Origin of the sequence: Methylophaga sp. (assembly GCF_009711715.1) — a bacterium.
Lineage (GTDB): Bacteria > Pseudomonadota > Gammaproteobacteria > Nitrosococcales > Methylophagaceae > Methylophaga.
In genome coordinates this window covers 57,672-115,342 of the sequence record NZ_VENF01000009.1, presented here as the reverse complement: position 1 = coordinate 115,342, position 57,671 = coordinate 57,672, and the positions used below count along the sequence as shown (strand labels likewise).

56 protein-coding genes, 2 tRNA genes and 1 pseudogene (2 of these 59 cut by a window edge) are annotated in these 57,671 nt (G+C 52.1%); 24 read left to right on the top strand and 35 right to left on the bottom strand.

The genetic code is table 11. The features are described 5' to 3' along the window. Positions 1–1,400 carry the 5' portion of a transketolase gene (gene tkt, locus FH755_RS06825; RefSeq protein WP_292439901.1) on the bottom strand. It extends 589 nt beyond the left edge of the window, so only the first 1,400 of its 1,989 coding nucleotides appear in the window; the start codon lies at positions 1,398–1,400; its stop codon lies off the left edge, out of view. 26 nt (positions 1,401–1,426) lie between these two features. After that, positions 1,427–1,981: a thioredoxin family protein gene (locus FH755_RS06820; protein ID WP_292439899.1), complete on the bottom strand. Its 555-nt coding sequence runs from the start codon at positions 1,979–1,981 to the stop codon at positions 1,427–1,429. Positions 1,982–2,361: 380 nt separating this feature from the next. Between FH755_RS06820 and mrcB the strand changes: the two genes are divergently transcribed. Together mrcB and FH755_RS06810 are read left to right on the top strand one after the other, a co-directional pair. Further along, a complete protein-coding gene (gene mrcB / locus FH755_RS06815) occupies positions 2,362–4,725 on the top strand; it encodes a penicillin-binding protein 1B (protein ID WP_292439898.1) in 2,364 nt (787 codons plus the stop codon). Positions 4,726–4,734: 9 nt separating this feature from the next. Next, positions 4,735–5,310, top strand: coding sequence for a tetratricopeptide repeat protein (locus FH755_RS06810; RefSeq protein WP_292439897.1), 576 nt, complete (start codon positions 4,735–4,737; stop codon positions 5,308–5,310). Between the two features lie 70 nt (positions 5,311–5,380). Here the strand turns inward: FH755_RS06810 and dapB are convergent, their stop codons facing one another. The 7 genes from dapB to FH755_RS06775 form a co-directional block, all read right to left on the bottom strand. Next, positions 5,381–6,190, bottom strand: a complete 810-nt coding sequence (gene dapB / locus FH755_RS06805) for a 4-hydroxy-tetrahydrodipicolinate reductase (protein WP_292439895.1) — start codon at positions 6,188–6,190, stop codon at positions 5,381–5,383. A gap of 174 nt (positions 6,191–6,364) precedes the next feature. Then, entirely contained in the window at positions 6,365–7,480 is a 1,116-nt protein-coding gene (dnaJ, locus tag FH755_RS06800) for a molecular chaperone DnaJ (protein WP_292439893.1), read from the bottom strand. A gap of 140 nt (positions 7,481–7,620) precedes the next feature. After that, the gene (gene dnaK / locus FH755_RS06795; RefSeq protein WP_292439890.1) at positions 7,621–9,534 is read right to left on the bottom strand and encodes a molecular chaperone DnaK; all 1,914 of its coding nucleotides are present in this window, start codon (positions 9,532–9,534) and stop codon (positions 7,621–7,623) included. Positions 9,535–9,628: 94 nt separating this feature from the next. Then, complete coding sequence (gene grpE / locus FH755_RS06790; protein ID WP_292439888.1) at positions 9,629–10,180, bottom strand: nucleotide exchange factor GrpE; 552 nt, start codon at positions 10,178–10,180, stop codon at positions 9,629–9,631. Between the two features lie 283 nt (positions 10,181–10,463). Beyond that, positions 10,464–11,201 carry a DNA polymerase III subunit epsilon gene (dnaQ, locus tag FH755_RS06785; RefSeq protein ID WP_292439887.1) on the bottom strand — a complete coding sequence of 246 codons (738 nt, stop codon included), beginning with the start codon at positions 11,199–11,201 and terminating at the stop codon, positions 10,464–10,466. Between the two features lie 16 nt (positions 11,202–11,217). After that, positions 11,218–11,658: a ribonuclease HI gene (gene rnhA / locus FH755_RS06780; RefSeq protein ID WP_292439885.1), complete on the bottom strand. Its 441-nt coding sequence runs from the start codon at positions 11,656–11,658 to the stop codon at positions 11,218–11,220. After that, positions 11,645–12,379 carry a methyltransferase domain-containing protein gene (locus FH755_RS06775; RefSeq protein WP_292439883.1) on the bottom strand — a complete coding sequence of 245 codons (735 nt, stop codon included), beginning with the start codon at positions 12,377–12,379 and terminating at the stop codon, positions 11,645–11,647. Before FH755_RS06775 ends, rnhA begins: the two co-directional genes overlap by 14 nt. 25 nt (positions 12,380–12,404) lie before the next feature. Between FH755_RS06775 and gloB the strand changes: the two genes are divergently transcribed. Then, positions 12,405–13,175, top strand: a complete 771-nt coding sequence (gloB, locus tag FH755_RS06770; protein ID WP_292439882.1) for a hydroxyacylglutathione hydrolase — start codon at positions 12,405–12,407, stop codon at positions 13,173–13,175. On the opposite strand, the gene FH755_RS06765 is transcribed toward gloB, so the two are convergent. The 6 genes from FH755_RS06765 to FH755_RS06740 form a co-directional block, all read right to left on the bottom strand. Further along, positions 13,172–13,648: a hypothetical protein gene (locus tag FH755_RS06765; protein ID WP_292439880.1), complete on the bottom strand. Its 477-nt coding sequence runs from the start codon at positions 13,646–13,648 to the stop codon at positions 13,172–13,174. The two genes, gloB and FH755_RS06765, sit on opposite strands and share 4 nt — an antisense overlap. Positions 13,649–13,685: 37 nt before the next feature. Continuing rightward, positions 13,686–14,489, bottom strand: a complete 804-nt coding sequence (locus FH755_RS06760) for a mechanosensitive ion channel domain-containing protein (protein WP_292439878.1) — start codon at positions 14,487–14,489, stop codon at positions 13,686–13,688. Position 14,490: 1 nt separating this feature from the next. Further along, positions 14,491–15,513, bottom strand: coding sequence for a quinone-dependent dihydroorotate dehydrogenase (locus tag FH755_RS06755; protein WP_292439877.1), 1,023 nt, complete (start codon positions 15,511–15,513; stop codon positions 14,491–14,493). Beyond that, the gene (locus tag FH755_RS06750; protein WP_292440266.1) at positions 15,514–16,314 is read right to left on the bottom strand and encodes a DUF2797 domain-containing protein; all 801 of its coding nucleotides are present in this window, start codon (positions 16,312–16,314) and stop codon (positions 15,514–15,516) included. It abuts the gene before it with no gap. A 90-nt stretch (positions 16,315–16,404) separates the two neighbouring features. Then, positions 16,405–17,253: a mechanosensitive ion channel family protein gene (locus FH755_RS06745; protein ID WP_292439875.1), complete on the bottom strand. Its 849-nt coding sequence runs from the start codon at positions 17,251–17,253 to the stop codon at positions 16,405–16,407. Between the two features lie 17 nt (positions 17,254–17,270). Further along, the gene (locus tag FH755_RS06740) at positions 17,271–18,068 is read right to left on the bottom strand and encodes a hypothetical protein (RefSeq protein ID WP_292439873.1); all 798 of its coding nucleotides are present in this window, start codon (positions 18,066–18,068) and stop codon (positions 17,271–17,273) included. A 71-nt stretch (positions 18,069–18,139) separates the two neighbouring features. Here FH755_RS06740 and FH755_RS06735 point away from each other — a divergent pair, with 71 nt between their 5' ends. The 5 genes and pseudogenes from FH755_RS06735 (at position 18,140) to FH755_RS06715 (ending at position 26,249) form a co-directional block, all read left to right on the top strand. Next, a complete protein-coding gene (locus FH755_RS06735; RefSeq protein ID WP_292439871.1) occupies positions 18,140–19,735 on the top strand; it encodes a LysM peptidoglycan-binding domain-containing protein in 1,596 nt (531 codons plus the stop codon). 3 nt (positions 19,736–19,738) lie between these two features. Beyond that, entirely contained in the window at positions 19,739–20,209 is a 471-nt protein-coding gene (gene trmL / locus FH755_RS06730; RefSeq protein ID WP_292439869.1) for a tRNA (uridine(34)/cytosine(34)/5-carboxymethylaminomethyluridine(34)-2'-O)-methyltransferase TrmL, read from the top strand. A gap of 140 nt (positions 20,210–20,349) precedes the next feature. Beyond that, positions 20,350–21,918 carry a hypothetical protein gene (locus tag FH755_RS06725; RefSeq protein WP_292439867.1) on the top strand — a complete coding sequence of 523 codons (1,569 nt, stop codon included), beginning with the start codon at positions 20,350–20,352 and terminating at the stop codon, positions 21,916–21,918. 33 nt (positions 21,919–21,951) lie between these two features. Beyond that, positions 21,952–22,697 (top strand): annotated as a pseudogene (locus tag FH755_RS13960) (ABC transporter substrate-binding protein); the annotation flags it as partial. Between the two features lie 6 nt (positions 22,698–22,703). Continuing rightward, positions 22,704–26,249 carry an EAL domain-containing protein gene (locus FH755_RS06715; RefSeq protein ID WP_366658738.1) on the top strand — a complete coding sequence of 1,182 codons (3,546 nt, stop codon included), beginning with the start codon at positions 22,704–22,706 and terminating at the stop codon, positions 26,247–26,249. Here the strand turns inward: FH755_RS06715 and FH755_RS06710 are convergent. Genes FH755_RS06710 through FH755_RS06700 form a run of 3 tightly spaced genes read right to left on the bottom strand, consistent with a single transcriptional unit; the run spans position 26,246 to position 28,054 of the window. Next, on the bottom strand, positions 26,246–27,196 hold the full coding sequence (locus FH755_RS06710; protein ID WP_292439861.1) for a cytochrome D1 domain-containing protein: 951 nt from the start codon (positions 27,194–27,196) through the stop codon (positions 26,246–26,248). The genes FH755_RS06715 and FH755_RS06710 overlap by 4 nt on opposite strands. Next, a complete protein-coding gene (locus FH755_RS06705; RefSeq protein ID WP_292439859.1) occupies positions 27,197–27,718 on the bottom strand; it encodes an SRPBCC family protein in 522 nt (173 codons plus the stop codon). A 15-nt stretch (positions 27,719–27,733) separates the two neighbouring features. Beyond that, a complete protein-coding gene (locus FH755_RS06700; protein ID WP_292439857.1) occupies positions 27,734–28,054 on the bottom strand; it encodes a hypothetical protein in 321 nt (106 codons plus the stop codon). A 192-nt stretch (positions 28,055–28,246) separates the two neighbouring features. On the opposite strand from FH755_RS06700, the gene FH755_RS06695 reads away from it, so the two are divergent. The 12 genes from FH755_RS06695 (at position 28,247) to FH755_RS06640 (ending at position 39,318) form a co-directional block, all read left to right on the top strand. Next, on the top strand, positions 28,247–29,242 hold the full coding sequence (locus FH755_RS06695; protein ID WP_292439855.1) for a histidine kinase: 996 nt from the start codon (positions 28,247–28,249) through the stop codon (positions 29,240–29,242). A gap of 13 nt (positions 29,243–29,255) precedes the next feature. After that, complete coding sequence (locus tag FH755_RS06690) at positions 29,256–29,900, top strand: response regulator transcription factor (protein ID WP_292439853.1); 645 nt, start codon at positions 29,256–29,258, stop codon at positions 29,898–29,900. A 251-nt stretch (positions 29,901–30,151) separates the two neighbouring features. Continuing rightward, positions 30,152–32,035: a methanol/ethanol family PQQ-dependent dehydrogenase gene (locus FH755_RS06685; RefSeq protein ID WP_292439851.1), complete on the top strand. Its 1,884-nt coding sequence runs from the start codon at positions 30,152–30,154 to the stop codon at positions 32,033–32,035. A gap of 93 nt (positions 32,036–32,128) precedes the next feature. Further along, positions 32,129–32,971, top strand: coding sequence for a methanol oxidation system protein MoxJ (moxJ, locus tag FH755_RS06680; RefSeq protein WP_292439849.1), 843 nt, complete (start codon positions 32,129–32,131; stop codon positions 32,969–32,971). Positions 32,972–33,003: 32 nt separating this feature from the next. Further along, the gene (gene moxG / locus FH755_RS06675; RefSeq protein ID WP_292439847.1) at positions 33,004–33,582 is read left to right on the top strand and encodes a cytochrome c(L), periplasmic; all 579 of its coding nucleotides are present in this window, start codon (positions 33,004–33,006) and stop codon (positions 33,580–33,582) included. A gap of 82 nt (positions 33,583–33,664) precedes the next feature. Next, positions 33,665–33,937 (top strand): methanol dehydrogenase, encoded by a 273-nt coding sequence (locus tag FH755_RS06670; RefSeq protein ID WP_292439846.1) that lies wholly within the window; start codon positions 33,665–33,667, stop codon positions 33,935–33,937. A 71-nt stretch (positions 33,938–34,008) separates the two neighbouring features. Beyond that, the gene (locus FH755_RS06665) at positions 34,009–35,043 is read left to right on the top strand and encodes a MoxR family ATPase (RefSeq protein WP_292439844.1); all 1,035 of its coding nucleotides are present in this window, start codon (positions 34,009–34,011) and stop codon (positions 35,041–35,043) included. After that, positions 35,040–35,849 carry a hypothetical protein gene (locus tag FH755_RS06660; RefSeq protein WP_292439842.1) on the top strand — a complete coding sequence of 270 codons (810 nt, stop codon included), beginning with the start codon at positions 35,040–35,042 and terminating at the stop codon, positions 35,847–35,849. The genes FH755_RS06665 and FH755_RS06660 overlap by 4 nt, the downstream gene beginning before the upstream one ends. A gap of 9 nt (positions 35,850–35,858) precedes the next feature. Then, positions 35,859–36,797, top strand: a complete 939-nt coding sequence (locus FH755_RS06655) for a hypothetical protein (protein WP_292439841.1) — start codon at positions 35,859–35,861, stop codon at positions 36,795–36,797. Continuing rightward, a complete protein-coding gene (locus FH755_RS06650) occupies positions 36,794–37,774 on the top strand; it encodes a vWA domain-containing protein (protein WP_292439839.1) in 981 nt (326 codons plus the stop codon). The genes FH755_RS06655 and FH755_RS06650 overlap by 4 nt, the downstream gene beginning before the upstream one ends. After that, positions 37,771–38,340, top strand: coding sequence for an MxaK protein (locus FH755_RS06645; protein ID WP_292439838.1), 570 nt, complete (start codon positions 37,771–37,773; stop codon positions 38,338–38,340). The genes FH755_RS06650 and FH755_RS06645 overlap by 4 nt, the downstream gene beginning before the upstream one ends. Positions 38,341–38,349: 9 nt before the next feature. Continuing rightward, positions 38,350–39,318 (top strand): vWA domain-containing protein, encoded by a 969-nt coding sequence (locus tag FH755_RS06640; protein ID WP_292439836.1) that lies wholly within the window; start codon positions 38,350–38,352, stop codon positions 39,316–39,318. A 118-nt stretch (positions 39,319–39,436) separates the two neighbouring features. Here the strand turns inward: FH755_RS06640 and FH755_RS06635 are convergent, their stop codons facing one another. From FH755_RS06635 to FH755_RS06570, 14 genes are all read right to left on the bottom strand, one after another. After that, positions 39,437–40,690 carry an ammonium transporter gene (locus tag FH755_RS06635; RefSeq protein ID WP_292439834.1) on the bottom strand — a complete coding sequence of 418 codons (1,254 nt, stop codon included), beginning with the start codon at positions 40,688–40,690 and terminating at the stop codon, positions 39,437–39,439. Between the two features lie 11 nt (positions 40,691–40,701). Continuing rightward, a complete protein-coding gene (locus tag FH755_RS06630) occupies positions 40,702–41,040 on the bottom strand; it encodes a P-II family nitrogen regulator (RefSeq protein WP_292439832.1) in 339 nt (112 codons plus the stop codon). Between the two features lie 188 nt (positions 41,041–41,228). Continuing rightward, positions 41,229–41,816 carry a uracil-DNA glycosylase family protein gene (locus FH755_RS06625; protein WP_292439831.1) on the bottom strand — a complete coding sequence of 196 codons (588 nt, stop codon included), beginning with the start codon at positions 41,814–41,816 and terminating at the stop codon, positions 41,229–41,231. 50 nt (positions 41,817–41,866) lie between these two features. After that, positions 41,867–42,157 (bottom strand): YecR family lipoprotein, encoded by a 291-nt coding sequence (yecR, locus tag FH755_RS06620; RefSeq protein ID WP_292439829.1) that lies wholly within the window; start codon positions 42,155–42,157, stop codon positions 41,867–41,869. 126 nt (positions 42,158–42,283) lie between these two features. Further along, positions 42,284–42,360 (bottom strand) — tRNA-Met (locus FH755_RS06615). 60 nt (positions 42,361–42,420) lie between these two features. After that, positions 42,421–43,467: a phospholipase A gene (locus FH755_RS06610; RefSeq protein WP_292439827.1), complete on the bottom strand. Its 1,047-nt coding sequence runs from the start codon at positions 43,465–43,467 to the stop codon at positions 42,421–42,423. 47 nt (positions 43,468–43,514) lie between these two features. Further along, the gene (gene ychF / locus FH755_RS06605; RefSeq protein ID WP_292439824.1) at positions 43,515–44,606 is read right to left on the bottom strand and encodes a redox-regulated ATPase YchF; all 1,092 of its coding nucleotides are present in this window, start codon (positions 44,604–44,606) and stop codon (positions 43,515–43,517) included. A gap of 8 nt (positions 44,607–44,614) precedes the next feature. Next, the gene (pth, locus tag FH755_RS06600; protein ID WP_292439822.1) at positions 44,615–45,187 is read right to left on the bottom strand and encodes an aminoacyl-tRNA hydrolase; all 573 of its coding nucleotides are present in this window, start codon (positions 45,185–45,187) and stop codon (positions 44,615–44,617) included. 23 nt (positions 45,188–45,210) lie between these two features. Then, positions 45,211–45,909, bottom strand: coding sequence for a 50S ribosomal protein L25/general stress protein Ctc (locus FH755_RS06595; protein ID WP_292439820.1), 699 nt, complete (start codon positions 45,907–45,909; stop codon positions 45,211–45,213). Between the two features lie 110 nt (positions 45,910–46,019). After that, complete coding sequence (locus tag FH755_RS06590) at positions 46,020–46,955, bottom strand: ribose-phosphate diphosphokinase (protein WP_292440264.1); 936 nt, start codon at positions 46,953–46,955, stop codon at positions 46,020–46,022. 90 nt (positions 46,956–47,045) lie between these two features. Further along, positions 47,046–47,120, bottom strand: a tRNA-Gln gene (locus FH755_RS06585). A gap of 19 nt (positions 47,121–47,139) precedes the next feature. Next, positions 47,140–48,000, bottom strand: a complete 861-nt coding sequence (gene ispE, locus FH755_RS06580; protein ID WP_292439818.1) for a 4-(cytidine 5'-diphospho)-2-C-methyl-D-erythritol kinase — start codon at positions 47,998–48,000, stop codon at positions 47,140–47,142. Beyond that, positions 47,997–48,596 (bottom strand): lipoprotein insertase outer membrane protein LolB, encoded by a 600-nt coding sequence (gene lolB, locus FH755_RS06575; RefSeq protein WP_292439817.1) that lies wholly within the window; start codon positions 48,594–48,596, stop codon positions 47,997–47,999. Before lolB ends, ispE begins: the two co-directional genes overlap by 4 nt. Then, positions 48,593–50,374 (bottom strand): tetratricopeptide repeat protein, encoded by a 1,782-nt coding sequence (locus tag FH755_RS06570; protein ID WP_292439815.1) that lies wholly within the window; start codon positions 50,372–50,374, stop codon positions 48,593–48,595. The genes lolB and FH755_RS06570 overlap by 4 nt, the downstream gene beginning before the upstream one ends. Before the next feature lie 124 nt (positions 50,375–50,498). On the opposite strand from FH755_RS06570, the gene hemA reads away from it, so the two are divergent. Together hemA and prfA are read left to right on the top strand one after the other, a co-directional pair. Continuing rightward, on the top strand, positions 50,499–51,758 hold the full coding sequence (hemA, locus tag FH755_RS06565; protein ID WP_292439813.1) for a glutamyl-tRNA reductase: 1,260 nt from the start codon (positions 50,499–50,501) through the stop codon (positions 51,756–51,758). Continuing rightward, complete coding sequence (gene prfA / locus FH755_RS06560) at positions 51,755–52,843, top strand: peptide chain release factor 1 (protein ID WP_292439811.1); 1,089 nt, start codon at positions 51,755–51,757, stop codon at positions 52,841–52,843. Before hemA ends, prfA begins: the two co-directional genes overlap by 4 nt. A 144-nt stretch (positions 52,844–52,987) precedes the next feature. Here the strand turns inward: prfA and hemF are convergent, their stop codons facing one another. From hemF to purD, 3 genes are all read right to left on the bottom strand, one after another. Further along, positions 52,988–53,896, bottom strand: coding sequence for an oxygen-dependent coproporphyrinogen oxidase (hemF, locus tag FH755_RS06555; RefSeq protein ID WP_292439810.1), 909 nt, complete (start codon positions 53,894–53,896; stop codon positions 52,988–52,990). Next, entirely contained in the window at positions 53,893–54,447 is a 555-nt protein-coding gene (locus FH755_RS06550; protein WP_292439808.1) for a Sua5/YciO/YrdC/YwlC family protein, read from the bottom strand. Before FH755_RS06550 ends, hemF begins: the two co-directional genes overlap by 4 nt. A gap of 214 nt (positions 54,448–54,661) precedes the next feature. Next, positions 54,662–55,951 carry a phosphoribosylamine--glycine ligase gene (purD, locus tag FH755_RS06545; RefSeq protein ID WP_292440262.1) on the bottom strand — a complete coding sequence of 430 codons (1,290 nt, stop codon included), beginning with the start codon at positions 55,949–55,951 and terminating at the stop codon, positions 54,662–54,664. 164 nt (positions 55,952–56,115) lie between these two features. On the opposite strand from purD, the gene FH755_RS06540 reads away from it, so the two are divergent. Together FH755_RS06540 and hemN are read left to right on the top strand one after the other, a co-directional pair. After that, positions 56,116–56,787, top strand: coding sequence for a TIGR00730 family Rossman fold protein (locus FH755_RS06540; RefSeq protein WP_292439806.1), 672 nt, complete (start codon positions 56,116–56,118; stop codon positions 56,785–56,787). Between the two features lie 83 nt (positions 56,788–56,870). Beyond that, positions 56,871–57,671 carry the 5' portion of an oxygen-independent coproporphyrinogen III oxidase gene (hemN, locus tag FH755_RS06535; RefSeq protein ID WP_292439804.1) on the top strand. Its footprint extends 579 nt past the window's final position, so only the first 801 of its 1,380 coding nucleotides appear in the window; its start codon is at positions 56,871–56,873; its stop codon lies beyond the right edge, outside the window.

The following is a 57,671-nucleotide window of genomic DNA, read 5'->3' as shown; positions in this document are numbered from 1 at the left end:
TCACCCTGACCGATAGAGTCATGGGTCAGAACTGCGATTGTGCGCTGTTTCATCAGCGCCGCCATACGCAACGCATTTTTGGCATAGTCAGAGAACATGTGGAAAGTACCACCGAATGGCAGCAAACCACCATGCAGTGCCATACCGTTCATGATGGCAAACATACCGAACTCACGGACACCGTAAGAAATGTAGTTGCCAGGCTCTTTACCAGATACGTGTTTGAAGCTCGGGCAGCTGGTCAGGTTTGAACCAGTCAGGTCAGCAGAACCACCCAGGAATTCAGGCAGGGTTGGTGCCAGTGCAGTGATGACGTTTTGTGATGCTTTACGAGTCGCCACGCTTTCTGCTTTGTCGTTCATGTCAGCGATCATCTTGTCAGTGACATTTTTCCAGTCAGCTGGCAGTTCACCGGCCATGCGACGTTTGAATTCAGCAGCCAGCTCCGGATATTCCTTCTCATAGGCAGCGAATTTTTCGTTCCAGGCGGCTTCAGCTTCAGCACCTTTGGCTTTCGCATCCCAACCTTCATAAACGTCTTCAGGAATCACAAACGGCTCATATTCCCAACCCAGTTCTTTACGGGTCAGTGCGACTTCGTCTTCACCCAATGCGGCGCCGTGGCAGTCATGGCTTGCACATTTGTTTGGTGAACCGTAACCAATGATGGTTTTGCAGCAAATCAAAGAAGGCTTGTCTTTAACTTTCTTCGCTTCTTCAATCGCTTTGTTGATGGCGTCAGCGTCGTGACCGTCAACAGATTGCACGTGCCAGCCGTATGCTTCAAAACGCTTAACGGTGTCATCGGTATACCAGCCGTCGATATGACCGTCGATAGAGATGTTGTTGTCATCCCAGAATGCGATCAGGTTACCCAGACCCCAGGTACCAGCCAGTGCGCAGGCTTCATGGGAAATACCTTCCATCAGGCAGCCATCGCCCATGAAGACATAGGTGTGGTGATTAACGATGTCATGACCCGGTTTGTTGAACTGGTCAGCCATCAGTTTTTCTGCCATCGCGAAACCGACACCATTGGTGATGCCTTGACCCAGAGGACCAGTAGTGGTTTCTACGCCTGGTGCATAACCGTATTCAGGGTGGCCGGCACATTGCGAGTGCAGCTGACGGAAGGTTTTGATTGAATCCATTGGCAAATCGTAACCGGTCAGGTGCAGCAATGAATAAATCAACATAGAACCGTGGCCGTTAGACAGGATAAAGCGATCACGGTCAGCCCATTTCGGGTTGTTAGGGTTGTGCTTGAGGTGGTCGTTCCACAGGACTTCGGCGATATCCGCCATCCCCATTGGCGCACCCGGGTGACCAGAATTCGCCTTTTGTACTGCATCCATACTCAGGGCACGGATTGCATTAGCTAAATGTCTACGTGTAGCCATTTTCTACATTCTCCTATTAAAAAAAATTAAGCCGCCCGCCACTTGATCGAGCAACCCATACTAGGTATCTGATTTTCAGGGCCATGGCCTGTTTCAGCCACCTGCTTCATTGCTTCAAACAGGTCCCGTCTGACATCCGGTTCGGCCGCTTGTTTACGGCTGGCATCCAGACGACCGCGGTATTGCAACTGCAGGTCTTTGTTATAACCAAAAAAATCAGGCGTGCAGACAGCCCCGTATGCCTGGGCAACCTGCTGCGATTCATCATATAAATAAGGAAAGGAAAACCCTTGCTGCTTTGCAACCTTTTTCATGTTATCGAACGAGTCTTCCGGGTACTCTTCAACATCATTAGCCATGATGGCAACTGAATTGATGCCATACTGTTTCAGTTCGTTGGTATCGCGTACCAACCTGTCAATCACAGCCTGAACGTAGGGGCAATGATTGCAGATGAACATAATCAGCAGACCATTTTCACCGCGACAGTCATCCAAAGTCCAGATTTTGCCGTCGGTTCCCGGCAGCGAAAAATCAATGGCTGGCTGACCGAAGTCACAAACTGGTGTTTCTAAAGCCATAAACGCTCACTTCAGTTGCATTTTCTCGCAGTTTCAGGTGAAAAATTTTTACGCATGAAACCCGTTCGGAGTTCTGCATATTACCAGACAATTTCGATAATGCGAAATCAGGCTGCCACCTGAGTTCAACTGGCGCAGGTTCTTGTATAAGGTCAAAAAACCGGACTTGGAAGAGGAGCGCAAAGGAGGATAAATAACATCGATTGATCCTGCTGTTGCCAGCAAAAAAAAACCAGCTCAAGCATAATAGGCAACTTATGCGGATTGACACGCAATCCAGTCAATAACCGGATGCTGGAAACTGATTAACAGAAATCATTACCTGAGTGCTTTAGTCTCAATGGACTGTTGCTCCCTGACCCGGATACACCGAATCGTTTATGGCCCGTAAAAAAACGACTAAAACTACCAATCGCAAACCTGTGAAACGCCGCAGCCGTTCTGCATCACGTAAAAACAACCGCGGTTTTATCAGTAAAGCAACGCTGTTTAAAATCCTGTTCACACTGCTGGTACTGGTGGGCTTACTGCTGCTGTTTCTGGATGTGCAGATCCGCCAGCAGTTTGAAGGTAAACGCTGGGCAGTACCGGCCAAAGTCTATGCGCGTCCACTCGAACTGTATGCCGGCTCCCCTCTATCGATTGAAGATCTGAAAGTCGAACTGCGCGGCCTGGGTTACCAGTTTGTCAGCCGGGCATCAAAACCGGGACAGGCAGCCTTTTCATCATCACGTGCCATTATTTCGACCCGGGGTTTTAATTTTACCGATGGCAGAGAACCGGCTCGCCGGCTGGTGCTCGACTTTAATAATGAAGTCCTGACCGGCATCAGCGATGCTCAGGGCAATGAACTGGCTTTGCTGCGACTGGAACCGGTGCTTATCGGCGGCATTTATCCACTCAACAATGAAGACCGTGATCTGATTCAGCTACAGGATGCCCCCCCCGAGCTGATTGATGCCCTGATCGCGATTGAAGATCGGGACTTTTATCAACACCACGGCATATCCCCCAAGGGCATTGCCCGTGCCATGCTCGCCAATATCAAGGCCGGTGCTTTTGTTCAGGGCGGCAGTACGCTGACCCAGCAATTGATCAAAAACTTCTACCTGACTTCTGACCGCACGCTGATCCGCAAACTGCTGGAAATGCCAATGGCCATGCTGCTGGAATTGCATTACAGCAAAGACGAAATTCTGGAGGCTTATCTCAATGAAGTCTATCTGGGTCAGGACGGTGCCCGTGCCATTCATGGTTTCGGTCTTGGTGCCCATTACTTTTTCGGCCAGCCGATACAGGAGCTGAAACTGCACCAGGTCGCCTTACTGGCCGGCATGGTCAAGGGCCCTTCTTATTTCGACCCTCGCCGCCATCCGCAACGGGCCACTCAACGACGTAATCTGGTTTTGCGAGTGCTTCATGAGCAGGGTGAAATTACGCAGGAACAATACCAGCAGGCGACTACTGCCGGTTTAGATGTGGTCAGAAAGGGCACCTTGCTGAAAGAGGCTTACCCGGCCTTTCTGGATCTGGTAAAACGACAACTGAGACGGCATTACCGGGACGAGGATCTGAGTTCAGAAGGTTTGCGTGTCTTCACCAGCCTGGATCCGATTGTGCAAAAAGAAGCCGAGCAGGCACTGACAGAAACCATCCGCCAACTGGAGCAGGGTTACCAGAAGGTCGACAAACTGCAGGGCAGCATGGTGGTCACCGACCCGCAAACCGGTGAAGTATTATCGGTCATCGGCGATCGGAATACCCGATATAAAGGCTTTAACCGCGCACTCGATTCAAAGCGACCCATCGGTTCGCTGGTCAAACCGGCTGTTTACCTGACGGCACTGGAGCAGGGTTATACGCTGAGCACGCGGCTTGATGACTCCCCCTATTCCCTGTCTCTGCCCAATGGTCAAACCTGGAAACCGCAAAATTTTGATAAACAGTCTCACAGTGAAGTCACGCTGATTGAAGGCCTGACCCATTCCTATAATATTTCCACGGCCCGACTGGGTATGGCTGTGGGCCTGGATAATGTGATCGACACCATGGTCAGACTCGGTGTCAGACGTGATCTGGATCCTTATCCCTCTCTATTACTGGGTGCCCAGGGACTTTCGCCGCTTGAAGTCGCGACGATGTACCAGACCATTGCCGCCAATGGCTTCCAGATGCCGGCCAGAGCGATTCGTACTGTCACCGACAGCGAAGGCAAGGCCTTGTCGAGTTACCCGTTCCAACTCAAGCAAACCGTAGCCACAGAAGATATTTATCTGCTCCAGACCGCCATGCAGCAAGTCACACGCCGTGGTACCGCCGCCAGCATTTATCGCACTTTACCCGGTAATATCAATGTCGCAGGCAAGACTGGTACTTCCGATGATCAGCGCGACAGCTGGTTTGCCGGTTTCAGTAATAACCGCCTTGCCGTTGTCTGGCTGGGTCAGGATGATAATTCACCACTGCCGTTTACCGGCTCCGGTGGCGCCCTGCAGGCCTGGACTCAGTTTATGGCCAGTCAGCCACTGGAGAGTTTCCAGGCACCGGTACCGGAAAATATTGAATGGCTTTGGGTGAACGAGGACAATGGTTATCTCTCTGCCGCACAATGCGAAAATGCCAGGCAGTTGCCGTTTATTCGCGGGACTGCGCCGCAACAGACGGCAGACTGCTATCTCAAACCAGGCGAACAGGACGATCCTGTGAGCCGCTCGATTGACTGGATCAAGGACTGGTTTCGGTAAGGAATAATTATGCAATTATTAACCCCTCGACTGCTGCTGACAGGTCTATTAGCTGCCATGATGGCCGGCTGTAGTATCGCGCCATCGCAAGCCCCGAGAGCGCCGGTGGAAGATCGAAGCGCTGAGGCCGAAGCAAAGCCGGAACCCAGCCCTACCCCAGAGGAAGCGCCGTCTGAACCCGCTGTCGCCACGCCACTGCCTGATTCCGGGCCGGCAGCGACGCCAAGTCCATCCCAGGCTCCAGCGACACAGCCACGGACGCAACAAAGTCCGGCCGTGCTGGCGCTACTCAGTGATGCAGAGCAATCCCGCAGTGCTGGTGATTACCGCGCAGCACAGGGCAGTCTGCAACGGGCACAACGGATCGCTCCCAGAGACCCGGAAGTTTATTACTCCCTGGCTGTGACCCACATGGAACTGGAAGATTTTGATCTCGCTGAGCAGGTGGCTCTGAAAGGCGTTTCGGTCGCTCAGGGCAATGCATACCAGTTGCGGCGTCTGTGGCAACTGATTGCCAAAATCCGCTTGCGCTCCGGCGACCCGGAAGGTTCACGCCAGGCTGAACAGAAAGCCGACAGTTACTGAAGCCTTATCTCCAGGCATAAAAAAGACCGGTTGACCGGCCTTTTTTGATCCTGCTTTACTGCGCTTGCGCTCAGTTCTTCAGTCCCAGCACGTCCTGCATATCGAACAAGCCCTTGTCGTGCTGCATCAGCCATTTGGAAGCGCGCATGGCACCGAAGGCAAAGGTCATGCGGCTGGACGCTTTGTGGGTGATTTCAACCCGCTCGCCTTCAGCGGCAAACATTACGGTGTGGTCGCCGACAATATCACCGGCGCGCACAGTGGCAAAACCGATAGTATTGCGATCACGTTCACCGGTGCGGCCTTCGCGGCCATAGATCGCACATTGTTTCAGATCTCGACCCAAAGCGTCGGCAACAACCTCACCCATGCGAAGGGCGGTGCCGGAAGGGGCATCGACTTTATGCCGGTGGTGGGCTTCAACGATTTCAATATCGACATCATCACCCAAAACGCGTGCCGCCAGATCCAGCAGTTTCAGAGACAGATTGACGCCAACACTCATATTCGGCGCCAGAATCACAGACACCTTCTCCGCAGCCTCAGAAATAGCTTGCTTCTGGATATCGTCAAAACCGGTGGTACCAATGACCGGACGACATTGATTGGCAACACAATGTGGCAGCAGCGCCATGGTGACTTCCGGCAGGGTGAAGTCGATAATAATGTCAGAGACCTGTGTGGCTGCTTCCACATCACTCGTGACATCGACATTCAGTCTACCTACCCCAGCCAGTTCACCGGCATCAGCCCCAATCAGCGAAGAATCAGCCCGATCAATGGCCGCACTCAGTTCCAGGCCCTCAGTTTGCTCGACTGCCTGAATCAGGCAGCGACCCATACGGCCGGCAGCCCCATTGATCGCAATCTTGATTGTCATTTGCCTTCCTTATATTTCTTTTCGCACATTATTTGTGGGTTGAACTGAACTTATTAAACCCAACAAGCCGTGTTAAAGCCATTTGTTGGGTTTCGTTTCTCAACCCAACCTACGGTTTGTTCCAGAACGGCAAGTATCCTCATCCTGAGTCCTCACCGCAAGCCGGCAGCGGATTCACTCAAAAAAGCGTTTGACCGCATCCAGCCAAGAAGAATGTTTCGGGCTGTGCTTGTCGCCGCCGCCCTTGATATCTTCCTCAAACTGTTCCAGCAATTCTTTCTGCTTTTTCGACAGCTTCACCGGCGTTTCGATAATGACGCGGCATAACAGGTCACCGGTCGGGCCACCACGGACAGAGGTCACGCCTTTGCCACGCATCCGGAATTGCTGGCCGGTCTGTGTGCCTTCCGGAATCTTGAGGCTGGCTTTGCCTTCCAGCGTTGGCACTTCGACCTCACCGCCCAGCGCCGCTATGGCAAAACTCAACGGCACGTCACAGAACAGGTTGGTGCCGTCACGGGTAAAGACATCATGCCGTTTGACCGCGACCTCCACAAACAGGTCACCGGCTGGCGCGCCATGCAGACCCGCTTCGCCTTCACCTTCGAGTCGAATGCGATCACCGGTATCAACACCGGCAGGCACTTTCACCTGCAGGGTTTTATGTTCCTGAACCAGGCCTTCACCGTGACAGTCAGGACAAGGGTCTTTGATCATCTTGCCTGTGCCGCGGCAGTGAGGACAAGCTTGCTGCATGGTAAAGAAGCCCTGCTGGATACGGACCTGACCATGACCACCACAGGTGGTACAGGTAACTGGTTCGGTCCCTTTCCTGGCACCACTGCCGTCACAGGTTTCGCATTCGACATTCACCGGAATCCGGATCTTGGCCGTGGTACCGGCCACAGCCTCTTCCAGAGACAATTCCAGACGGTAACGCAGATCCGCACCACGGAAAGCCTGTTGACGGCCACCACCGGCACCAAAAATGTCATTAAAGACATCACCGAAAATATCGCTGAAACCACCGGCGCCGCCACGGCCGAAACCGCCGCCCATGGACTGATCGACGCCATCGTGACCAAACTGGTCATAAGCCGCGCGTTTCTGGCTGTCGGCTAAAATTTCGTAGGCTTCTTTAGCTTCCTTGAATTTGGTTTCTGATTCGGCATCATCCGGATTACGATCCGGGTGATACTTCATCGCCATGCGACGGTAGGCTTTTTTGATTTCGGCCTCGGTCGCCGTTCGCGAGATACCCAAAATCTCGTAATAGTCTCTTCTGGCCATGCTTCTTGTTTTCCCCAAAACAACAAAACAGGCGCCGGTCCGACCAGACGCCTGTTTGTCTTGTTAGTCCTGTCCGGCAATGATGAGGCTTACATGGGTAAACATCGCATTGTCCCCATCATCAGGCCGGACTCACAGGATTATTTCTTCTTGTCGTCGTCGACTTCTTCGAACTCGGCATCGACAACATCGTCGCCTGACTGCGCACTGTCAGCGGCACCTTCACCGGCTTCCGCGTTTTCAGCATAAGCGCGCTCGGCCAGTTTGGCAGAGGCTTCGCTCAGCGCGTTAGTTTTGGCTTCGATATCGTCTTTGTCTTCGCCCTTGATCGCTGCCTGCAGCGCTTCCACTGCAGACTCGATATTAGCTTTCTCGTCGGCTTCGACTTTATCGCCCAAATCTTTCAGCGACTTGGTGGTCGCGTGAATCAGGGCATCAGCCTGGTTACGTGCCGTGACCAACTCGTGGAATCGTTTGTCTTCCTCGGCATGGGCTTCGGCATCTTTCACCATTTGCTCGACTTCTTCATCACTCAGACCGCTGGAAGCCTTGATCACGATCGACTGTTCCTTGCCGGTTGCCTTGTCTTTGGCAGACACATGCAGAATACCGTTGGCGTCGATATTGAAAGTCACTTCAATCTGCGGCACGCCCCGTGGTGCCGGCGGAATATCAGCCAGGTCAAAACGGCCCAGAGATTTGTTGGCCGAGGCCATTTCACGCTCACCCTGCAGCACATGGATGGTTACCGCGGGCTGATTATCTTCAGCAGTGGAGAACACCTGATTCGCCTTGGTCGGGATGGTGGTGTTTTTCTCAACCAGTTTGGTCATCACACCGCCCATGGTTTCGATACCCAGGCTCAGCGGGGTCACGTCAAGCAACAATACGTCTTTGACATCACCGGCCAATACGGCTGCCTGGATAGAAGCTCCCAGGGCAACAGCTTCGTCCGGATTGACATCTTTACGCGGTTCTTTGCCGAACATGTTTTTAACCGCTTCCTGCACTTTCGGCATGCGGGTCTGACCACCAACCAGGATGACATCGTCAATTTCTGAGGTCGACAGGCCAGCATCTTTCAATGCCATTTTGCAGGGTTCCATACTGCGGGTAATCAGGTCTTCAACCAGCGATTCCAGCTTGGCACGGGTCAGACGGATTTCCATATGTTTGGGACCGCTTTGATCGGCCGTAATGTACGGCAGATTGATATCGGTTTGCTGACTTGAGGACAGCTCTATCTTGGCTTTTTCTGCCGCATCTTTCAGACGTTGCAGCGCCAGTGGATCTTTAGCTAGATCAACGCCCTGATCTTTCTTGAACTCATCAACGAGGTAATCAATGATACGTTGGTCAAAGTCTTCACCACCAAGGAAAGTATCACCATTGGTCGCCAGAACTTCGAACTGGTGCTCGCCTTCGATGTCGGCAATCTCGATAATTGAGACGTCGAAAGTACCACCACCCAGGTCATAAACCACCACGGTAGAATCACCGCGTTTTTTGTCCATGCCGTAGGCCAGGGCTGCAGCAGTCGGTTCGTTGATGATACGTTTGACTTCCAGACCAGCAATTTTACCGGCGTCTTTAGTCGCCTGACGCTGAGAATCGTTGAAGTAAGCCGGAACGGTCACCACCGCTTCGGTGACTTCTTCACCGAGGAATTCTTCCGCGGTTTTCTTCATTTTCATCAGAACCCGGGCAGAAATTTCAGGCGGTGCCATTTTCTTGTCATTGACAGACACCCAGGCATCGCCGTTGTCGGCTTCAATGATCTTGTAAGGAACCATGTCGATATCGCGCTGAACGACTTTTTCTTTGAACTTACGGCCGATCAGTCGTTTGATACCGTACAAGGTGTTTTTGGGATTGGTCACGGCCTGACGTTTGGCAGATTGACCAACCAGCACTTCGTTGTCCTTAGTAAAGGCAACGATAGACGGTGTGGTGCGATCGCCTTCACTATTCTCAATCACACGTGCTTTGCCGTCTTCCATTACTGCGACACAGGAATTGGTCGTTCCCAGGTCGATACCAATAATTTTACCCATAGTTAAACTCCATCATTCTTATCTGTTGCTGGCTTTATCAGCCTATGTTCGTTTATTTGGGGGACAATTCAGCAATTTCAAGTCCCCGACCGATTTATTGCGAGACCACGACCATTGCCGGGCGGATTACGCGGCCATTAAAGGCATAGCCCTTTTGCATCACACTGATGACCTGGTTGGATTCGACCCCATCAGCAGGCTGCATTGACACGGCCTGGTGCAGGTCCGGGTTAAAGGCTTCACCTTCGGGATTAATCTGCTCGAGCCCCAGTTTGCCAATGTTGCCAAGCAGCATTTTCAGGGTCATATCCATGCCTTCACGCACGGTTTCCAGCGTTGCCTCATCCTTGTGTGCTGCGCTCAGACCCAATTCCAGGCTGTCGCAGATAGGCAAGAGTTCGGCAATGAACTTGTCCAGTGCGTGTTTATGCGCATTTTCCAGGTCACGGGCATGACGACGACGCATGTTTTCCATATCAGCCCGGGCCATTAACAGCTCATTCCAGTGCTCATCGGCTTTATTACGTGCATCTTCAAGCAGCTTGGCCGTATCCTGTTCTGCTTCCGGCTGGGCTTGTTGTTCTGAATCGTTGGCCGTTTCCTGTTCCTGATTGTCTTCAGGCTTTTCGATTTCTTCGTTGCTCATGAGTCATCATTCCGGTTTGCTTGTAACAGAACCTCAAGTTGGGGACAAAAAATTCGATTTCAAGCTGATCTGATTGAAAATTTCAGTGGAAAAAGTTCGTCTCCGCTGATTACGCCGATGCGCGCAGGTTATTTGGTGGCTGAATTAAAGAAATCGGATCTGCCCAAAAGCCACATGATTATTCCTGTTGGGCGAATAGAGGAACTGCTTTAGTAGTATTCCCGACAAAACTAGAAGTCTGATGCTGTAAAGCATTCACCGGCGGTTTTTAATCTGCGGCTGATTATTTTTCCGCCAGCCAGACGCAGTTGCCGCCACTGGATTCATTGACCTTTTCCAGCATCGCCTGGTGCGCGGCCAGTTCTTCGTCTGTGGCCCTGAGCACGGTCAGCGGCTGACGCGTCTTGATCTGTCCCAATTCGGCGTCATTTTTATTCTCAGTCACCGTCTCTGCGACTTCTTCAGCAGTCAGTGTCAGGCTGACCTGACCACCGGTCATCGCCAGATAGACATCGGCCAGAATCTCGGCATCAAGCAAAGCGCCGTGCAGTTCCCGGTTGGAGTTGTCAACCTCATAGCGCTTACACAGAGCATCAAGGCTGTTTTTCTGACCCGGGTGTTTGTCACGGGCCATTTTGAGGGTGTCCAGCACGCTGGCAATCGTGTTAACGCGGCGTAACTCGCCATCCAGTTTAGCGAGTTCATGGTCTATAAAGCCGACATCGAACGGGGCGTTGTGAATAATCAGTTCGGCACCGTCTATAAAGCGCAGGAAATCTTCAGCAATATCGGCAAACAGCGGTTTGTCGGCCAGAAACTCATTGGTGATGCCATGTACTTCAATCGCACCCGCATCAATATCGCGCTGCGGATTAATATACTGATGAAAAGTCTGGCCGGTAAGACGACGCCCGATCATCTCAACGCAACCGATTTCGATAATGCGGTGATCGTCGGCGGTATTGATACCGGTGGTTTCGGTATCGAGTATGACTTGTCTTTTCTGTATGGTTTCTGCCACTGCGGATGATCCTCGTCTATGACACTGTCAGTTTTTCCCGGGCGGCCACCGCCAGTTGATCGGCGCGCTCATTTTCCGGGTGGCCGTTATGGCCTCGCACCCATACCCATTTTACTTCATGCTTTGCAATGGCTTTATCCAGCCGCTGCCAGAGTTCGACGTTTTTGACCGGCTTTTTTGCTGCTGTTTTCCAGTTTTTGGCTTTCCAGCCCGGCAGCCATTCGGTCATGCCCTTTACCACATACTGGGAGTCGGTGGTGATAGTAACACGGCAGGGACGCTTCAACGCTTCCAGCGCGGCAATCACCGCCATCATTTCCATACGGTTATTGGTGGTCTGTTTTTCACTGCCTGAGAGTTCTTTTTCCATGCCTCTGGCGCGTAATATCGCACCCCAGCCACCCGGGCCGGGATTACCACTGCAGGCGCCGTCAGTAAAAATTTCAACGTGGTCCATTACTGGGTTCTCGGGTAAGAGGTTTGTTGACCAGCCCCGGCGTCGGGAACAGTCTTCGTTTGCGCCAGTTCTCCCTGACCGGTGTCAGTGGAATGGTGCGTTTGGCCGCTACCATAACAGAAACACCACCCAACCAGGGCCATAAGCGCCGTCCCCAGCGCTCCATAAACAGGCTGCCCTGCAACCAGCGCGAATGTCTGAACGGGGGCCGGAACAGCATTTTATGTTGTTCGGTTACTTCGAAGTTGAGCAGGGCCAGCCAGTCGCGGATGCGGGTCTGACTGAAAAAGTGACCATCCCAGGGCGGACTATCCTGCCAGGAAAAAAGGCGGCGCAACCCCCACAGGCTGAAGGGATTAAAACAGCAGAGGATTATTTTGCCATCTGCCGACAGCACTCTTTCAGCCTCTCTCAGTAGTTGATGGGGATCCCGGGAACGCTCCAGAACATGCTGCAATAGCAGGTTGTCTATACTATTTGATCTGAATGGCAGCGATTCCGGTTCCGCCCGCAAATCAGCTTTTCTACCGATCCGCCACTGGCTACAGGCACGATTGCTGACAGTGGGCAGACAGGACTCATTGCCACCGATCTGCACAAAAAAATAGCCGGGCAGCGGCTCATCAAGCTGGCTGATAATCTCGCGCTCAACAGACAGCAACAGCTGGCCCAGGGGGCTTTGCCACCAGTATTCGATATCCTTGCTGTCTGAGTGATTCATGTTATTGTCCCATCCGGGAGGTTTTATGCTTTTAGTTCATGCCGTCAACGCATTCAAAGATAATTATATCTGGCTGATCCAGGCAGAAAACAGCCGCAGAGTGCTGATTGTTGATCCCGGTGATGCCGGACCGGTGTTTGAGGCCCTGAAACAAAAGGATCTGACACCGGCAGCGATTCTGCTTACCCACCACCATGCCGATCATACCGGTGGCGTCGAAGCCTTGCTGGAATCCTATCCGGTACCGGTGTTCGGTCCTGCTGGTGAACCCATCCCCTCGGTCACTCAGCCCTTGCAAGCTACTGATGAGTTAAGGGTCGATCCGGACTTTCCCCCGTTCCGGGTACTGGACACCCCCGGTCATACCCGGGGTCATATCTGCTATCTGGTGGAGAATAAACTGTTCTGTGGCGATACGCTGTTTGCCGGCGGTTGCGGCAGACTGCTTGGCGGCAGTGCTGAACAGTTGTTTCAGTCGCTGAAAAAACTGAAACAACTGCCGGGCAATACTGAAGTCTATTGCGCTCATGAGTACACTGAGGCCAATCTGCGCTTTGCCCTGGCGGTGGAAAAAGACAATCCGGCTCTGCAACAACGAAGCATTGAGACCCGGCAACTGCGTGAGCAGGGACATCGAACCATTCCCTCGCTGATGGCCGACGAACTGGCCACCAACCCATTCCTGCGCAGCCATTTATCTCACATCAGAACGGCAGCTGAAACCTTCAGCGGCCGGGCTCTGGATAGAGATGAATCCGTGTTTGCTGCCCTCAGAGAGTGGAAAGACAACTTTTAATCCCAATCGTCATCTGTATTACGACCGCGACCTTGGCCCGGGTGATCATCCCGATCCTTGTAACCACGCCCACGGTTTTTATCCTTGTTGTCGCGGCCACGATCTTCATAGTCGCGATCCCGGTAGCCGTGTTTGCTGTAGCGCAAACCTTCCGGAACGCGGTAATGATCGACATCTCGCCAATCGCGGTCTCTCAAATCTGCATTGATCTGCCATAAACCATCCCGGTAACGGAAGTACCAGCCGTCATTGTAATAATGATCATCGTAGCCCAGCACAATGTATGCTCCCAGCCGGGAGTCATACACCATGTTGTGTCGATGATGTTTGGCTCGGTAACCATGCGCCGGGGCGTGTGGCGGAGGACCACTCCGATAGTCTCGGCCATCACCGTAAACCACCGATGCTCTGTCGGCACAACCTGACACGCTCAGTGCCAGCAGTGCCGTTGTCATTAACAGGCTTATCTTCATACCAGCCTCCTTTCAGGCTAGAACCCGATTATTGATATCAGCTTTCCAGTTTATTCAAATGCAGATCCATTTGCGGGAAGGGGATTGAAATACCGTTCTCATCAAAAGCGAGTTTGATTTGCTCAATCAGCTCTGAACGCACCGGCCAGTAATCATCCGCATTGACCCAGGGACGCACATCGAAATTGACACTGCTGTCAGCCAGTTCGGCCACACGAATCACCGGCTCGGGATCAGCGTGTACCTTGGGATGGGCTTTCACAATCTGGTTGAGCAGATTCTTGGCTTTCAGCAGATCATCACCGTAACCAATACCAAAGCTCATATCGATACGGCGGGTATCACGTGCCGAGTAATTGGTGATGGTATCGGCATAAATCTGTCCATTGGGCACAATCACTTCACGGTTATCACCGGTTCTCATAATGGTGTTGAAAATCGTGATTTGTTCAATGATGCCACTGGTGCCGGCGGCTTCCACAAAGTCACCGACCTTAAACGGACGGAACATGATCAGCATGACGCCGGCAGCAAAATTCTGTAAAGAGTCTTTCAGCGCCAGGCCCACAGCCAGACCGGCGGCACCGAGCACAGCGATCATCGAGGTGGTATCGACACCCAGCTGATCAAGGGCGGCAATCAATACAAACAGCATCAGCACCGCATTGGCGATAACACTGAGGAAATTGATCAGCATCACATCCATATTGCTGCGCACCATCAGCTTGCGTGACAGTTTGACCAGCCATTTCACGACGACACGACCGACAAACACGATCAGTGCCGCGTAGAGAATATTCATTAACCAGAATCCAACAACACTACCTGCAGCAGTTTCCATTTCAGCTCCTCTTTGCGATTGTTTCGACCACTTCCCGTACCAGAGACGGACCGCGGTATATCAAGCCACTATATATCTGGACCAGGGCAGCACCCGCCTCCAGTTTCGCCAGCGCATCTTCTCCGCACATGATTCCACCTGCCGCAATGATCGGCAAGTCTTCAGGCAGGGCCGCCCGGAACTGCCGGACAATGTCAGTGGACTTTTCAAATAGTGGTGCACCACTGAGGCCGCCAGCCTCTTCCGCATTGGCCAAGCCTGCTACTTCATCCCGGGACATCGTGGTGTTAGTGGCAATCACCGCATCAACCCGGTGAGAAGAAAACGCCTCGGCCAGCTGCCGGACTTCCTCAGCGGTCAGATCGGGGGCGACTTTGACCGCCATCGGTACATAACGGCCGTGCTGTTCTGCCAGGGCTTGTTGCGCCTGTTTCAACGCCGACAACAGGGCATCCAGTGATTCACCAAACTGCAGGCTGCGCAGGCCCGGTGTGTTAGGTGAGGAGATATTGATCGTGACATAATCGGCGAAGGGGTAGACCTTGTTGAGGCCAATCAGATAGTCATCGACCGCGTTTTCGACCGGTGTATCAACGTTTTTACCGATATTGATGCCGACCAGACTTTTGGTCCTGGCTGCTTTGACCTGCTCCAACAGATGGTCAACACCGAGATTATTAAACCCCATACGGTTGATAATACCCTCGGCTTCGGGAATACGGAACAACCTCGGCTTGGGATTGCCCGGCTGTGGTCTTGGTGTGACGGTGCCGATCTCGACAAAGCCAAATCCCAGTGCCGACATCGCTTCAATATAATCCCCGTTTTTATCCAGACCGGCAGCAAGTCCAACCGCATTGGGGAACTCCAGCCCCATCACTTTGACCGAGCGTGCCGCCATTTTTCGGGTCAGCAGCCAGGATAAACCGGTCATTTCCATCAGGTTAAGCCCGGTCATGCCCAGATGATGGGCTTTCTCCGCATCCAGACGGAACATCAGATTTCGCATCAGGCGATACAGCATTTAAACCACCATCTCCACTTCATAACCGCTGAACTTGCGGATGTTAATCACACCGCTATCGAAAATCAGGTACTGGCCTTTAATGCCATGCAAGACACCGTTCACTTCCGGGGTTTTATCAAAATTAAATGACGACACCTTAGCGGGATATTGCTCCACCGGGTAGATAATGCGTTGCTCCTGCTCGCCTGGCAGTGTCGCAACACTGTTATCATCAAACTGCTGTTGCAGGGCTTGAATCTCAGAATCACATTCTGCGAGCAACCGGTCCCGCTCGGCGGCCAGATCGATTGGCTCGGCGTCACCTTTGAGCATTTTGCGCCAGTCAGTGCGATCAGAGACATGATTTTTAAACATCACTTCCACCAGCCCGGACTGATAACGGCTTCTGACCCGGAAAATCGGCAGTGCCTGGATCGCACCCTGATCGACCCAGCGGGTCGGGATCTGATTGATACGGGTTATACCGACCTTGAGCCCGGAACTGTTGGCCAGATAAACAATATGATCCTGCATGCAGACCGCCTGACCCCAGTCCGGTTCCCGGCAGGTGCCCTGCTCAAAATGGCAAAGTTCAGGCTTGAGGAAACACATATCACATTGCGCCAGACGCTGTGAGCAGGGGAAGCAGAAACCGCCGCTGAAGCTTTTTTTTGTCAGCCGCTGACAGTTGAGACAGTGAATTTCACCCTGGTATCTGAGCGTAACTGTCTGGCCGACCAGCTCATTCATCGGCATTTGTTCGTCACCCAGACGCATCGCATACCGGGCCTTGTTGTCGGCCGGCAAGGTGACGGCCATTTTTGTCAGCTGTCCGCTGAGTTTACTCACGGTTTACCTCGGTTTATTGATGAGGAGCTTATCTTAGCGCAGATGACCGGCGGCCGACAGTCAGGGTACGTCCCGCTGCTCATTATCAGTCATCACCCGAACCGGGAAAGGTTCAGTCACCGAACCGGTATAGAGCGAACGGTGCGGGAACGGAATCTCAATACCCTCGGCATCAAAGGCTTCCTTGATTTCTTCATGGATGCTGTTTTTGAGATCGATAAACTTCTCGCGTTTGACCCACACTGAAAACTGCATATCCAGCGAGGATTCGCCAAACCCCAGAAACACGAAGATCGGCTTGGGTTCATCAAGACAAAGTGGATTCGCCTGGGCTACCCGCTCCAGTACCTTACGCACCTTTTTGATGTCCTCTTTATAAGCCACGCCAATCGCCAAATCGATACGGCGTATTGGGAAGCGCGTCAACGTCGTAACCTCGGATTTAATCAGAGTTTCGTTGGGGATACGGACAAACAGGTTATCGAAGGTGCGCAGTTTCACTGACAGTAAATCGATCGACAACACTTCACCGGTCGTCGTGCCGACCCGGATCAGATCCCCGACTGAAAACGGCCGCTCCGCGACCAGGAACAGGCCGCTGATAATATTGGAGGCAGAAGTCTGTGAAGCAAAACCAATCGCTACTGACAGTATACCGGCCGCCCCTATCAGCACGCCCAGATTGAAGCCGATGGCATTCAGTCCCATCATCACAAACACCAGAAGCACCAGATAGGTCGCAATGCGTCCCATTAATAATTGCTGGTGCATATCGAAACGGTGTTTACTCCACTGCCTGACACCCCGGCTCGCCATCCGTGCCAGGATCAGGCCGACAATGAAATAAATCACCGCTTCTGCAATAGAGCCAATCAATCCCGCATCAATTTTGGATAACCATTCATTCACTGTGTCTCAGTCTCCGTTTAGCCGAACAGGGCGGATATCGCCTTGGTGATTTTGCTGCGACCGATATCTTCACGGGCGCTGCAGACCAGGGTCAACTCGGACTCCAGTAAACCGCCACTGATCACTTCATCCACACTCAGGATCGCATCTTCATTATCACGCCGCACCAGCGTGATTCTGGGGGTCCAGAACTGGCCACGGGCATCAGCGTACAGACTGAGGTTGGGAGCTGGCACACTGATTTTATCCAGCGTCAGCATCTGGTCGGACTGATTCTGAATTCTGACTTCGATGGCCGCCCTGGCTTTATTGTTCGAGATCGGCTTGACGTCAAGCTGCTCGCTGACCTGAGACGCATAGCTGATCACCCCCTCGCGGGTATTGGGGCCGAACCAGGAGTCACAGACCCTGACCGTAGGTATATCCAGCAGCGTCTCATCGCCATCACTGGTCTGCAACTTGACCCAGAGTGGCAGACAGACAAACAAGGTCACTTCCTGAAACGGCAGCAAACTCACTGACACCACTGGCCGGCAGACCACCGGACGATCGGCCAGTGCCGGCTGCAGGGTCAGGCTCGCAGGCAATTCAGCAAAAACAAAACGCTGTTCATTTTCGAGACTTTGCAGTGCTTCTTCAGCGACCGTCTCCAGCACCGGCTGAAACTGATTAACATCCAGCTGCCATTCATAACCCAGCCACCACTGATTGGACAGCGACTGCAACTGCAGACACAGATCGGCGCAGCGCAGGGTAAGCTGTTCCCCCAGGGCAACGGCAAAATTACCCCACCATTTTGTAGAAAGTTCAGACATATAAACGCATGACAATTTTATTAACTCAGAGAAAGACAGATAGGAAATCCTTCCTTATAATAGCCGGAATTATGCAAAAACAAGCCTTTTTCAAATTCGCCCTGGCAACAGCAGCACTGCTGCTGGTGGCATCCTGTAGCAGCACACCTGATAAGGCTGCTGAGGCTGGGGCGTCGCCGTCGATTCATTCCGCTAAAATTAAAAAGCACCGGCATACACCCTGGCAGCAGGGCTATGAGGAAGATGAAACGCTTGCCGCTGACAGCAGTGATGACTACAGCGAGTCGATTGATCCCACCAACACAGAACCTGTCACCGATGTCTGGCAACGTATCCGAACCGGCTTCCAGATTTCCGATTACACCACCCTCCATCCAGATACCGAGCGCCATTTGCGCTGGTTTATCGACCACCCGCAATACGTCGGGCGCGTGGTTGAGCGGGCCCGCCCCTACCTTTACCATATCGTGGAAGAAGTCAAAAAGCGTAACATGCCGATGGAAGTCGCCTTGCTTCCGGTGGTCGAGAGCGGCTTCAAACCTTATGCCTATTCCCGTAGCCATGCCTCCGGACTGTGGCAGTTTATTCCCGGCACCGGCAAGCTTTACGGTCTGGAACAGAACTGGTGGTACGACGGTCGCCGCGATGTGATTCAGTCAACCCGGGCAGCACTGGATTACCTGGAAAAACTGCATAATGATTTCGGCGACTGGCAACTGGCTCTTGCTGCCTATAACTGCGGTGAAGGTACCGTCGGTCGTGCTATCAAGCGGAACCAGGAATTAGGTAAACCTACTGATTTCTGGTCCCTGGATTTGCCCAGCGAAACCTCCGCCTATGTGCCTAAGCTGATGGCTGTCAGTCATATGGTGAAGTTTCCGGCCCGTTATGACATCAGCCTCAGTCCCATCGACAATAAACCTTTTATCGGCACCGTTGATGTCGGTTCACAAATCGATCTGGCCGTAGCGGCAGAAATGGCCGGTCTCAGTGAAGACGAACTCAATCATCTGAACCCGGCTTTCAACCGCTGGGCCACGGCACCGCAAGGTCCGCATCGACTGGTCCTGCCACTGGATAAAATCGACGGTTTCAAACTGGCCCTGACCAAGATGCCGGCGAACAAACGTGTGAAATGGGCCCGTCACCAGATTCAACGTGGTGAATCTTTGAGTGTGATTGCCCGTCGTTACAGCACTACCGTGCCGGTGATTAAACAAGCCAACCAACTGAGCAGCAACCAGATCCGCGCTGGTGGTCACTTGCTGATTCCGGTCTCATCCGGTCAGCTGAGCAGTACGGCAATGGCGCAAGCCGGCCAGGCTGATGCCGACAGTGCCAAGCAGCAAAAACAGCTTTATACCGTCAGAAGTGGCGATACCTGGTGGGATATTGCCCGCAAGCATGAGCTGGATGTCGCCACCCTGGCCAGCTGGAACAAAAAAACGGCTCATGACCTGCTCAAGCCCGGACAACAGCTGGTCATCTGGTCTCAGACAGCCAAACGCAAATCCGTTAATTACACGATAAAAAACGGTGATTCGCTCTGGGCCATCTCCCGCAAATTCAATGTCAGTGTGGCGGATGTGCGTGAGTGGAATGGTCTCAGTGACCGCTCAATGCTGCAGCCGGGCCAGAACCTGAGACTCTATCTCGACGAAACCTGATACGTGCTACACATCGCACTGTTTGAACCGGAAATTCCGCCCAACACCGGCAATATCATCCGTCTCTGTGCCAACACCGGTGCCAGACTGCATCTGATTGAGCCGCTGGGGTTTGCACTCGATGATAAACGTCTGCGGCGCGCCGGACTCGACTACCATGAGTTTGCTGATCTGCTGATCCATGCAGACTATATGGCATTTCAACAATGGCAGGGAGAACGAAGGGTCTTTGCCTGTACCACCAAAGCACGCCAGCACCATCACGATGTTCGCTATCAAGATGAAGATATACTGCTGTTCGGCCCGGAGTCCAGGGGCCTGCCCGATCCTGTTCTGAACAGCCTGGCGGATGAATTCAAGATCCGCATTCCCATGCTGCCTGATAGCCGCAGCCTGAACCTCTCCAATGCGACCGGTATTATTCTCTATCAGGCCTGGCAGCAGTTGGGATTTCCCGGTGCCAAATCACTCTAGGGCTTGTTCAGCTCCCACCTCCGCCTCTTTAAATAGCTGAAATCCGGTTCAAAATAACCTGACCTGGTTCATTGTCCGAACGGCGCTGCTAGCTTATGATAAAGCTGATTCAGCCTTTGATATGGACTCTCCCAGCCGCGATGAGCTTTCCGCTGCCAGCCAATATGCCTTCACTCAGTCTGAGTATTCCGACCGAGCGGCATGCTGTGGGCAATGTCGAACTCAATGAAGAGCTGCTGTATCACTGGTTACGGCGTTTACCCACAGCCAACCCGCTGGAGTTCAGCACCCGTTATCTGGACGCACTGAAGCGTTTCAATGCCAACGACGTCGGTCATGTTCAGCGGATAAAACTGCTGGATATGTATCGTGGCCCGCTGAATAAACTGGTACTGAGCCTGACGATTCCCAGTCTGCAACAGCAGCTGGTTAACGCCGACATGCGGCTGAAACTCATCGATGAACTCGGTGACGTCATCAATGAACTCGCCCGCGGCTATAAAATCATCGTGGTTGAAGCCAATGAGCAGAGTAACAATCTCAAGCTTAAACCACTGGTTCATATGGCAATTTACCGTGCAATGGACGCCATGGGCCTGTTGGCTCTGCACTGCTACAATTTCTACCGCACACTGCCGTCGCGGCTGTTTCAGGAAATGCATCAACTGCTGATGCTAACTTTGACTGCAGAGATAGCAGACAGGCCGGTGTTTGTTAATAGCCAATACAAATCCGATTTTTCGGTACAACAGCGTTATCTGCAGATCATGCTGACCAGTATCTGCAACCCTTATGGTCTCGCCTGCGGCGATGTGGTGCGCTGCTATCAACTGATGCTGCAACTGGCCCCGGCTGCCGCACTGACACTGCTGCCTGACAGCGCAAAGCCCGAAGCCGGCCATTTTTATATTAACTGTCTCAGTGATCGCACGCCGATGCCTTCGGTATTACCGCCCCTGGATGATAATTACCGGCCCACGACATTGATCCTGGATACCAAACCCATTCTGAACCGGGTGGATAAGCTGTTCGATCAGGCTGCGGCTCAGGGTGAGAGTCACCCGGCTGCAGAGAATATCCGACTGTTACGTCAGTTAATGCCTTATCTCAATACCTCCTATCAGCGTAAACAACCCAGACTGCCGGTTGAAGGTAGCAAGGCAGCCTATGTGGCCGTCGGTCTCGATGCCATTCATCAGCGCGTCAGTGCTCCGCTCACCTTGCCGGTTGCCGGTGACCCCTGGCTGGACAGTGCCTGGGAAGTACTGAATAAAAACAGCTATGGTTATCTGTTGCAGAAGCGAAAAATCCGGCTGGCGCACGATCTCAAAATCGGGGACTTTGTCGGCATCCTCGAAACTGCGGGCAAGGAGGCCAAACCCGATCTGAAACTGGCTTCGGTTCGCTGGTTGCGGACAGATGATTTTGAGCAAAGCAAAATGGGGCTCAAATTCATTCATGGCGATGCGATACCGGTCTTTTTCTCTGTGGGCAATAGCGAAAAGCGGCAGCCGGCATTTTTGATCCGGGAAAATACCTTACAGCATCAGCCCGCGATGCTGATTACCACTAGCGGTATTCACAATACAGCCTCAGAACTCACCATTAAAACCGGCAAGAAACGCTTTAATTTTACTGTCAGGCCTGACAAGCTGCTTAGTCAGAACGACGGTTTTGAATGCTTTACATTCAAAGACATCATCAATTGATGATGACAGCCATTGCGAAACCCTATCCTTTCTATGGTTTTTTATTGTGGCCTGTTATCATCTAAATATTTAGCCATCACTATGTCTATATCCTTGCTCCGCCTAGCTTTGCTGTGCTTTCTCAGCGCCCTGTCGTCCGGGGTCGGCGCTGTTGAAACTGCAGCGACCAGAGAACCGGCAGCAGTGACACTGCAGCTGAAATGGGCTTACCAGTTTCAGTTCGCTGGCTATATCGCAGCCAAGGAAAAGGGTTTTTATCAGGCCGAAGGCCTTGATGTCACGCTTAAACCGCGTCGTCCGGGAATCAATGTCATTGAACAGGTAACGCGGGGAGAGGCCGAGTATGGTATCGGCGGTATGGGCATACTCGCGCATTACGCCAATGGGGCACCCATCAAGGCGCTGGCTGCCATTTTCAGCATGATGCGCTGATTTTTATGAGCCTCGCCAGTTCCGGCATTGTGAGCCCCTACGAGTTCGCCGGCAAGAAAGTGATGTTTGATGACACCACCGGTAATGATGCGGTATTGCGAGCCTTGCTGGATGATGCCGGTATTCAATTCAATAACATCACCGGGGTTGGTCAGGATATGGGCACTCAGAGCCTGACATCAGGACGGGTGGACGTGTTATCCGGCTACATCACTGACCAGCCATTCCAGTTTCAGCAGCAAAACATCCCCATTAATATTATCAGCCCGCCTAACTACGGCTTTGATTTTTATGGAGACCTGCTGTTTACCAACCGAACTGAGCTCAATCAAAATCCGGGACGGGTTAAACGGATGCTGCGGGCCTCGCTTAAAGGCTGGGAGTACGCCCTGCAACATCCCGATGAAATCATCAGGATTATCCGTGACAAGTACAACCCCGAGCTCAGCACAGAACAACTGCGTTATGAAGCAAGGGAAACCCGCAAACTGGTCGCACCCGATGCGGTGCCTCTGGGCACCCTGGAAGTCGAACGTCTGCGCCGGATTGCCGATATCTATGAACAACTGGAACTGGCACCGGCACTGACTGATAGCAAATTGCAGCAGTTTATTTATCAACCCTCACTGACCGCCATTCTCAGCCCGTCAGAACAAGCCTGGCTGGAACAGCATCCGCATATACGGGTTGGCATTGACCGCGATTTTGCCCCCTATGAATGGATCGATGATCAAGGAAACTATGTCGGCCTCGCGGCTGAATATCTGAAGCTGCTGGGAGCCGAGCTTGGGGTCAGTTTTGAGATTATTGCTGACAAGCCCTGGCATGAAATTATTGCCATGGCCAAACGCGACGAGCTGGATATGCTGTCTTGTCTGAATATGAATGAAGAACGGGATAAATATCTCGATTTCACCATGCCCTATGTCAGTAATCCGATTGTCATCGTCAATGCCAACCGGCACGGTTATATTGGCTCACTGGAAAACCTCAAAGGCAAGACCATTGCCGTCGAGAAAGGGTATTTCACCCATGAGTTTCTGCAGAATGACTATCCTGATATCACGCTGCTGACCACGGATACCACCCGCCAGGCACTGGAACTGGTTTCAACCGGAGAAGCGGATGCCTATATCGGCGATGCCGCTTATGCCAACTACGCCATCAAAGAACATGACCTGCTAAATCTGCAGTTCGCCGGACAAACCCATCTGGATACCGCCTATCGTATTGGCGTTGTCGAAAACCGGCCGGAACTGTTCAGCATCATCAATAAAGCGCTCAATAACCTGAGCAAAGCTCAGCGTCAGGAAATCGAAAACAAATGGATGGGGCTGCACCTGACCAGTGGCATTAGTACTAAAACAATCCGTCAGTTCTTGCTGCTGTTTGTCCTGGTGCTGTTACCAGTCGCCTACTGGGTATTTCGGCTGCGCCAATCCAAAACCGCGCTTGAAAAAAGCGAAAGCCAGCTTCGCGCCATCATCGATGCCTCTCCCATTCCGCACGCACTCAATGATGGTGAAAACAAGATCATTTATCTGAACCGGGCCTTTATTCATACTTTTGGCTATACATTGGATGATATTCCCACCCTGGCCGCCTGGTGGCCACAAGCTTATCCCGATCCGGCTTACCGGGAGAAAGTGATACAACGCTGGCAATATTATCTGCAGCAAAAGCAGGAAAATGGGGAGCAATTAGACGCTATCGAGGTAGATATCTACTGTAAAGATCGTCGTTTGCGTCATGTACTGGCCAGTGCAACCGAAGTCGAGCATGGCAGCACCAGCACCCAGATTGTCATTCTTTATGACATCTCGGACCGTAAAAAAGCCGAAGAAAGGCTCAAAATGTCTGGTCGTGTGTTTAACCAGGCCCATGAAGGCATTCTGATCACTGATGCCGAGGGCGACATCGTCGATATCAACCCGGCCTTTTCTGAAATTACCGGCTACAGCCGGGAAGAAGTTATCGGCAAAAACCCGTCTATTCTGCGCTCAGACAAGCACAGCCGCCTGTTCTATCAGGAAATGTGGAACAGTCTGCATGAGCAGGGTTTGTGGCAGGGAGAAATCTGGAACCGCAGAAAAAATGGCGAGCTCTATGCCGAACTGCTCACTATCTCGGCGCTGGTCGATGAGCATGGTGAAACCGTCAATTATCTGGGCCTGTTCTCCGATATTACCCAGAGCAAGGAACAGCAACAGGCGCTGGAAATGATGGCGCATTACGATATGCTGACCCAGCTGCCCAACCGCAGTCTGTTTGCTGATCGCTTCAAGCAGGCAATTGCCCACAGTAACCGTCATCACAGCCTGCTGGCCGTGGTGTTTCTCGATCTCGATGGTTTTAAACCGGTCAATGACCGCTATGGCCACGATACCGGGGATCAACTGCTGATTGAGGTCGCGCAACGGATCAAGGCCAGTATCCGTCAGGACGATACCGCCTCCAGACTGGGGGGCGATGAGTTTGTGTTGCTGCTTAATGACATCAGCTCGATTGACCACTGCGAACGACTAATCAAACGCATCCGGCATTCGATTGAACTGCCTTACGTGCTTGATGGCGACAATATTTCTTTGAGTGCCAGTCTGGGTATTACCCTTTACCCGCTGGATCAGGCAGATGCCGATACCCTGCTGCGACATGCTGATCAGGCAATGTATCAGGCCAAGCTCGCCGGGCGGGGCAGGCACCACTTTTTTGATGCTATGCATGATCAGCAGATCAGCCAGCAGCAAAACCAGTTCCGGGCAATTCAGGAAGCCCTGCGTGCCGATCAATTGGTGTTGTATTATCAGCCCAAGGTCAATATGCGCACCGGCGAAGTCATCGGTCTGGAAGCCCTGCTTCGCTGGCAACATCCTGAACACGGCCTTATCTCTCCCGGCCGTTTTCTGCCGGTGATTCAGGGAGCCGAACTGGAAATTCACGTCGGTAATTGGGTGCTGGAGCATACCGTACGGCAAATTGAGTCCTGGCTCAATCTCGGCATCCGACAGGAAATCAGCGTCAACATTTCCTCTCATCACCTGCAATGGGAAGGCTTTTTTGACCAGTTGGACAGAATCCTGGGTCGTCACCCCAAGGTCCCGTCCAAGTTACTGCAGCTGGAGATACTGGAAAGTAGCGTACTCAGTGATATCAATCATATCTCCAGCATTATCAACACCTGCCGCAGTTCACTGGGTATTCGTATTGCGCTCGATGATTTCGGCACCGGCTATTCCTCACTGACGCATCTGCGCCATCTGCCGGTCGATGTGGTGAAAATTGATCAGAGTTTTGTTCAGGACCTGATTGATGATCCCAATGACTTCACTATTATCGATGGCGTCATCGGTCTGACGGATGCCTTCCACCATCAGGTGATTGCCGAGGGTGTTGAAACGCTTGAACACGGTCTGATGCTGATGAGCATGGGCTGCGACATGGCCCAGGGTTATATCATCGCCAAGCCGATGCCCTCAGAGGACTGCCGAGACTGGCTGGCTAGCTATCAACCCAATCCGACCTGGCTGGCTCATGCCGCACAAAGCCTGGATGCCGAACAGACTATTGCCCATATGATGCATTTGCAGGCCAAACACTGGCTCGATGGTGTGCTTCATAATCTGCATACCAGCCCCGATCAGATTAGACACTGGCCCCTGATGAATCACAAGAAAAGCCACTTTATGCACTGGGTGGAACAAGCAAAAAAACAGGATTTATTCACTGCTGAATGGCTGGAAAATATCCGTGCTGCCTTTACCGAGCTGTATCATGAGGCCAACAGCCTGCGCTATCAATATCAGGAAGGGCAGCGCGATGCCGCTGCTGCCGGCATCAATGGCCTACTGCAACGATATAGCGTTATCGAAACTTTGCTCAGTGAGTTCTACCCAGATTAGTCCGCAACAAAACGGCCCAGACTCCGGGGTGACTCAGCGACGGGCAAACGCTTTATTTCTCTGCGTGTCGCGAGCTCAATCACTGACAAATCATTACTGAACCAGTTAGTGACATAGGCATAAGCACCATCTGCCGAAACCGCAACGCTCTCGGGCATTTCTCCGACCGGGATTTCAACCAGTTTTTCCAGCGTCTGCTGGTCGTAAACCCACAGATCATTACTGCCCTGATTGACGACTAGCACATACCTGTTGTCAGGCGTGGTAGCGACCCCGTAAGGCTTATCACCTGCTTCCAGTCTGGCAGTTACTGAATAATCCTGAGTATCAATCACGGTCAGACTATCGTCCTGAATGCCCGTCACAAAAACCAGTTTGCCATCAGCACTAATGGAAACAGCATAAGGCGCTTTGCCTGTTTCCACCTCGGCATACAGATCGGGCGTATCGGCATCCAGAACGCTCAGACTGTTGCTTTCACGATTAGCAACGTAAATCCGTCGGCGCTCACTATCAAGTGTCAGCCCGGCCGGATTTTCGCCGACGGCAAGCAAATCAACCACCAGCATCGATTCAGGGTTTACTACCAGCACTGCATTGCGTTCCCAGTCAGCCACAAAGACCTGATGCTTGTCCCCGGAATCGACCGCGATGCCAAAAAGTTGACCTCCGGTTCGAACTTCACCGACTTTTTTATAGCTTTCACTGTCTATGACGCTGATTAGTCCTTTTTCCGGATGAGTCACATAAAAGCGTTTACCTAAATTATCGATCGCAACACCGACAGGGGCGGCTGCTACCTTAAGTTCGGCAAGTCTTTCCATTGTCTCTAAATCAACCACTGATACGCTATCAGCAGCCTGATGAGTGAGAAAAGCGCGCTCTGCTGTCACGGCGCCAGGCACCAATAATGACAGCAGGAGCAAATAGCTGCGCTTTGGTCTCATCTATTTTCGGCCTTCCAGTTGTTGTTTCAATGCTGCCATTCCGCTATTGGCAAACTCAGTCATCGCCGACACCGCAGCAGCATCGTTGTAGTGTTCAGGAGGAAAATTACCTGTATCAGCCCGGTAAAAACGACCCTTCCAGCTCATTTCCGTGCCGGCATCGACCGGCTCCAGTTCAATGGAAACACTGTAGAAGCTGACCGGTAATACCGTAATATCCTCTTCATAAAGTCGGTAGCTCATCGAGTGTTCATCGGCATTCATATCGTCCAGACTTTCAGTGATATTACCTTTGCCTTTCAGGGTCAGCACCCGCGTGCCTGCTTCAGGTACTTCGACTTTTTCCACCATCGGATGCCAGTCAGCGATCGCGCCGAAATCACTGACTTGTTGCCAGACTTCATCAATCGGTGCTGCGATCACCACTTTTTCATCGATTTTCTGTGGTGTCGGACCGTGTGCCACAGCCATATTCGGCAGCAGAAATTGCCCTGCCAGCAGCAGGCTTGCCCATTGTTTCATGTTGTTCCTCATTAATTACTGACTCTTGATATCACGATTGGTGTGACCCAGCGTTTCCACAAAGCCATTGGCTATGCCAATTTGGGTGTAGCGGTAAACCTTGTCTGATGTGCCCTGCCGGACTCTGTCCTGATAAATCCAGAACTCGACTGTGCCACCTTGATTCTCACGCTGTACTACTGAGGTGGGCTCTCCCAGTTCGGTTTTGACAAATTCGGCGCTCTGGCCGGCAAAGGTTTTAAGAAACTGCAGTTCTTCATATAAGTCATTAGCTTGCTGCGCAAATGCGGCTGTTGTGACCGACAGGCAAAACAGCAACACTGAGAATATTTTCATAATTTTTCCTGCCTTTCTGATGTGTTGGAACATCCTACTCAGCCTTGTCTGAGGGCGTTAGAGACAACAGCGCGGATATTCCCGTGACAGTCTCATTTTTAGCGCTATGAATTGCTCCCATTGTGCATTTCCCCCCTGTATAGACCTTGTCAGGTGGTGAATACTCTCGGTTTTATTACAGATGGAAATGCCATGACTGTGAGCCTCCCTCCCAGGGACTTTCCCCACTCCGAGAGCAAACTGCATGGTGGTCGTCAGACTATCGGGGATTTGCTCTGGGTGGCATTTTTAACGCTCTCAACCTACCTTCTGGCAGCCCATTTGGATCTGGCGGAGCGTTATATTGACTGGACCGCTCTCGGTGAAGTCTATCAGTTGGATGAAATCGTTTTTGTATTGCTGGCAGCTTGTCTCGGCCTGATATGGTTCAGCATCCGTCGACTCCGCGCCCTGAGCTACAGCCTCAGTAATAACCTGGCAATGCAGGCCAAACTGCAAGCGAATAATGACAATATCCGTCAGCTCCTCAGTGAGAATCAGGCACTGATTAAGCATTTGATTGAAGTGCGGGAATCGGAACGAAAGCACCTGGCCACCGAACTGCACGATGTTTTCGGCCAGCACCTGGCGGCAATGGATGCCAATCTGACTGTGGCCCGGAACCTGTCTCAGAACAAGCAACTGAAAGCCTGTCTCAGTTCCGTTATCGACAGTACTGATCATTTGCGTTCGATCACCCGCCAGAAACTTCGGCAGTTGAAACCACCCAGTCTGGACAGTATTGGTCTGTCCGGCGCTGTTCAGGAGTTACTGCATGACTGGCGGGGCGCAAACACACATATCAGTGTCGAAACACAAATTGAATTGAAAGACGATGAGATCGGAAACGACGTTGCATTTGCACTTTACCGGGGACTACAGGAAGGCCTGAGCAATATCCGGCGTCATGCAGATGCCGATATGGTCACGGTCGATATCTGTCAGTTTCAGGAATTTGGCCATCATCAACTGCAGCTGGTACTGGAAGACAATGGCAAAGGACTGCCTGCTGATTTTGCTGACCGTGGACTGGGCCTGCTTGCAGTTCGCGAACGTGCGCAATCACTCGGCGGCATCTATGAGCTCTCTACAAAAAAGCCCTCCGGGACCAGATTGCAGTTGAAGCTCCCTTATCAACCACTTATATAAATGAATACCACTTATGCAAGCTATCACTGTTCTTCTTATTGATGATCACACCATCCTCAGAGAAGGCTATCAGCAACTGCTGAATTCAGCCGGTTTTGAAGTCGTGGCTCAGGCCAGCAATTCTGAGGAAGGATATCGGCAATATCTCAATCTCAATCCTGATATCTGTATTATTGATATCAGCATGCCGGGAGCCGGCGGGCTTGAATGTATCCGCCGCATCACGGCCCGCAATCCCAAAGCAAGGATTCTGGTGTGCACCATGCACGACGATTCAACCCTGGCGATGCGGGCCATGGAGATGGGGGCTCGGGGTTATATCACCAAATCCTGCTCTTCATCCGTACTGATTGAGGCTGTCAGAACCATTGTCAATAAAGGTCACTACCTCAGTACCGAAATAGCGCGGGCCATCGCGATGGATAAGCTGGTTCATGCCAACCACAAACTGGATGCCCTTTCCCACCAGGAGTTCGCTGTATTCAGAATGGTGGCGGAAGGCCGGAGCATTAATGAAATGGCTGGCAGCCTGGCCCTGGCGCCCAAGACCGTCTCCAATTACAAAACAAATATGATGCGTAAGCTCGGCACCAGCAATCTGGCTGAGATTATCTTTCTGGCCCAAAAAACCGGTGTTTTACAGACACCTCCCGTTTGATCACCTCCCGGCATCGTGCGCTACCTTTCAGAGACTCGGCCGGACGATGCCGGCCTGCTCGCTATCAAGCCGGTACCGCCCATTCATCCGCCATTTTGGGATAACTTCCCTTAGGCTTTCGGGCCCCGCTCTCTATCCCGTCCTGTTCAAAAAAAAGCACTATGGATGCTGTGCTTTAGCACCGTTTTCTGTAATTGGTGCTGCACCACAAAGTCAGTCTCAGCTGACACTCAAAACAAATAGGAGGATATATGAGAGAAACGCATCTGAACCGATGGTCCAGACTCGGTACTGCACTTGCTGTTTCATCAGCCCTGGGCCTAGTGTCCGGTGCTGCTATGGCAAACCAGAAACTGGTCGAACTTCAGCAGAACAACGAAAACTGGGTGATGCAGGGTAAGGACTTCTCAGGCACCCACTACAGTACGCAAACCCAGATCAACAAAAAGAACGTTAATCGCCTGCGCCCGTCCTGGTCGTTCTCAACCGGCGTTCTGAATGGTCATGAGGGCGCGCCGCTGGTGGTCGACGGAACCATGTACATCCACACCCCGTTCCCGAACAACACCTTTGCTATCGACCTCGATGAACCGGGCGTGATCAAGTGGGAACATAAACCAAAACAGGATCCGGCAGCACGTGCCGTCGCCTGCTGTGACGTGGTCAACCGTGGTCTCGCTTACTGGCCGGGTGACGAGAAAACACCGGCCATGATCGTGAAAAGCCAGCTGGATGGTCACGTTGTCGCCCTGAATGCGGAAACCGGTGAAGTCCACTGGAAAGTGGAAAATGCCGATATTAGTGTCGGTCAGACTGAAACAGCTGCCCCATTCGTCGCCAAAGACCTGGTTATCCAGGGTTCTTCCGGTGCTGAGCTGGGTGTCCGTGGTTATGTTACCGCTTATGATATTCACACCGGTGAAATGGCCTGGCGCTGGTATGCCACCGGTCCTGACAGTGATATTGGTCTGCACAAAGACTTCAACAGTGAAAACCCCCACTACGGTCAGAAAGGGCTGGGCACTAAAACCTGGGAAGACAATGCCTGGAAAATCGGTGGCGGTACCAACTGGGGCTGGTATGCCTACGACCCGGATCTGAACATGTTCTACTATGGTTCAGGTAACCCGGCCCCGTGGAATGAGACCATGCGCCCCGGTGATAACAAATGGACCATGACTATCTGGGGTCGTGATCTGGACACCGGTCTGGCCAAGTTCGGTTATCAGAAAACCCCTCATGATGAGTGGGACTATGCTGGCGTCAACGTCATGATGCTGTCTGAGCAGAAAGACAAAAATGGCAAAATGCGCAAGCTGCTGACCCACCCTGACCGTAACGGGATCATTTACACCCTGGATCGTGAAACCGGTGATCTGGTCTCTGCCAACAAGATGGACGACACCGCCAACTGGGTGAAAAAAGTCGATCTTGAAACCGGTCTGCCAATTCGTGACCCGGAATACAGCACCCGTATGGGCCACCGTTCACGTGACATCTGCCCGTCCGCCATGGGTTTCCACAACCAGGGCTTCGACTCGTATGACCCGGAACGTGAACTGTTCTACCTCGGCCTGAACCACCTGTGTATGGATTGGGAGCCATTCATGCTGCCATACCGTGCCGGTCAGTTCTTCGTGGGTGCCAATGTTTGGTCTTACCCTGGCCCCAAAGGTGACCGCCAGAATGGCATCGGTTCCGGCCAGGTCAAAGCCTACAATGCCATTACCGGTGAATTTGCCTGGGAAAAAATGGAGAAATTCTCCGTTTGGGGCGGCACCATGGCAACCAAAGGCGGCCTGGTTTTCTATGGCACCCTCGATGGCTTCATCAAAGCACGTGATGCTGACAACGGTGATCTGTTGTGGAAATTCAAACTGCCTTCCGGCGCTATAGGTCACCCGATGACCTACACCCATAACGGTACCCAGTATGTGGCTATCAACTATGGTGTTGGTGGCTGGCCAGCTGTCGGTCTGGTGTTTGATCTGAATGACCCCTCTGCCGGTCTGGGTGCTGTCGGCGCCTTTAAAGAACTGGCGAAAAACACCCAGATGGGTGGTGGCGTCATGGTCTTTGCAATTGATGGTAAGAGCCCCTATGACGATCTGAGCGTCGGTGAATACGAAATGTAAGCATGGCTTACCGCATTTACTAAAAGCTTAATCGTTATAAAACCCGGCCGGCAGTCATCTGGCTGCCGGCCTTCCATCAAGGGGTCAAGCACCATGAAAATAAACATTCAAAGCAACAAAACATTCAAAACGCTTTTCAGCTTACTGATTGGCAGCGGCATGATGCTCAGCCATATCGCCAGTGCAAACAACGAAACGCTTCGCGTCTGCGCGGCCGCTGATGAAATGCCTTATTCCAGCAAAAGCGGCGAAGGTTTCGAAAACAGGCTGGCGGCCATTCTCGCCGAAGAGATGGACCGTGAACTGGAAATGGTCTGGTCTGATAAAGCGGCCATTTTCCTGGTCACCGAGAAGCTGCTCAAAAATGAATGTGATGTTGTGATGGGTGTGGATAAGGATGATCCGCGCGTTGCAACCAGCAAGCCCTATTATAAATCCGGCTACGCATTCATTTATCCGGCTGACAAAGATCTGGATATTAAAACCTGGCAAAGCGAAGACCTCCAGTCCATGAGCAAATTCGCCATCGTTCCTGGCAGTCCCTCCGAAGTGATGCTTCATGAGATCGACAAATACGAAGGCAATTTCAACTACATGATGTCGCTCATCGGCTTCAAGTCAAGACGCAACCAGTATGTCCGCTACGCCCCAGACGTATTAATTGCTGAAGTTAGCTCCGGTAAAGCAGATCTTGCTCATATCTGGGCACCGGAAGCAGCACGTTATGTTCAATCAGCTTCAGTGCCGCTGAAAATGGTGGTCTCTGAAGAAGTTGCCCAGACCAATGACGGTGAAGGGGTGCTCCAGCACTACGAACAGTCTGTGGCTGTGCGTACAGAAGATAAAGACTTGCTGGCAGAGATAAATACGGCCCTGCAAGAGGCTGATTCAAAAATAAAAGCCGTGCTTAAACAGGAAGGCATCCCCCTTCTTTAAAGCTGAGCCCACAACAGGAAAGATTTAAAACCATGACAGATACAACTCGCTTAGCGAAAAAAAACCGCCACACCATCGCCATTTTGCTGGCTTCAATCGTCACTGTGTCACTGATACCGATTGCACAGTCGCAACTGATGTTCCGCAACACTATCACTGGTGAGGTTCTGGACTTTTCGTTCGGTAAAAAAGGTGAAAAGACAGAGGCGGTTAAACACTTTAAAAATACCGGCGAAAACATCTACAACAATGATGAAGAAGCCATTCACACAGGCGAAAGCCTGTTTATGACCGCCTGTTCAGGCTGTCACGGTCATCATGCTGAAGGCAAACTGGGTCCGGCTTTGGGTGATGACTATTACACCTATCCCAAAAATGCCACCGACAAGGGTCTGTTTGAGACTATCTATGGAGGGGCCCGCAGCATGATGGGGCCGCAATACAACAACCTCACCATTGATGAAATGCTGCAGGTGATGGCATGGATTCGCAGTGTTTACTGGGGCGACCCTGAAAAAGCTGAATGGTTGAGTGAAGAAGAGAGAGCTGACTTCACCCCGGCGCCTGTCCCTGAAGATTACAAAGAAGCACTGAAAAACTTTAAAAAATGATTTCAAACAATTAATGGGTGATGTGTTGCCACCCCGATAACACATCAATTCATTATGTCGTCGCAATAAAAGGAGAGAAAAAATGAAATTTAAAACAATCGCAGTCACATGTTCTGCCCTGATGATGCTGTCAGGCGGCACCGCTGTGATGGCTTATGATGGAACCAACTGTGAAGCCCCCGGCAACTGCTGGGAAGCCAAACCTGGCTTCCCTGAAAAAATCAAAGGCAGTAAATACGATCCCAAGCACAGCGAAAAAGAGCTCAATAAACAGCAGGAAGCGCTGAATGCCATGGAAAAACGCAATGCTCAACGAGTTGCGAACTTCAAAAAAACAGGTAACTGGGAATACTAAGCTATTCTCCAACCCGGATGACCGGCCTCTTTCTGGCCGGTCTTTCTTTTTCTAACAGCCGGTAAAGCGCTATGAACCAGCCCACCCATGCAAGTGTACCTGCGATGTCAGACTGGCATAAACTCATCCAGAAAACGGAACAAAGCATCAACCAGACGATTCTGGGTCAGGAAGCCATTGTCAGACAGATGATGATCGCCACGTTGTCCCGTGGTCATATCCTTCTGGAAGGTGATGTTGGTGTCGGTAAGACCACCCTGCTGAAAACAGTGGCTGAAACACTGGGCGGCTGCTTTGAGCGTATTGAGGGCACCATCGACCTGATGCCCCATGACCTGGTTTATTACACCTATATCGCTGAGAGTGGCAAACCCGGTGTCAGTCCCGGGCCGGTGCTGAAACACGGTGATGCCTTATCTATTTTCTTTTTCAATGAGATTAACCGTGCAAGGCCTCAGGTTCACTCCCTGTTGTTACGCATCATGGCCGAAAGAAGTGTACATGCCTTTAATCAGACGTATCACTTTCCACATCTGCAGGTGTTTGCCGACCGTAATCGTATTGAAAAAGACGAAACTTTCGAACTCCCTGCCGCGGCGCGTGACCGATTCATGATGGAGTTGCATGTGGAACAGCCAAAAGCAGAAGCGCAATTAAAGGACCTGATGTTCAATCCCCGCTTTCATGATGCCGACAAACTGGTCAACAGCGCGGAAAAAGCCATACTGCCCTATCAGCACCTGAATGATATCGCAGTTCAGATACAACAACAGGTCAAAGCCAGTTCGGCACTGCAGGATTATGGTTTTCACCTTTGCCGGGCGCTGCGGGAGCCTGGCGAGTATGGCATACAGATATCGGATGTCGAGGTCAGCAAGCTAATCAAAGGGGGTATGGGACCGCGGGGGATTAGTTATCTGGCCCGCGGCGCGCGAGTGAATGCCTGGCTGAATCAACGGGAGGCGATTATCCCTGAAGACTTTCATGTCATCATCAAGCAAATAGCCAAACACCGAATCTTTCTGAACCCGGTATATGACTACAACCGGGAACAGATTATTGATGCTCTGATTGCGGCCGCTCTGGACACTATCGCATCCCCATGAGCCAATTGTTCGATTACAAAACGACAGCCATGATCAGCAGCCTGATGCCGGGCGGACATAAAAGCCGTCAGCGAGGCCCGGGCTCCGACTTTTACCGTAAAACCCATTTCCTGGATGAACCTGAACCTGCCCGTATCGACCTGAACGCCAGTCTCACCGATCCGTTTGAGAACCTGCAGGTCAGAAGCTATCGTCAGCGCAGCAAACTTGATGTGCTGGTCCTGATTGACGGGTCTTCCTCAATGATTTATGTCAATAAAGTCAGCATGGTCACAGCCCTGTTCGACAGTATCTGCCAGTCGGTGGCAGCAGCCGGCGATGAAATGTCTGCTTATCTGTTGACCGATCAGCTATTGCCGCTGGAAGATTGCAGCGCTTTACAGAGCGCCTTCAATGCGATTGGCCCGGAACACAACCAGGCCAGTGCATTTACGGAAATTCAGCAAGTTCTGCCAACAAGGCAATCTCTTGTCTTTCTTGTTTCAGATTTTCACTGGCCTGATTGGCAGTTGCATGCTGTGTTGACCGCATTATCAGCGCATACCGTCGTGCCTGTTATCTGCTGGCAAAGCCGTGAATACAATGATTACCCTTTGTGGCGATTTGTCGAGATGGCAGATCTGGAAATAGGTAAAAGCACTCTGGTCTTTGTCACACCAAACCAGCGTCAACTCCTCAAGCAGCGTTACCAGCAACGGCAGGAGTACCTCAACACCCAATGCCGTGCCTTTAACCAGCGTCCGTTCTGGTTGCTGGATCACTATGAAGCGGTACAAATGAACCGTTATTTTGCCACACAGCCCTGAGGCAGAATTATGCAAAACAGTTTATTAATCAGTGTGTTGATTGTATGGCTGACCGCCTCCAGCGCTGTCCTGGCTGATGAAACAAGTGTCGTCGCCAGAATCCTGCAACAGGATCAGGGCCGAAGCTATGGCGTGATGGTCGGCGATATGATTCATCAACGCTTTGTGGTTGAAGTGAAGCCGCCGTACAGTATTATTCAGTCTTCCCTGCCTCAGTCCGGAGAGCTGAATTACTGGCTGGAACTGCGGGATGTGGCTGTATCGACAAAAGAATCTGATGACAGAACGCTTTATCTCATCGATCTCAAATATCAGACTTTCTACGCCCCATTGGATGTCAGAACGCTCACTATCCCTGGCATCAAACTTGATTTCTCTGCTGGCGAACAACGCTTTCAACTTCATCTGCCTGACTGGCAGTTTACGATGTCCCCCATCAAGGAGATCACGCCGGGCGGGGTCGGTAATAACAATAATGCCGCCGCCTTTATGAAAGCGGCTATCGCCCCTAAAACCTTCTCTCTGGATGAACTGAACCAGCGGTTAGGACTGTTGGCGGCGGCCACCAGTATGGTTGTCATTGCCCTTTTATGGCTCAATGGCCTGCTACCGAAGCTGGGTCAGTCACCCTTCATCGGTGCAGCCAGACAGATTCGACGAATAAAACGCAGAAGACATACGGCCAGGGAAGATTACCTCGCTTGCCTGCAGTCGGTACATCAGGCCATAAATCAACGCGCGCAGACAACGGTCTTTGCCGGGCAGTTAGATGATTTTCTGGCTCAGTTTCCCCAGTTCAGCAGCCTGCGCGATGAATTGACAATGTTTTTCCGACAGTCCCGGGATGCCTTTTTTATGGACAAGCAGCCCGATCCCATACTGATCAACGATTGTCTCGATTTATGCCGGGAAATGGCCGCAGCAGATAAGGTCACAGCAGTCAAATGAACCTGGCGTTCTCCCACCCGTGGCTATTGCTGCTGCTACCCTTATGCCTGCTGCCTTTTGCTTCCAGCCTGTTTGAGCGTCGTCCCTGTGCCAGTGCCGAACTTCTCGCACTCAACCCGGTCACCGTCTGGCTTAATCGTTTGATTGTAGCGACAGCGGTCATCAGCATAGCCAGCCTGATCACCGGTATCGCCGGACTGCATATTCTGGAACAGACCGTCACCCGTACCGGCAATGGCGCTCACATTGTTTTTGTACTGGATCGCAGTGCCAGCATGAATGAGACTTTTGGCGGCAAAACACCAAGTAAGGATGAACAGTCCAAAGCCCAGGCTGCACGTCGCCTGTTGTCGGAATTTGTCAGCAATCGTCCACATGATCTGTTTGGCGTTGCCGGTTTCAGCACTCAGCCGTTTTATGTCAGTCCACTGACCGAACATAAAACCGCGATTCAGGCTGCCATCAACAGCATGGAAACGCCAGGCCTGGCCTTCACCAATGTCGCCAAGGGACTGGGCATGGGGCTGAGTTATTTCAGGGATCAACCACATACCGGCTCCAGAGTCATTGTGCTGGTCTCCGATGGTGCTGCCTCACTGGATCACCGGGCGCAAAAAATCTTACGTGAGTGGTTTGAGCGTTATCGCGTCAGTCTTTACTGGTTCTTTTTACGTACCGAGAACGGACTCGGCATCTACAGCGAACCGGATACCCCGCAGGATGATAATCCACGGGTGATGCCGGAACGCCATCTGCACAAGTTTTTTAACACCTTATCCGTGCCCTACCATGCCTATGAAGTCGATACCGTTGAGTCCCTGCAAGCCTCTATCGCTGAATTGGATGAGTTGGAGAGCTTGCCTCTTATCTACGAAGAAAAAATTCCGCGACAGAGCCTCTCCGTCTGGCTATACAGCCTGGCGCTAATGGGCATACTGTTGCTGATCGCAGTCAAACTGCTGGAGAAAAAATCATGATTCTGCGGCGTACCTACCTACGCTCCCTGCTAATTATTGTGCTTTTGATATTGCTGATACTGCTCACCATCACACTGGTTGAACGGCAACGTCTGAGCGGGATTAACCAGACGCTGCAACAGCTCATGACCGGTCGCTTTATCGACGCCGAAGAGGTGGATCTGAGCCAGCCCGAAAATCAGTTCGCCTACGCCTGGCACCTGCATCAGCAGGGCCTGTTCGAACAAGCCGTCGACGCCTATGGCAAAGCAGAGCGTTCGGTCACGTCCGATTTTGTCAAAGTGATTCATTACAATATGGGCAACCTCTACCTGGAGCAGGCCATCGAAGTGGCAGAGCAAATGGGTATAGACAGAGCCACTGCGCTGGCCGATGTGGCCAAGGATTTATTCCGGACCGCACTGAAACAGGACCCGGATTTCTGGGCAGCTAAATATAACCTGGAAGCTGCACAACGGCTGTCACGGGATTTACCGCTGGGAGATTTACAGGAATCCGGGGCGGCTGAAGAGACATCAGAAGAACTATGGTCAGCCATGCCCGGTTTTCCACTGGGCCTGCCTTAGGAAATCATCATGGCCCGTCTCATCAGTCTTATCGCCGCAGCCCTGTTTACCCTGTTCGCACTGTTGCTGCCGCCCTTGCCGTTTCCGGTGAAGACCTTTGACTACGTGTTTATGCTCGATATTACCCGCAGTATGAATGTGCAGGATTACACTGATGCTGATGGTGGCGCTATCAGTCGGCTGGAACGCAGTAAAGGAGCGATGCTGGCCATTGCCCGAAGCCTGCCATGCGGCTCAAAGGTGGGACTGGGTGTATTCACTGAACGCAGTCCAGCCCTGTTATATTCCCCGATAGATGTCTGTGTGGATTATCCGGTGCTGGAAGCCAGTATCAATGAACTCGACTGGCGCATGGCCTGGGTCGCCGACAGCAATATCAGCCAGGCACTCTACAACACGCTGGAACTGATGCAGGGCAATGTATTGAAAGGCAATAAACTGGTGTTTTTTAGCGATGGTCACGAAGCGCCACCGGTTAATCCGCGTTATGCGCCTGAGTATAGTTATCTGGAACTGTTGCAGAACAAACCTGAAGATTGGCGCAGTGGTCTTATTGTCGGTGTCGGTCAGCACAATAAGAGTAAAATTCCCAAGTTTGACGAAGAGGGTAAACAGATCGGTTTTTATACTGCGGAAGATGTACCGCATGCCAGCCGCTTTGGCTTACCGGCCGATCCCAGCAAAGTTGAAGGCTATATTCCACGTAATGGCCCCTGGGGAACTGCCAGGGTGGTCGGTACCGAGCATTTATCCAATGTCCGTGAAGACTACCTGAAAAAAATCGGCAAACAGGCAAAAATGGACTATCACCATCTGCAGGATGATGCCGGCCTGTCACAGGCATTGAAGCAGGAAGCCTTTGCAAACCGTCAGGTACAGCCAACACGTCTCAATGCTGTTAGCGCTGTGTTTGCCCTGTTAATGATGGTTTATTGCTATCACCCCTTCCGGCCCAGGTGGCAGTTTATACTGCCATAAACGATTCCAGGTCCGGGAGCTCACTTGTCCGGATGGGCTGACACGCTAATAACAGCTTAACTCGCTCCCAAAAAAACGCCGGCTTATGCCGGCGTTTTCTATAGTGAACCCATGAGTTTTACTTTTCAGGGGTAAACTCGGGATAAGCTGTCATACCACATTCGTGGATATCCATGCCTTCCATTTCTTCTTCCTCGCTGGCGCGCAGTTTGATGATTTTGTTAATCACCGACAGCACGATAAAGGAAGCCCCGAACATCCAGGCAAACGTTACCAGGGTACCAATCAACTGACCGGTAAAAGTCGCCGCTGGATTGGTAAACAGCACCGCAAATATGCCCCATATACCGGCTGTGCCATGCACCGAAATCGCACCGACCGGATCGTCGATCTTGAGCTTATCGAGACCGACCACGGACAATACAACAACGAGGCCACCACCCAGGCCGATCAAGGAAGCCACACCGGCTCCCGGCATCAGCGGTTCAGCGGTAATCGCCACCAGACCGGCCAGCGCACCATTAATGGTCATAGTCAGATCGGTCTTGCCAAACATAAAGCGTGACAGCAGCGCAGCCGCAACCATACCCGCTGCGGCAGCCGCATTGGTATTGACGAAGATTTTTGCTACGGCGTTGGCTTCATCGACATTGGCGATTTTGAGCTCAGACCCTCCGTTGAACCCGAACCAGCCCATCCACAGGATGAACATACCCAGCGTGGCTAATGGCAGATTGGCGCCCGGAATGGCGTGCACTTCGCCGTTTTTACCGTATTTCCCTCTGCGCGGACCGATAATCAGTACAGCAGCCAGGGCAGCAGCGGCACCCGCCATATGCACCACAACGGAGCCGGCAAAGTCCTGGAAGCCCAGCTGATCCAAGAAGCCACCACCCCACTTCCAGTAACCCTCTACCGGATAGATAAAGCCGACCATAAATACAGCGAAAATCAGGAACGGCCACAAACGCATTCTTTCTGCTACCGCACCGGACACAATCGACATCGTGGCGGCGGCGAACACCGCCTGGAAGATAAAGTCGGCCATACTTGAGTAATATGGGGCCCCTTCACCTCCGGCAGTCACAGCATCGACCGTGTTATCGCTACCCAGCAGAAAATCGATGCCCGGAATGACCGAACTGATTGGTTCGCCAGGATACATGACGTTATAGCCCACCAATAGATAGACAATACAGGCCACGCCATACAGCAACGCATTTTTGTTGAGAATCTCAACTGTATTTTTACTACGGACCAGACCGGATTCCAGCATCGCAAAACCAGCGGCCATCCACATGACTAACGCCGTACACATCAGGAAATAAAATGTATCCAGTGCGTAACTTACTTCAATTACCATGGTATCCATTACCTTACCCCTTAAATCGCTTCAACACCGGTTTCGCCGGTCCGGATACGGATCACCGAATCCAGACTGGCCACAAATATCTTGCCATCGCCGACCTGCCCGGTACGGGCCTGAGTCGCAATGATCTCGGTGACCTCGTCTACCTGACTGTCATCGATGGCAAGCTCGAGTTGAATCTTGGGCTGGAACGCAATGTTGTATTCTGCACCCCGATAAAGCGCGGGATGGCCTTTCTGCCGGCCAAATCCCCTGACTTCCCCCACGGTCATCCCATTGACGCCGGCCTCCTGCAAGGCCGATCGCACTACTTCCAGGGCGTGGGGGCGAATAATGGCTGTCACTATTTTCATTATTGGCTCCTGTTGCTAAATAGGAAAAATAATTTACCCCGGAGAATCAATGAAATAGTTATGCCACTTCGATATTGTCGTTAGGAAACAATAACTTAATATTTTTTGCCTCCCTTGACACTGCTTATCCGTGAACCGAAGCAGTGCAAAAGTCCTGACTGTCGCGCCAATATGGCGCAGACCGATAATCAGGTGTTATTTCTGAGGATGTCAGCAACACGCTGTTTAAGTAATGGCAGCACCTCATGCTCAAACCACGGATTTTGCTTCAACCAGCGCTGATTACGCGGACTGGGGTGTGGCAATGGCAGGCAATGTGGCCAGTAAGCCTGCCAATTCATGACTGTATCGGTCACTGAGCCATTAAAATCGGGCAGATGATACTCCATCGCATAACGCCCGATAACAAGGGTCAGCTGCAGCTTTTCTAACTGTGTCAGTAAGGCTCTATGCCAGGTCTCAGCACATTCAGGCCGAGGCGGCAGATCCCCGCTTTTGCCTGAGCCCGGAAAGCAAAACCCCATGGGTAAAATGGCGATCAACTTTGCATCATAAAACTGCGCCCGATTGATACCCATCCACTTTCTCAGCCGGTCGCCACTGGGATCATCAAAAGGCCTGCCCTTGTGATGAGCCTTGCGTCCGGGTGCCTGACCGGCAATCAGGATGCGGGCTGTTGTGCTGAATTGCAGTATCGGCCGCGGCTCGAGTGGCAACTTGTCCCTGCACAGCGTGCAGGCACGTACATCAGAGAGTAATGTGGGAGATTGTTGCATGGCAGCAAACAAAGATAAGCGAGCCGGAACAGAATTCCGGGTTCTGATTTTTATTGATTACTACACTGATACTGCTGGTCGACCCGGCGATAGTAGCACTCATACCAGCCGGTGTAGCGATCACAAAGTTGCTTTTCACCCCCCAGCCTTTCAGCGGTATTGAATCCGCGGGTCTGGCACATTTCCAACGCCTGTTTGTCAGCCTTATTAATATTGAGAGGCTGGGGCTCTGTACTGGTATAAACCTGGCTGACGGTGATAACAGAATCAACCGTTGGGCTGTCCGCAGCCATCGCTGTGAGACTCAGTAAGAACAATGCAGATGATAAAAGCGCTTTCATGCCAGCATCCTGTAAATTTATTAAGGCAGGAAAATGAAGATAGCTGGCTAAGGCCACAGATACAAGCCCCAAAAAAACCGCTTTGTGGCGTGCTTGAGCAACGTAGATGGGGGAGAAAAATTGGAATGGTGGCTATGGGTGGATTCGAACCACCGACCCCATCATTATGAGTGATGTGCTCTAACCAACTGAGCTACATAGCCGTATGAGAAGCGCGCCATAATACGATAACAGCCGGCAAATATCAAGGCTGAAACCGAAATTTATAACCAGTCACTGAGTTGGATACCGAAACCGATACTGTTGCTGTGAGCGTCATAATCGATCAGGCTTTCACCATAACCGTTAAACCACTGCACATAGCCTCGAACCCGGTCGCTGAGCGGGAAGCTCCAGCCCAATTGGATAGCACCGTAGTTTTCGCCGAAATCCAGATTGTTTCTGAGCATGACTTCAAAATTGTGCCGGTCCATTTTATAGAGCGCGCCCAGTTCGAAATTGCCCATATATTCATCGATATCCGGATTATCGTCATCTTCACGGTCTTCGTTAATACGCAACCAGGGCTTGAACGAGACATAAAGATCATCATATTCAAAAATGAAGTCAGCATAGACGCGGTTCCAGCTGCGTGACAATTCCCCGGACTGACCATTGGACTGATGGGAGATACCGGTCCGGATTACTGAGTTTTTGATTCCAAACAGTTCATAATCGTTACGGAAAGACAGCCAGGCTTCCGGTTCATGATTGGAATCACGGAATGGCGCTGAGCCTTCTTTGTTGAACTGCTGCCAGAAAGAACGATTGGTGTAGGCCAGGTAGAGATCGGCGCGGTTGTTAAACAGCCCATAAACAACCGGAGCTTTCAGGCTGATTTGAAACTTGGTTTCCCAGGGCTGGAAGTTAATGTCATCATCCGGGTCAGCCGCACGGAAGGGATCTTCATTGGGCGAGCTCATATTGTTACTGAGCATGATGTAGTTGGGTTTATGCGGCAGCAGCACGAAGGGATTCCGTGCCTCTTTCTTTTCCAGGAATAAACGCCGGGTAATCGCCGATTCATCATCGGTTTCAACGCCATTTTCAGTGACCTCAATCCCGACCGGTTCAGCGGGAGAAGGAGCTGCCGCTTCAATGTCGGCCTGGCTTTGTTCCGCTTCGCAGAATTGGCGCAGCTCACCCACGGTGACCGTATCATCGGCCGTTGCCATTTGTGCCATCAGACACTGATTTATTTCATCATTGGCAAACAGCGCTGAGGACCAGCCGAGCACCGCAACAAGCAGTGCTGAAATCAGACTTTTCATAAGCGTACCTGCCTGAAACGGAAAACCAGTTTAGCGTAACAAATTAACTAGACGTTGAAGCGGAAGTGCATCACATCGCCATCATGTATGACGTAGTCCTTGCCTTCCAGGCGCCATTTACCGGCATCCTTGGCCCCTTGTTCGCCGTTGTAGGCGACAAAATCATCATAGCTGACAACTTCAGCGCGGATAAAGCCTTTCTGAAAATCGGTGTGGATCACGCCAGCGCCCTCTGGTGCCGTGGCGCCCAGTTTCACGGTCCAGGCGCGCACTTCTTTGACGCCGGCAGTGAAGTAGGTATGCAGGCCCAATAGTTGATAACCGCTGCGAATCACACGATTCAGACCCGGTTCTTCCTGGCCCAGTTCTGCCAGGAAGTCGGCTTTTTCATCCTCTTCCAAATCGGCAATCTCAGCCTCAATCGCGGCGCAAATCGGCACCACAATCGCATTTTCCTGCTCTGCCAGTTTCTGCACCGCTTCCAGCGCCGGATTATTTTCAAAGCCGTCTTCGGACACATTCGCAATATACATGGTGGGTTTACCGGTCAGTAACTGCAAATCACGAATCATCAGCCGCTGATCTTTATCCAGACCCATAGCCCGAACCGGCTGACCACTATCCAGATGATCACGCATGGCAGTCAGCAATTCCACTCGTGCCTTGGCAGCTTTGTCGCCGCTTTTCGCATCACGGGTGGCTTTGCTAATCGCTTTTTCCACGCTTTCCAGATCAGCCAACGCCAGCTCGGTATTAATCACTTCGATATCATCCAGTGGCGATACCTTACCGGTGACATGCACGACATTCTCGTCCTCGAAACAGCGGACCACATGGGCAATCGCGTCGGTTTCGCGGATATTGGCGAGGAACTTGTTGCCGAGACCTTCCCCCTTGGAGGCACCTTCAACCAGTCCGGCGATATCAACAAACTCCATCGTGGTCGGCATCACCCGCTCCGGACTGACAATCGCGGCCAGTTTATCCATCCGTGGATCCGGCACCGGCACGATACCGACATTGGGCTCGATAGTGCAGAAAGGATAGTTCTGGGCATCAATGCCGGCTTCAGTCAATGCATTAAACAGAGTGGACTTACCAACATTGGGTAAACCGACGATACCGCATTTGAATCCCATAACTTATCCTATTGAGAGTGCAGCCAGTTCATGGCCTTGTCGAGGTTACCCGACAGGACATCCGGCAGAATTTTTAACATGTTTTCGATGGCCATCTCGATAGCCTCGCGATCGGTCGGTGAGGGCTTGCTCAGCACGTAATCCGATACCAGCCTGCTGTCGCCGGGATGGCCGATGCCGAGACGGCAACGCAGAAAATCCTTGCCCCCGCTTTGCGCAATAATATCTCTCAGGCCATTATGGCCGCCATGACCACCGTCGCGCTTGAGACGGACCGTGCCGGGCGGCAGATCCAGTTCATCATGGATCACCAGGATATTTTGCAGGGGAATTTTGAAAAAATTGGCCAGTGGTGCCACAGACTGTCCACTGCGATTCATGAAGGTCAGGGGTTTGAGCAAATACAGTTTATGCTCGCCCAGATCGCATTGAGCCAGCTCGCCGTGATACTTTTTTTGCACCGTAAAACTGGTACCAAGATCACGGGCGAGCTGGTCCAATAGCCAGAACCCGACATTATGCCGGGTTCCATCATATTGGGAGCCGGGGTTGCCCAGTCCGGCGATAATCCAGCTAGCCATTCAGCTCCCCAAGACGATAAAGATTACTCTTCAGTCGCTTCTTCGTCGCTGCCGTTTCCTTCTTCATCGACAGACGCTTCAGTCGCTTCTTCGTCTTCTTCAACTTCCTGTACGCGTGGCATATGAATGCTCGCAACAGCCTGGTCGTAAGCAGAACGTTCGCCTTCTTCCAGTTCTTCTTCCTGGTGATGCGTCAGCGCAGTCAGGCTCACACCTTTAGGCACAGTCAGTTCAGATAGATGCAAGCTTTCGTCCATACCCAGTTTGGAAATGTCTGCCTCAATATACTCAGGCAGATCCTGTGGCAGGCAGGCAACATCAACTTCAGTCATCATGTGAGAAACCTGACCACCTTCTTTCACGCCAGGCGCGACATCTTCACCGATAAAGTGAATCGGCACGGTCATGGTCATTTCATGCTTGGCATCAACACGCAGGAAGTCAGCGTGCAGAATTTTGTTGTCGTTGGCAGGGTGACGTTGCAGATCTTTCAGCACCACCTGATCTTTCTTACCATCCACTGTCAGCGTCAGGATGTGTGCATAGAATGCTTCTTCATCCAGGTGACGCAGGAACTGGTTGTGATCCAGCGTGATAGAAACCGGATCTTTATCCGCACCATAAACCACTGCCGGGAATTTGCCCGCATGACGAAGGCGGCGGCTCGCACCTTTCCCCTCATCAGTACGTGCTTCGGCATGTACTTCAAACAAGTTTTCCATTTTATTCTCCAAAATGTATGAACATCAGTTCATCAAAAAAACCGCCTCACGGCGGCAATCGCCTCCCCCGCGACCAGGTTCGGCACGTAATAAGCCGGTTATTATACCGGCTAATCCATATACAGGGAGCTGACAGACTCCTCGTTACTAATTCTGTACATCGCTTCGGCCAGCATTTCAGCAATACTGAGCACGCGAATTTTGTCACAAGCCTCGGCGTGGGGCTGTAAAGGAATGGTGTCAGTCACTACCACTTCGTCCAACACCGAGTTGGAAATATTATCAATGGCCGGGCCGGATAAGACCGGATGGGTTGAATAGGCCACGACTTTTTTGGCACCGTGTTCTTTCAGTGCAGCGGCAGCAGCGCAGAGCGTGCCCGCAGTATCAACCATATCGTCAATCAACACACAGACGCGGTTATTGACGTCGCCGATGATGTTCATCACTTTGGCTTCATTGGCACGCGGGCGACGCTTGTCGATAATCGCCAGTTCCACGTCCAGATGTTTTGCCAGTGCACGGGCACGGACCACACCACCGACGTCAGGCGAAACCACCACCAGATCCTGATATTTGTGTTTCCAGATATCCCCCAGCAGCACTGGCGAGGCGTAGACATTATCAACAGGGCAGTCGAAAAAGCCCTGAATCTGGTCGGCGTGCAGATCGACTGTCAGCACACGATCGGCACCGACACCGGTCAGCATATTGGCCACGACTTTGGCGGTAATCGCCACACGGGCGGAACGCGGACGTCGATCCTGACGTGAATAACCGAAGTAAGGAACAACCAGAGTGATGCGCTTGGCCGAGGCACGACGAATCGCGTCGGTCATGACCATCAGTTCCATCAGATTATCGTTAGTGGGCATGCAGGTAGGTTGCACGATAAAGACGTCCTTACCGCGGACGTTATCGAGAATCTCAACCATGATTTCACCATCGCTGAATTTTTCAACGGTGGCTTTGCCGATGGAGATGCTGAGGAAATTAGCAATGTTCTGAGCCAGTTTGCGGTTGGCATTGCCGGTAAACACCATCATGCGGGTATCGGCAGTGCGTTGCTGTAACTGGAGAAGTCGGTTTTGTGTCACGGTAGTGGCGCCGAGTTTCTGTTAAAAAACAAAAGAAAGTGGCTGGGGTACCAGGATTCGAACCTGGGAATGCTGGGATCAAAACCCAGTGCCTTACCGCTTGGCGATACCCCAACTGTAAAAAATCATTCTATCATCTTGCAGTCGCATTCGACTCATTTAATGTCGAAGCTAATGCAGTGAGTGGCGACCGGTTAGTGCCTTTGGCCACAAACCCCTGCCAGTTGGAAGGCAGGTTTTCCACTACTTTTTGCGCCTGCTGCTGATTATCAAAATCAGCGAATATGCAAGCGCCTGTTCCAGTCATCCTTGGCGACGCGTATTGTGCCAACCAATTCAGCGCATTTGCAACTGCCGGGTAGCGTTTTTTTACTACCCCTTCGCAGACATTGCTGCCTTCCCCTGAAAGGAAGCGCGATATTGTGATGGGTTCGCAGTCCCGTGTCAATTCCGTCGATGAAAATATTTCAGCCGTGGACACATGACAATCGGGCTTAACCACAACAAACCAAGATTCTTCGGGGTTTATCGGCGTCAACTTCTCTCCCACTCCTTCGGCCCAGGCCGCAAACCCGGCAATAAAAATCGGTACATCTGCGCCCAGTTCGAGTCCCAGTTGCGCCAATTCAGAATCACTGACAGCACATTGCCAAAGATAGTTCAGCGCAACCAGCGTGGTTGCGGCATTGGAACTGCCGCCGCCCAGACCGCCCCCCATCGGCAGCTGTTTGTCTACATGGATAATAGCGCCTTTCCGGCAACCCGTATGCTGCTGGAGCAGACGCGCAGCACGAACAATGAGATTATCCTCATCTGCCACACCGGCAATGGATTGGCTGAGTTTAATCTCCGGACTATCGGTGATTTCAAATTGCAGTTCATCACCGTAATCAAGAAACTGAAACGCGGTCTGCAGCTCGTGATAACCGTCTGGCCGACGGCCGGTGATATGCAGAAACAGATTCAGCTTGGCCGGGGCCGGCCAGCTGATCACTTGGGAATACTCCAGTCAGATACCACCAGGCGCACACTCATCTCCGCATGTTTCATAAACACTTTTTCCGGCATCGAGGTATCTTTAAACGGCATGTAGCGTAGAAACTCAATTTGCCAGCCGGCCTGTTCCAACTTGGTCAAACGCCCCTGGGCGTCCAGCTGTTTACTGTCAACCGGCAGCTTGGAGTAGGGCACACCGCGGACCCAGTCACGCAATGCACTGACCGGTAATAACCAGCCCATCGCTTCCGCCAGAAGCTGTTCCGGTGTTCGCGCAGACAAAGTTTCACCATCATCCAGCGTCAGTGTCACGGTCTCAGCATTGCCGTCCAGCTCAACGCCACCCTGCGAGAACGGACCGGATAACTTGATGTGAAATTGCTGCCCCTGCTCCTGCCACTGAATGCCGGCATTCCAGCCTTCCCGGCCCTGAACAATCGCCGTGCGGCCTTTAAAAGCCCACGCAGTCAGCGCTGCCTGTTGAACCTGGCGTTGCTGCCACAACTGTTCAGGGTCCTGCGCCGGCTTGGATTGCCACAGCGGGGCACAGCCAGTCAACATCAGAATCAATGTCAGACTGAGCAGTTGCCTCATAAGCCGAACCTGCGCATGGTGTCCCGCAGCAGTTGATTATCAGCGTCTTTTTCCAGACCTTTCTGCCAGATTTGTCTGGCTTCCTGTTTCTTACCGCGTTCCCACAGTACTTCGCCCAAATGCGCGATAAACTCGACATCGGGTTGAACATTCATGGCTTCACGCAGATATTTTTCTGCCTTCTCCAGATCGCCGAGACGGTAATACACCCAGCCCAGACTGTCGAGATAGAAAGGATCACCCGGTTTCAGTTCCAGCGCGCGGGTGATCATGTCCAATGCTTCCTGGTGGCGTTCAGTCCGATCCGTCAGGGTGTAGCCCAAGGCGTTTAAAGCCTGTGCATTGTTCGGATCGCGCTCCAGAATCCAACGCAAATCCGCTTCAAGCACATCCAGCTTGTCCAAAGACTCTGCAATCATGGCACGGCTGTAGCGCAGGTCTTCACTCTGTGGATAGCGCTTGATTGCTTCCGACAACAAATCAAAAGCCGCCTGACTTTGTCCCTGTTCACGCAATAAGCTGGCTTCGAACAGGTAATACTGCAGGGCCTGCTGGGGCAACTCTTCTCGCAACTGCGCCAGGTGCACCCGGGCCTTGGCAAGCTCGCCACGCTCAATCAACAGTTTGATGTAGTTGCTCTGAGCCACATCGAAACGGTTACTTTGTACCGGCACCGAAGCAAACCAGACCAGGGCTGCATCGATATTGCCGTTCATTTCCTCAGCCAGGCCCATAAAATAGGAGGCCTGATAAGTCGGGTCACCGAGTTTAAGCAACTCACTGAAATAGGATTTGGCAAGCTGACCATCTTTGTCTTCCAGTGCCAGAAGACCGAGCGCAAACAGGGCATCGCGGTTATCTGGGTCATCGGCCAGAATAGTTTCAAAAACCTCGTGCGCCTGTTCGGTCTCGCCATTCTCGCCAAGCAGTTTACCGTATGTAAATCGCAGATCCTGACTGGCGTCATCCTTTTTGGCCGCTTTGGCAATCAGCTTCAGGGCTTCTTCCGAACGTCCCATACGCTGCAGGGTATCGGCTTTGAGCACCAGATAATCTTCATTATCCGGATCCGCTTCCAATAGCGGCGCAAGTTTGTTCAGAGTTTCTTCGTAGCGTTTGTAAAAAAACGCCATACGGGCATAGGCAAAACGGGCAGCCGGGTCATTCTGCTGATAGCTGTCGAGCTGCTTGAGCATATTGAGCGCTTCATCCGGCTCGGCCACTTCGGCCAGGTTTTCGGAAACACGGATCAAATAAGTTTTCTTTTTGTCCGGTGCCAATTCGAGGGCTTTGTTGACGGCGTTTACCGCACCCTGATAGTTGTCTTTCAGCATCAGGAAGGGCGCCTGCATGATGTAAACATCCGCATCATTGGGGTCGACTTCAATCCAGCGTTCCAGCGCATCATTGATTCGCTGCTGGTCTCGCGACAAACTCGCAACCTGGGCACTGCGGCTGGCGAGGGCCGGTGACTCGACCATTTCCGCCGCACGCTGATAGAGATCAACGGCGATACCGATCTGACCACGCTGACCCGCTACCTCAGCAGAGAGAATGTAATACATCAGCTCCGGCGATAAAGGCATGTATTGTTTGGGCTGCTCGGGTTTGGCGTCCGTTTCGGTGGCGACGGTTTCCATCTTGTTTTCAGCAGGTCCAGCCTCCGGCGCTCCGGCCTGTTGTGCCGGGGTCGAGGCACAGGCAAGCAGAAACAGAGGCATGCCTATAAGACCGGCATGTTTGAGGCGCTGCCCGGCTCCCCGCAAAAAAGATTGCATCAAATCCATATTAAAACGACCTGCCCGTTTGATTTTGATAGAATGGTGTATTGATTTGTCCAATAAAAACGATTCAACAACGGCTGTAGAGTTTACCAGCATTTAATTACGACTTTTTCCCAATATGCATCTTGTTACCTACGGCATTAACCACAACACAGCACCCGTGCATATCCGCGAGCTGTTTGCTTTTGATGCGAGTGTATTACCCCGCGCATTGTCTGCTCTGCATGAACAGGAATCTGTGCTGGAAGTCGTGATTTTGTCCACCTGCAACCGGACCGAAATTTACTGCTGTCTTGATGTCGATTCAGACAATGAGATCCTGGCTTGGTTGCATGACTTCCACCAACTGGATAGTGAGACCATCACGCCCTATCTCTACCACTACCAGGGTGATGGCGCGATTCGTCATCTTTTGCGGGTGGCCTGCGGCCTCGACTCAATGGTGCTGGGTGAACCTCAAATTCTGGGGCAACTCAAAGACGCCTACAGTCAGTCTCTCAACGCCAAAACCCTGGGCAAATCTCTCGGCAGACTGTTCCAGCATGCCTTTGCCGTTGCCAAGCAGGTGCGCACCGATACGGCAATTGGAAACAGTCCGGTCTCGGTGGCCTTCGCTGCCGTCAGTCTGGCCAAACAGATCTTCAGTGATCTCGCCGAATCAACCGCACTGCTGATCGGTGCCGGTGACACGATTGAACTGGCTGCCCGCCACTTACATGATAATGGCATCCAACGCTTGATTATTGCCAACCGCACCGTGGAAAGAGCACACAACCTGGCCATTCAGGTCGATGGCTATGCCATCAGCCTGAGCGAGTTGCCGGCGCACCTTGCCGAAGCCGATATTGTGATCAGCTCCACTGCCAGCCAGTTACCCATTCTGGGGAAAGGTGCGGTAGAACGCGCGCTGAAGCAGCGTAAGCGCAAACCCATCTTTATGGTCGATATCGCCGTACCCCGTGACATCGAAGCTGAGGTCGGACAACTGGAAGATATCTACCTCTACTGTGTCGATGACCTCCGGGATATTATTGAAGAAAACCTGCAATCACGTCGTGATGCGGCGCTGCAGGCGGAAGAAATCATCGACAGTCAGGTGGATCATTTCCTCGCCTGGCTGCGTACACAGGATGCTGTTCCTGTCATCCGTGCCATACGAGATGGGGCGGAAGAGATAAGTAAACATTCACTTGAAAAAGCACTGCGACAGTTGGAACAAGGGCTGCCACCAGAGCAGGTGATGACCGAACTGGCCCGCAGTCTGACGAATCGTTTATTGCATGAACCCAGCCGGCAGCTTCGTCTGTCCGGTTTTGATGAAGACGGCCAGTTGCTGGACTCAGCCCGGCGTCTGTTTAATATCAAGGATAAAAAGTGAAACAGTCGATCAAGCAGAAACTGGAATCCCTTGTCGATCGTCATGAAGAAATCGCCGGCCTGCTGGCCGAACCGGACACCATGGCGAATCAGAACAAGTTTCGCAGTTTATCGCAGGAATACGCACAGTTAGAGCCTGTTGTCAGCAATTTCAATGCATATCGCGACACATTATCTGACATGGATGATGCCCGCCTGATGCTGGAAGAAGATGATGCCGAGATGCGGGAAATGGCCAAAGAGGAACTGGCCCGGGCTGAAGACAAGCTGGACGAGCTGGAACTGACGCTGCAAAAACTCCTGCTGCCGAAAGATCCTAATGATCAGCGCAATATCTATCTGGAAATCCGTGCCGGTACCGGTGGTGACGAAGCCGCCATTTTCTCTGGTGATCTGTTCCGGATGTATAGCCGCTACGCCGAATTACGCCGCTGGAAAGTGGAAGTCATCAATGCCCAGGAAGGAGAACACGGCGGTTACAAGGAAATTATCTGCCGTATCGTTGGGGAAGGCGCTTATTCACGACTGAAATTCGAATCCGGCGCACATCGGGTTCAGCGGGTACCGGAAACCGAGTCTCAGGGCCGAATTCATACTTCTGCCTGTACCGTTGCGATCCTGCCAGAAGTCGACGAGATCGACGAAGTTGATATCAACCCGGCCGATATTCGCGTCGATACTTTTCGCGCATCCGGTGCCGGTGGTCAGCACGTAAACAAAACCGATTCGGCTATCCGCATCACTCATATTCCGACCGGTATCGTGGTCGAATGTCAGGAAGAACGCTCGCAGCATAAAAACCGCGCTAAAGCGATGTCTGTACTGCAATCCCGGATTATGGCCGAACAGGTGCAGAAGCAGGAAGCCGAACAGGCCCAGACCCGTAAATCTCTGGTCGGCAGCGGCGATCGCAGTGAGCGGATCCGGACCTATAACTATCCACAGGGCCGGATTACCGACCATCGGATTAATTTGACGCTCTACAAGCTGAATGAAATTATGGCAGGTGATCTGGATCAGGTGATTGAGCCGTTGATCAACGAATATCAGGCCGATCAGCTGGCATTGCTGGCGGGAGACTCGTGAATCCACACCCGCGGATTGCACAGATGACCGCTGATTAAAAATGAAGCTCAGGTTCACTCATTACTGAGGTGTGCACATGCTTATAGCCTGATTTTTTTCCAGCCGAATAATCTATCTGATCTGCGGATAGATCTGTTGTTTCAGTTAAATCCAGTCGCGCGGCGGCAGAAAATCGGTATAAAGCTTCGCTTCCGCTGACCCCGCTTCAGGCTGCCAGTTATAGCGCCATTTCACCAGGGGTGGCAGTGACATCAGAATCGACTCGGTGCGTCCCCCTGACTGCAGGCCGAATAAAGTGCCCCGGTCATAAACCAGGTTAAATTCGACATAGCGCCCGCGTCGGTATAATTGAAAATCACGCTCTTGTTCGCCGTATGCCTGATTCATTCGCTTTCTGACAATCGGTGCATAAGCCTCGATATAGCTGTTACCGACGGATTGCAGGAAAGCAAAGCAGCGCGCAAAGCCCCATTCATTCAAGTCATCAAAAAACAGGCCGCCTACACCGCGGCATTCATCACGGTGTTTCAGATAAAAATACTCATCACACCAGGCTTTAAAACGGGGATAAATATCGTCACCAAAAGTTTCACAGGCTTTTTTGGCTGTTTGATGCCAGTGGATAACATCTTCTTCGTTACCGTAATACGGCGTTAAATCGTAACCGCCGCCAAACCACCAGATCGGCGCTTCACCGGCTTTTTCAGCAATAAAAAAACGTACATTGGCATGCGAGGTCGGCACATAAGGATTATGGGGATGAATCACCAGCGACACGCCCATCGCTTTGAAACTGCGCCCGGCAAGTTCCGGTCGGCTGGCAGTTGCTGACGCTGGCAGGTTATCGCCACTGACTTCGGAGAAGTTCACGCCGCCTTGCTCAAAAACCCTGCCGCCACTCAGAACACGGGTGCGCCCTCCGCCGCCAGCCTCGCGTTGCCATTCATCCAGCTCGAAACGAGCCTTGCCATCGATTTCTTCAAGGGCAAGGCAAATACGCTCTTGTAGTGAAAGTAAATATTCACGTACAGCATCGATATCGGGCTGACTCATCGTAAAATCGCTCCGGTTCTGGCATCGCGGATCTGGCTGGGTCTGGTAGCACCGCCGAGTGAACCCGGCATCACATAATCAAGTCCAGGCAACTGCCAGCGAACCTGATGCACATTTTTAGCAGGCCGGACACCCGCCACATTGGCACTGGTTGAGACAATCGCACCACCGAATGCCTCGCATAAATCCCGGGTCTGCTGATGCGCAGTAACACGTACCGCAATCGTGTCATGCACGCCGGTAAGCAATTCTGAAACTTCATCACGCACCGGCAGTAGCCAGGTTACCGGGCCTGGCCAGCTTTGCTGCAATTGTTTCAGGATGTCTGCCGGCACCGGTTGAATAAAGTCCTGCAGCTGGTTGAAGTCTGACGCTATCAGGATCAAGCCCTTTTCCCAGGGTCGCTGTTTGATTTCCAGTAAATCCAGCAGGGCATCTTCGTCCCAGGGATCACAACCCACGCCGTAAACCGCCTCGGTAGGGTAGGCGATAATACCGCCAGCCTCCAATGTTTCCACGGCACGTCTCAGCCGCCAGTTGATTGTTGTCATTGCTGTGTCCACAAAAATACCGCCAAAGCGGTATTGTAAATGACATTACTCATGAGTTCAGACTGATACCGGTTTTATCCTAAAAAGCCGGTTCTGAAAAGGATCCGCCTACTTACCGGGTAACGGGTGGCGGGACTCCCACCAACTCATCTTCGTGAGCGCAGCGAGGCAATCCACTCCCGCTCAGAACAGCCGACTTAAAACCTCTGTATGGCTATGACGCCTGTTCGCGGGCTACAGCCCGATAAGCAATATCGGTTCTGTAGTATGCATCATTCCAGCTGATTTCTCTCAGTGAGTCATAGGCAGCGGCCTTCGCCTCAGCGACTGTCTTGCCCAATGCCGTCACACATAACACACGACCACCATTCGTCACGACCTCATCACCATGACTGGCGGTCCCGGCATGAAAGACCTTGCTGCCTTTGGTTTCCGCCTTGTCGATTCCGGAAATCACATCGCCCTTGCGGTAGACATCGGGATAACCGCCTGCCGCCATGACCACGCCGACTGCCGCACGCGGATCCCAGTGCGCATTGACTTCGTTCAAGCGGGCATCCAGCGCGGCTTCACATAATTCAACCAGGTCTGAACGCAAACGCATCAATATCGGCTGTGTTTCCGGATCACCGAAACGGCAGTTATATTCCACCACTTTCGGTGCGCCGTTGTCATCGATCATCAGCCCCGCATAGAGGAAGCCAACATAAGGGCGGCCATCCGCAGCCATCCCTTTCACAGTCGGCTCAATGACTTCAGCCATAATGCGCTGGTAGACCGCATCGGTCACCACCGGTGCCGGAGAATACGCTCCCATACCACCAGTGTTAGGTCCTTTATCGCCGTTATCACGGGCTTTGTGATCCTGTGATGTCGCCAGTGGCAGAATATGTTCTCCGTCCACCATAACGATAAAGCTGGCTTCTTCGCCGGTCATAAATTCTTCAATCACTACGCGATGACCGGCATCGCCGAATTTATTACCCGACAGCATATCTTCAACCGCTTCGATGGCTTCGGCTTCGGTCTGCGCGACAATCACGCCTTTACCCGCTGCCAGGCCATCAGCCTTCACCACTATCGGTGCACCTTCAGCACGGATATAGTCTTTGGCCTGTTCTACATCGGTAAACACTTTATAGGCCGCCGTCGGAATCTTGTGGCGGGCCAGAAAGTCCTTGGTGAAGCTTTTTGACGCTTCCAGTTCAGCCGCCGCCTTGCTGGGGCCAAAGCAACGGAGACCGGCATCCTTAAAGGCATCAACAACCCCCATGACCAATGGCACTTCCGGCCCGACCACGGTCAGGTCAATGGCATTGTCTTTAGCGAAAGCCACCAGGCCATCAATATCTTCCACCTTGATATCGACATTACTGATACCGGGCTCATTGGCAGTGCCGGGGTTACCCGGTGCGACAAAGACTTCCGGTTGTTTTGGAGATTGACTGAGTTTCCAGGCCAGCGCGTGTTCGCGTCCGCCATTGCCGATAACAAGAACTTTCATAGATTCGCCGAAAATGTCTGCTGAAAAGCCGATAATAATACCGTAGATAGCCTGATTTCTAAACAAAAGCTGTTCGCCTTCTACCCCGGCGAAGCGCAATTGCAAAGCCTGCTACTATTAATTATCTTGAAACCGGATGACCGGAGACAAAAAGGACCGAATGCGTGGAAGATTTGAAAACCTCGGAAGCCTGGCGGGTATTTCGTATCCAGGCGGAATTGATAGATGGGATCGAAACGCTCAATGAACTGGGCCCGGCTGTTTCTATCTTCGGCAGTGCGCGGCTGACTGAAGACTCTCCCTATTATGATGATGCCCGGCAAGTGGCGCGAAGCCTCTCACAGGACGGTATTTCGGTCATTACCGGCGGCGGCCCGGGCATTATGGGCGCGGCTAACGAAGGCGCTTTGAACCAGGGCAGTCGCTCTGTCGGCCTCAATATTGAGCTGCCCCATGAGCAAATCGCCAACCCCAGTCAGGACACCCGGCTCAGTTTCCGTTACTTCTTTGTTCGCAAGCTGATGTTTGTTAAATACTCGATTGGTTACGTCGTATTCCCCGGCGGTTTCGGTACGCTGGATGAATTCTTCGAAGCCCTGACCCTGATGCAAACCCAGAAAATACGGCACTTCCCGGTCATACTCTATGGCTCATCCTTCTGGCAGGGACTGCTTGACTGGCTGAAAGACCAGATGGTGGGCCTGGGCTGTATCGATCCGGACGATATATTCCTGTTTCGCGTTGTTGATACACCCGAGGAAGCCCTGCCTATTATCAAAGCGCACGTCGACAGCCTTTCCGAGCGCTCAGAAGGCGATCAGCGTTCAACGATTTGATCCAGGTCAAGACAGGTCCAATCAGGCCAGAATTAAAGGCCTTGTGACGTTATACTCTGCTCAAAAATTGAGCAGGTTTGATTATGAGTGACACCCTCCAGTTCGACGTTGATTTGATCCAGCGTTATGACAATGCCGGCCCGCGTTATACCTCTTACCCGACCGCGGTCGAGTTTCACGAAGGCTTCAACGCCGCCAGCTACCAGAAGCATATCGATCTCTCCAACCGGCGCGGTGGCCCGCTGTCTCTGTATTACCATTTGCCTTTCTGCGACACGGTCTGCTTTTACTGCGCCTGCAACAAAGTCATCACCAAAAACCGCGCCCATGCCGAGCCCTATCTGCAAAACCTGTACAGGGAAATGGCGATGCAGGCCGAGTTATTTGATAACAGTCGCATTGTCGAACAACTGCACTGGGGCGGCGGTACCCCGACATTTATCAGCCACCAGCAGATGCAGGAGCTGATGCGTGTCACCCGCCAATTATTCACACTGGCCGATGACGATTCCGGTGAATTCTCCATTGAAGTGGACCCGCGTGAAGCGGATGCCGAAACCATAGCGCTGCTGCGTGAGCTTGGCTTTAACCGGCTCAGCCTGGGACTGCAGGACTTCAATCCGCAGGTGCAAAAAGCCGTTAACCGGATTCAGACTGAGGCAGAAACTTTTGGTGTGCTGGAAGCCGCCCGCCGGGAAGGCTTTCGCAGTATCAGCCTGGATCTGATTTATGGTCTGCCGCATCAGACGGTCAACAGTTTTAATGAGACCCTGGACAAAGTTATTGCTGCATCACCGGACCGCCTGTCCGTTTTCAACTACGCGCATATGCCCGAGCGCTTCAAAACCCAGCGACAGATCAGAAACGACGATTTACCCCTGGCC

Bases quoted from the DNA above. Each gene is read 5' to 3' on its own strand.
- FH755_RS06820 (WP_292439899.1), bottom strand. From the start codon at position 1,981: ATGGCTTTAGAAACACCAGTTTGTGACTTCGGTCAGCCAGCCATTGAT.
- mrcB (WP_292439898.1), top strand. From the start codon at position 2,362: ATGGCCCGTAAAAAAACGACTAAAACTACCAATCGCAAACCTGTGAAA.
- FH755_RS06810 (WP_292439897.1), top strand. From the start codon at position 4,735: ATGCAATTATTAACCCCTCGACTGCTGCTGACAGGTCTATTAGCTGCC.
- dapB (WP_292439895.1), bottom strand. From the start codon at position 6,190: ATGACAATCAAGATTGCGATCAATGGGGCTGCCGGCCGTATGGGTCGC.
- dnaJ (WP_292439893.1), bottom strand. From the start codon at position 7,480: ATGGCCAGAAGAGACTATTACGAGATTTTGGGTATCTCGCGAACGGCG.
- dnaK (WP_292439890.1), bottom strand. From the start codon at position 9,534: ATGGGTAAAATTATTGGTATCGACCTGGGAACGACCAATTCCTGTGTC.
- grpE (WP_292439888.1), bottom strand. From the start codon at position 10,180: ATGAGCAACGAAGAAATCGAAAAGCCTGAAGACAATCAGGAACAGGAA.
- rnhA (WP_292439885.1), bottom strand. From the start codon at position 11,658: ATGGACCACGTTGAAATTTTTACTGACGGCGCCTGCAGTGGTAATCCC.
- FH755_RS06775 (WP_292439883.1), bottom strand. From the start codon at position 12,379: ATGAATCACTCAGACAGCAAGGATATCGAATACTGGTGGCAAAGCCCC.
- gloB (WP_292439882.1), top strand. From the start codon at position 12,405: ATGCTTTTAGTTCATGCCGTCAACGCATTCAAAGATAATTATATCTGG.
- FH755_RS06765 (WP_292439880.1), bottom strand. From the start codon at position 13,648: ATGAAGATAAGCCTGTTAATGACAACGGCACTGCTGGCACTGAGCGTG.
- FH755_RS06760 (WP_292439878.1), bottom strand. From the start codon at position 14,489: ATGGAAACTGCTGCAGGTAGTGTTGTTGGATTCTGGTTAATGAATATT.
- FH755_RS06755 (WP_292439877.1), bottom strand. From the start codon at position 15,513: ATGCTGTATCGCCTGATGCGAAATCTGATGTTCCGTCTGGATGCGGAG.
- FH755_RS06750 (WP_292440266.1), bottom strand. From the start codon at position 16,314: ATGGCCGTCACCTTGCCGGCCGACAACAAGGCCCGGTATGCGATGCGT.
- FH755_RS06740 (WP_292439873.1), bottom strand. From the start codon at position 18,068: ATGTCTGAACTTTCTACAAAATGGTGGGGTAATTTTGCCGTTGCCCTG.
- FH755_RS06735 (WP_292439871.1), top strand. From the start codon at position 18,140: ATGCAAAAACAAGCCTTTTTCAAATTCGCCCTGGCAACAGCAGCACTG.
- FH755_RS06725 (WP_292439867.1), top strand. From the start codon at position 20,350: ATGAGCTTTCCGCTGCCAGCCAATATGCCTTCACTCAGTCTGAGTATT.
- FH755_RS06715 (WP_366658738.1), top strand. From the start codon at position 22,704: ATGCTGCGGGCCTCGCTTAAAGGCTGGGAGTACGCCCTGCAACATCCC.
- FH755_RS06710 (WP_292439861.1), bottom strand. From the start codon at position 27,196: ATGAGACCAAAGCGCAGCTATTTGCTCCTGCTGTCATTATTGGTGCCT.
- FH755_RS06705 (WP_292439859.1), bottom strand. From the start codon at position 27,718: ATGAAACAATGGGCAAGCCTGCTGCTGGCAGGGCAATTTCTGCTGCCG.
- FH755_RS06700 (WP_292439857.1), bottom strand. From the start codon at position 28,054: ATGAAAATATTCTCAGTGTTGCTGTTTTGCCTGTCGGTCACAACAGCC.
- FH755_RS06695 (WP_292439855.1), top strand. From the start codon at position 28,247: ATGACTGTGAGCCTCCCTCCCAGGGACTTTCCCCACTCCGAGAGCAAA.
- FH755_RS06690 (WP_292439853.1), top strand. From the start codon at position 29,256: ATGCAAGCTATCACTGTTCTTCTTATTGATGATCACACCATCCTCAGA.
- FH755_RS06685 (WP_292439851.1), top strand. From the start codon at position 30,152: ATGAGAGAAACGCATCTGAACCGATGGTCCAGACTCGGTACTGCACTT.
- moxJ (WP_292439849.1), top strand. From the start codon at position 32,129: ATGAAAATAAACATTCAAAGCAACAAAACATTCAAAACGCTTTTCAGC.
- moxG (WP_292439847.1), top strand. From the start codon at position 33,004: ATGACAGATACAACTCGCTTAGCGAAAAAAAACCGCCACACCATCGCC.
- FH755_RS06670 (WP_292439846.1), top strand. From the start codon at position 33,665: ATGAAATTTAAAACAATCGCAGTCACATGTTCTGCCCTGATGATGCTG.
- FH755_RS06665 (WP_292439844.1), top strand. From the start codon at position 34,009: ATGAACCAGCCCACCCATGCAAGTGTACCTGCGATGTCAGACTGGCAT.
- FH755_RS06660 (WP_292439842.1), top strand. From the start codon at position 35,040: ATGAGCCAATTGTTCGATTACAAAACGACAGCCATGATCAGCAGCCTG.
- FH755_RS06655 (WP_292439841.1), top strand. From the start codon at position 35,859: ATGCAAAACAGTTTATTAATCAGTGTGTTGATTGTATGGCTGACCGCC.
- FH755_RS06650 (WP_292439839.1), top strand. From the start codon at position 36,794: ATGAACCTGGCGTTCTCCCACCCGTGGCTATTGCTGCTGCTACCCTTA.
- FH755_RS06645 (WP_292439838.1), top strand. From the start codon at position 37,771: ATGATTCTGCGGCGTACCTACCTACGCTCCCTGCTAATTATTGTGCTT.
- FH755_RS06640 (WP_292439836.1), top strand. From the start codon at position 38,350: ATGGCCCGTCTCATCAGTCTTATCGCCGCAGCCCTGTTTACCCTGTTC.
- FH755_RS06635 (WP_292439834.1), bottom strand. From the start codon at position 40,690: ATGGATACCATGGTAATTGAAGTAAGTTACGCACTGGATACATTTTAT.
- FH755_RS06630 (WP_292439832.1), bottom strand. From the start codon at position 41,040: ATGAAAATAGTGACAGCCATTATTCGCCCCCACGCCCTGGAAGTAGTG.
- FH755_RS06625 (WP_292439831.1), bottom strand. From the start codon at position 41,816: ATGCAACAATCTCCCACATTACTCTCTGATGTACGTGCCTGCACGCTG.
- yecR (WP_292439829.1), bottom strand. From the start codon at position 42,157: ATGAAAGCGCTTTTATCATCTGCATTGTTCTTACTGAGTCTCACAGCG.
- FH755_RS06610 (WP_292439827.1), bottom strand. From the start codon at position 43,467: ATGAAAAGTCTGATTTCAGCACTGCTTGTTGCGGTGCTCGGCTGGTCC.
- ychF (WP_292439824.1), bottom strand. From the start codon at position 44,606: ATGGGATTCAAATGCGGTATCGTCGGTTTACCCAATGTTGGTAAGTCC.
- pth (WP_292439822.1), bottom strand. From the start codon at position 45,187: ATGGCTAGCTGGATTATCGCCGGACTGGGCAACCCCGGCTCCCAATAT.
- FH755_RS06595 (WP_292439820.1), bottom strand. From the start codon at position 45,909: ATGGAAAACTTGTTTGAAGTACATGCCGAAGCACGTACTGATGAGGGG.
- FH755_RS06590 (WP_292440264.1), bottom strand. From the start codon at position 46,955: ATGATGGTGTTTACCGGCAATGCCAACCGCAAACTGGCTCAGAACATT.
- lolB (WP_292439817.1), bottom strand. From the start codon at position 48,596: ATGAGGCAACTGCTCAGTCTGACATTGATTCTGATGTTGACTGGCTGT.
- FH755_RS06570 (WP_292439815.1), bottom strand. From the start codon at position 50,374: ATGCAATCTTTTTTGCGGGGAGCCGGGCAGCGCCTCAAACATGCCGGT.
- hemA (WP_292439813.1), top strand. From the start codon at position 50,499: ATGCATCTTGTTACCTACGGCATTAACCACAACACAGCACCCGTGCAT.
- hemF (WP_292439810.1), bottom strand. From the start codon at position 53,896: ATGAGTCAGCCCGATATCGATGCTGTACGTGAATATTTACTTTCACTA.
- FH755_RS06550 (WP_292439808.1), bottom strand. From the start codon at position 54,447: ATGACAACAATCAACTGGCGGCTGAGACGTGCCGTGGAAACATTGGAG.
- purD (WP_292440262.1), bottom strand. From the start codon at position 55,951: ATGAAAGTTCTTGTTATCGGCAATGGCGGACGCGAACACGCGCTGGCC.